The organism is Vibrio sp. 10N.286.51.C3 (genome assembly GCF_003050065.1).
Classification (GTDB): Bacteria; Pseudomonadota; Gammaproteobacteria; order Enterobacterales; family Vibrionaceae; genus Vibrio; species Vibrio crassostreae.
The window spans coordinates 1-56841 of sequence record NZ_PIGC01000012.1; the positions used below are offsets into that span (position 1 = coordinate 1).

Genomic DNA, 56841 nt, shown 5'->3' on the forward strand with positions numbered 1-56841 from the left:
GATTCGTTACAGAAAAACCAAAATTTGCCGCTGTCGCTAAAGTTAACCCTAGATAGTAAATTGCAGTGTTAGATTAGAGAACAGCGTATAAGAACCGTACAAGCTGCACTAAATTTATTCTTTGGAGAGTGATAATTAATCATTTGAATTAAAAGATAAAATTTATTGTTGACGAATTTTTTCCATCCGTTAAAGTACACCTCGTTCTCACGGCTTAGGTCGCTGAGAGATGGTGTTTTACTTTTCAGTAATCAGCATCGCAAGATTGCGTTGCCCTGGTGGTGGAATTGGTAGACACAAGGGATTTAAAATCCCTCGGCGTTCGCGCTGTGCCGGTTCAAGTCCGGCCCGGGGCACCATCTATCTTGCTTCTACTTTTTGAGTAGAGTGATGAACAAAGAGTTGTTCTCTTAAATCACTATTAAAGGCGCCTTGGCAGAGTGGCTATGCAGCGGATTGCAAATCCGTGGACCTCGGTTCGACTCCGGGAGGCGCCTCCATTCTTTCTCTTAGTTTGATAAGTTAAGAGATATTAAGAATGAAATGCGATACTAGCTCAGTTGGTAGAGCGCAACCTTGCCAAGGTTGAGGTCATCGGTTCGAACCCGATGTATCGCTCCAAATTTTGTAATGTTGATGTATTTTGACATTAAGATGGTGTTTTACTTTTCAGTAATCGGCATCGCAATAAAGAATTGCGTGCCCTGGTGGTGGAATTGGTAGACACAAGGGATTTAAAATCCCTCGACGTTCGCGTTGTGCCGGTTCAAGTCCGGCCCGGGGCACCATCTATTTGATTGTTACCTTTTACTAGGTGACAATCAAAAGAGTTGTTCTCTTAAAACACTACTGAAGGCGCCTTGGCAGAGTGGCTATGCAGCGGATTGCAAATCCGTGGACCTCGGTTCGACTCCGGGAGGCGCCTCCACTATTAAAAGTTGAAGGGCCAGCAGAAATGCTGGCCTTTTTGCTATCTGAAATTCTAAACCCTCATGCTATGTTCAAACTTCCACGTATGTTATCTAGTCAATAACACCTCTAGGAACAAGCTCTTATCTGATCACTTTCTTTGCCTGTCTGTTCCTTGTGTAAACCGGTCATTTGCTAAACAATCAACAGCATCTGTTAACCAATTTTGGTGGTTTTTGAGTGAAATTAGTGGGGAATGGAAAAGGCGATTGTCTTTTGCGTCATTGAGTTCTTCATATTTAGACATAGTTGCTCATGATCCTGTAACGCTTTCATTAGTTATTACACTTATTATGACTACAAATGAAAATGATTGTTATTTACTTACGTTGCTGCTAACCTATTGTGAAACTTTACAACATCTTATCTAATGCACAAAAGTGTATATAAAACCCCGCTAAACCTTATTAAAGCTACGGTTATTCGTTTGCTTCGTATGATAAATCAGCAGATCTACCTCTTTTGTTCTACCCCTTTTGGGTAGTTCGTTTTCGTAATTGATTTACATCATATTTTCATTTTCTTTCATAATTCATTATTCGCTCAGTTAAGAAATATATAACCTTCAGGAATTCTTATGAGCAAGATGAAGCTAGTCGTAATCGGTAACGGGATGGTCGGCCATCGCTATATCGAAGATTTAGTCGAGAAGACAGATGTTGCAAACATGGACATCACGGTGTTCTGTGAAGAACCACGTGTAGCCTATGACCGTGTACACCTTTCTTCTTATTTTTCACACCACACTGCAGACGAACTTTCTTTAGTTAAAGAAGGTTTCTACGAGAAACACGGCATCAATATGCTGATCGGTGAACGTGCGATAAACGTTAACCGTGAAAAGAAAACAGTTTACTCAAGCACTGGTCGAGAAATTCAATACGACAAACTTGTTCTTGCTACCGGTTCTTTCCCATTCGTACCGCCAATCAAAGGCAACGAAGGTAAAGACTGTTTCGTTTATCGCACTATCGAAGATCTGAAAGCTATCGAAGCAACCGCTAAGAACTCTAAGTCTGGTGTTGTTGTGGGTGGCGGTCTACTTGGTCTTGAAGCTGCAGGTGCACTTAAAGCACTTGGCGTAACCACACACGTTGTTGAGTTTGCTCCTAAGCTAATGGCCGAGCAGCTTGACCAAGCGGGTGGTAACCAACTTCGTCAAAAAATCGAACGTATGGGCGTTAACGTACATACAAGCAAGAACACGCTTGAGATTGCTCCTGAAGGCACTGAAGCTCGTAACGTAATGCGTTTTGCAGACGGTACAGAGCTAGAAACTGATTTCATCGTATTCTCTGCTGGTATTCGCCCACAAGACAAACTTGCTCGTCAAATGGGTTTAGGTATTGCACCTCGTGGCGGTATCGAGATTAACGATCACTGTCAAACGACAGACAAAGATATCTACGCTATCGGTGAGTGTGCGTCTTGGAACCAAACGTTCTACGGCCTTGTTGCTCCTGGTTATAAGATGGCGACGGTAGCGGTTGATCACGTTGTTGGTAACGAAAGCACATTTGAAGGTGCGGACATGTCTGCGAAGCTTAAGCTTCTCGGCGTGAAAGTAGGTTCTATCGGTGATGCAAACGGCCGTACTCCTGGTTGTAAGAGCTACGTTTACCAAAACGAAGAGTCAGAAGTTTACAAACGCCTAATCGTATCTGAAGACAACAAGAAGCTTCTTGGTGCGGTAATGGTTGGTGATACGTCTGACTACGGCGATCTTCTTCAGCTAATGCTGAATGAAATCGACCTACCAGAGCACCCAGATGCATTGATTCTTCCTGCTCATGCTGGTGCTGAAAAGCCAACACTTGGCGCGGACTCTCTTCCTGAATCTGCAGTTATCTGTTCTTGTTTCGATGTAACTAAAGGCAAGATTGCACAAGCTGTTGCTGAAGGTCACCACACCATTGGTGATATCAAAGCAGTAACAGGCGCAGGTACGGGCTGTGGTGGTTGTATTCCACTTGTGGCTTCAGTACTGAACGCTGAACTTGCTAAAGCTGGTGTAGAAGTGAAGAACGACGTATGTGAGCACTTTGCTTACTCTCGCCAAGAGCTTTTCCACTTGATTCGTATCGAAGAGATCAAAACATTCGACGAACTACTAGAGAAATACGGTAAAGGCTACGGCTGTGAAGTATGTAAGCCTCTAGCGGGTTCTATCCTTGCTTCTTGCTGGGGTGAACACATCCTTAAGCCTGAGCTAGTGAAACTGCACGATACCAACGATAACTTCCTAGGTAACATGCAAAAAGACGGTACTTACTCTGTAATCCCTCGTATGGCGGGTGGTGAAGTAACACCTCAAGCACTAAGTGTTCTTGCTGATGTTGCGGCTGAATACAACCTGTACACCAAGATCACGGGTGCACAACGTATCGGTCTATTCGGTGCTCAAAAAGATGACTTACCAGCAATCTGGAAGAAGTTAATCGCAGCAGGCTACGAAACTGGTCAAGCTTACGCAAAAGCGCTTCGTATGGCGAAGACATGTGTTGGTTCTACTTGGTGTCGTTACGGCGTTCAAGATTCAGTTGGCCTAGGCGTGATGATCGAGAACCGTTACAAAGGCATCCGTACTCCTCATAAGATGAAGTTTGGTGTGTCTGGTTGTACTCGTGAGTGTGCTGAAGCTCAAGGTAAAGACTTAGGTATTATCGCAACTGACGCGGGTTGGAACATGTACGTGTGTGGTAACGGTGGTATGAAACCTCGTCACGCAGACCTACTTGCAAGCGACTTAGACCAAGAAACTCTAATCAAGTACATCGACCGTTTCATGATGTTCTACATCCGCACGGCTGCTCCACTGCAACGTACTTCTGTATGGATGGACAACCTAGAAGGTGGTGTTGATTACCTACGTGAAGTGATTGTAGACAACAAGCTTGGCATCAATGACCAACTTGAAACTGACATTGCTGGCCTAGTGGATAACTTTGCTTGTGAGTGGACAGACACAATCAACGACGAAGCTCAACTTAAGCGCTTTGCACACTTCATCAATGCTGATGACCGTGATGAAAACGTTGTGTTTGTTGATGATGGCCGTGAACAACACCGTCCAGCGACATTCACTGAGAAACACCCTGAAGCGAAGGGCGATATCCTTCACGTTGAACTGGTTTAATTGGGAGACGACATCATGGCATTTACCAAAGTTTGTAAGATCGAAGACATTATCCCAGGTACAGGTGTTTGTGCATTGGTTGGTGGTGAGCAAATAGCTGTCTTCCGCCCAACTAAGGCTGAAGAAGTATTCGCGATTAGCAACACAGACCCATACTTCCAATCTAACGTGTTATCACGTGGTCTGATTGTTGAGCACAAAGAAGAGCTTTGGGTGGCAAGCCCACTTAAAAAGCAACGCTTTAACCTAGCAACAGGTGTGTGCATGGAAGACGAGAACTTCAACGTGAAAGCGTACAAAGCTCGTGTTACCAAGGGTGCTGTAGAAATCTCTGCTTAATCTTTGGATGAGTAAGATTTGATAGTTCAAGGGTTCTAGTTCTCGATATTGCCTTAACTCGGTAACTAGAGCCTTTTCCTATCCAATTTTAACTTTTAATTTTACTTTTTAAGGACAACATTATGTCTCCTGATTACAAACCAGCTGAATTCGTTCAAACGATGATCGATGTGGGTGAAGCGAAAACTAAAACAAGTACTCGCGATCTTCTGATTCGAAGCACTATGGCTGGTATCATCCTTTCTCTAGCGGTTGTTGTAGCAATTACAGCAATGGTACAAACAGGCATTGGTCTTGTTGGCGCACTAGTGTTCCCAGTTGGCTTCGTGATTCTAAGTGTTATGGGTTATGACCTAGTAACTGGCGTTTTCGGCCTTGCGCCTTTGGCTAAATTCGACAACCGTCCAGGCATCACTTGGGGCCGTATCCTACGTTGTTGGGGTATTGTTGGTCTTGGTAACCTTATCGGTTCTTTGATTGTTGCTTTCCTAGTGGCTGTTTCTTTAACAGGTAACTTCTCTCTAGAGCCAAACGCTGTTGCTCAAAAGTTCATTGCTGTTTCTACAGGTCGTAGCTTAGGCTTTGAAAACATGGGCATGGACGGATGGATCACGTGTTTCGTACGCGGTATCTTCTGTAACCTAATGGTATGTCTAGGTGTGATTGGTAACATGACTGCTCGTACAGTGTCTGGCCGTGTAGCAATGATGTGGTTCCCAATCTTCATCTTCTTCGCACTAGTGTTCGAGCACACAGTAGTAAACATGTTCCTATTCCCACTAGGTATGATTCTTGGCGCTGATTTCGGTATCGCGACATGGTTGAACTTCAACCTTATCCCAACAATCCTAGGTAACATCGTTGGTGGTCTACTAATGACGTGTGTTCCTCTATACCTAACTCATGCTAAAACAGCACCTTCTCTAGGCGCTAAGTAATTAGATAGCTCTAGGTTAATGAGCAACTAATAATGTGTGTTAAGCCCCAAGCTGTTGATTTGGGGCTTTTTTGATCTTAACACTCTCTACTTTTGATAACGGTGCACCTAAGGCGAGCAATGTGTGCTTGATGATGGTGCAAATGTCAGGGTTTTCCAACGTAATAGATTGTTTTGTTATATAAACTTCTATCTTGATTAGAATTAATCGTGAAGTTTTATGGCAACAACTGATAGTCTAAGAAGTAGGGATATTGGTGATTCATACAACGATGAATCGTCATACAGAATTAAGCTTGAAATATAACAAGCTAACTTTCGGAGCAAAGCATGTCAGAAGTATCGCCATCGAATGTTAAAACAGGAAACACAGGATTTGTTTCATTAGTAGGTGCCGGTCCGGGCGACCCAGACTTACTTACGTTAAAAGCGGCACGAGTGATTCAACAAGCAGACGTTTTGGTTTATGACCGCTTGGTATCAAAGGATATCTTGGCGATGGCTAACCCAAAAGCGGAAATGCTGTATGTGGGTAAAAAGCTCGATCATCACTGCGTACCTCAAGATCAGATCAACCAACTATTGGTCACTAAAGCACAAGAGAATAAGCATGTAGTACGCCTTAAAGGTGGAGACTCATTTATCTTTGGTCGTGGCGGGGAAGAGTGTGAAACACTGGCTGAAAATGACGTTAGATTTGAAGTGATTCCGGGCATCACAGCTGCTGCAGGCGCAACGGCTTATGCGGGTATTCCGTTGACGCACCGTGACCATGCGCAAAGCGTTCAGTTTATTACCGGTCACCTTAAGAAAGACGGCGAAGATATTGACTGGCAATCTCTTGCTCAGCACAACCATACAATTGTGTTTTACATGGGGTTAAAAGAGAGCCCAAACATTCAGAAAAACTTACTGGACAACGGTATGCGAGCTGATATGCCTGTAGCGATCATTGAAAACGGTACTCGCCAAGAGCAAAAGGTTTACCGCGGTGGGCTGAGTGATTTGGCAAGCCTTGCTGCTACAGCAAAGAGCCCTGCACTTATTGTCGTTGGCAGTGTAGCTCAGCTACATGAAAAGCTAGATTGGTTTAACAAGCAAGCTTAATTATTTGGCCTTCTAGTTGTCTTTTTAAACAATTGCTGAACTCATCAAGTATCAAATACTGCAGCGGCTGCTTTGTCGCTGCATTTCTTGTTGGCGCATTGGCATTTCATCGATGATATTGGTGATTTTCTGCCAGTCTGTCTTACCGCTCCACCTGTGTTTCTCTTTTCCGTCTTTACCTATCAAAATAGCAGTATGTGAACCTTTTGGTATTCCATAGCTATCGGTTACGGCTTCTAGGTTAAATTCTTCTTCAAGCCAAGTAGGGACTGTGTAGCCGCTCTCCGCAATGACAATGATAACTACGTCTCTTTCATCCAATTGACAGTTGTTGATCAACACTTCATTGAGAAATTCTTTGACGACGGAATCTTCCTTTGGTGCAAAGTAGATCACGCTACGGTGCGGTAACGGTTTTGAATGTGAATAGGCGGGGTAGGCAAGTACCGAGTGAATGGTTGAGCTCATGACCAATACTGTGCTGATAGTCAGTAGTTTAATCAAGCTAAACCAGACGCGAAAACTTGCCGAATAATTCATTGATTTCGCTGCTTTGGCTGTGTCGATGCTTACGCACGATTTGTGTATTTGTCGGTGTAGCATGGCCAACCTCCCTTGAAAACTCAAAGTCTGAGAATGATTTGAAAGTTACGTAGGGAAGAAAGTTAAGTTCAGAACCATTCGATAAACGTACAACACAAATCAACCTGCATTAAGCATAGTTAGGATTACGCTAAACATACGGAGATTTACGTTAACGGAAGGAAACAAGTTCATTTTTATTGAGTAAAGCGACTCGCATTTTATAAGTGAATAGAATAGGGTATACGGAAAATCTAAAGGTATGAATTTATGGAAAACATAGCAATTTTGGTCGACGTTCAGAACGTTTACTACACGACGCGCGACAAATACCGTTCTAACTTCGACTATAACCAGTTTTGGTATGTTGCCACGGAAGGGCGTAACGTTGTTGCAGCTAATGCTTACGCAATCTCAAGCCAAGACCCTAAGCAGCGCCAATTTCATCACATCCTGCGTGGTGTTGGCTTTAATGTGAAGCTGAAACCGTTTATTCAGCGTCGAGATGGTAGTGCAAAAGGTGACTGGGATGTAGGTATAGCACTAGACGCGATAGAGCTTGCTGAGACAGTCGATACGATTGTTTTAGTCTCTGGCGATGGCGATTTCGAAATCCTTGTAGAGCGAATCAAAGAGCGTTTTGGCAAACCTGTTGAAGTGTATGGTGTACCGGGGTTAACCGCTCAAAATCTTATCGATTCTGCGTCAAAATTTGTACCGATCGAAAAAGATTTTCTTCTATAGAGGAAATCAGGCACTTTATAATTGAAATCAATAATAACGATAATTAGAATGCAAACAGTTCTTATTTATCGGTGTGTGTAATGTCTCGCGTTTTAGTTGTTGATGATGATATTCAGTTGTGTGAGTTGCTGGGTGAAGTGTTAGAAAATGAGGGGTATCACGTTGATACCGTTCATTGCGGTGAGTCCGCGCTTGAGTTTATTCAATCGAACCCTGTCGATTTAGTTTTACTCGATGTAATGCTTCCAAACCTAAGTGGTATTCAAGTGGCAAGGCGTATTTGTCAGCGTTTTGCTACTCCCATTCTTATGCTAACCGCGCTTAACGACGATGCCTCAATGCTCGATGGTTATCAAGCTGGAGCCGATCAGTACATCGCTAAACCTTTCAATGTTCCTGAACTCTTAACCCGAATTAAGGTGATCTTGCGCCGAGTGGGTTTTGAGCGTCAGAGACAATCTTTAGCTTCCTCTAATCACGGTTTGTGCGAACAACTCTCTCGTTTGCCATTAACCGGTACTGAAAAAGACTTGCTTGATTATCTTGTTAAAAATGACGGTATCGTGGTTTCCAAGTCTGACCTTCAAGTTCATGTACTTAAGAAAGAGCTGTGTCCTTTCGATCGTAATTTAGATATGCATATCAGTAATATACGTCGAAAATTGGTGCAGGCGGGCCTGTCGAAACAGCACATTAAAACCGTTCGTGGTAAAGGCTACAGTTACCTAGAGTCGGTCGGCGCATGAGTGCCCATCTAATACGTTGCCCGGATTTCATCGCTAAGCGAAAAGATGGATTAACCTTTCAATTGTTTAGTTACCTGACAGTGATTCTAGTGAGCATTTTGATCCTGCAAGGTGTCGCTGAAAGAGCGTTGATGAAGGCTCTGCTAAAGGTCCCTGAGTCCGTTAAAGCAGAAATGTTGGATCTTGCTCATCAAGCGAATGTTTTGATCGAAGAAGGGGACATGGACGAGCTAGCTGACTGGGGTAATGCTCAACGTTATTATTTGTTCGTTATTGACGAGAATAACCGCCCAATTACACATCGACACATGCATCCGCACTTCGAATTTAAATTGAAGTTTCTGCGTACCTTAGACCATCAACTGAGTGACCGTGTGAGCAAGCCAATTTTTGGCTTGCCACTGGATAATGGCAGTACGCTTGTTATTCAACTTCCTCACCAGTTTCACCCCGCAAAATCCTTTGCTCCATACTCCTATATGCTTAAAGCTTTGATTGCCTTGGTTGTATTGTCTCTGTTCTCGATTATCATGGCGAAAAGCCTGCAGCAACCGTTGGATAGATTGAGAGAAGCGAGTCGCAGACTTGCTCAAGGCGATTTCACTGTCAGTGTGGTATCGGAGTTAAATTCCACCACGCGAGAATTCAACGAGCTTGCACACGATTTTGATCATATGACCTTTGAGATTAAATCTCTAGCTGAAAAACAACGTCGTTTGATTCGTGATGTGTCACACGAGTTAAGAACGCCATTAGCAAGGCAAAACCTCGCACTACACCTGCTACGAAGCAAGGTTGATGATAAAAGCATTGGTTTGCTAGAACGAATGGAAAGCGAAACAGAAGAGATGAACAAGCTGGTGGGTGAGATACTTGAATTTAGCCGCTTAGAAACCTCTCGCTATGACTCTAAATTAAGCTTAATGCACCTAGAGCACTATTGCTCGATGTTGATCGCGCAGATGCAAAACGATTTAAAGCCGAATCAAACTTTGATTGGTGACTTAGAGACACCGACATCAATGGTGAGTGTTGATGAGAGACTACTTCTTCGAGTGATCGGTAACTTGGTCGGCAATGCAATTAAATACGCGGGTGAGAACGCTCATGTTATCGTGACGACATACGAACAGGTCATAGATAAACGTTACAGTGTCATATCTGTAGAAGATGATGGTGAGGGTATTGCTGATAACAAGATTGCGGGTATATTCGACCCGTTTACACGAATTGAATCAGCGCGCGATAAACAGTCTGGTGGCTACGGGTTAGGTCTTGCGATTGTTAAAGAAGCGATGGGTGTGATGAATGGGCACGTTACTGCTGAGAATAGAGACGGTGGGGGGCTTAGAGTGAACCTTATGTTCCCAATCGGTGATTAGCTTTCTCTATTGAGAAGAAGGCTAAATAGATAATTGTCCCAACTCAATTGTACAGACTTAAGCGATACCCAATAAAAAAGCGCCACTGCATCTGCAGTGGCGCTTTTCTTTATGTGCTTTGAATGAGCTAGGCGTAGCCATTAATTACGCCTGAGCTTGAAGACAAGAGCATCAGATAAGCGAGACTATGCCTGTTGGCGAGCTAGCTTAACTTCTTCTTCTTTCTCACCTGCTGCTGGGTCGTTGAAGCGAGACTCGTCTAGAGCGCCTTCAGACTTAGCAACGATGATAGATACGGCACTATCACCTGTGATGTTTACAGCGGTACGAATCATATCAAGAAGGCGGTCAACACCCATGATTAGAGCGATACCTTCAAGCGGTAGACCAACTTGGTTCAATACCATCGCTAGCATAACAAGACCAACACCAGGAACACCTGCAGTACCAACAGACGCCAGTGTCGCCGTTAGGATAACCATTAGGTAATCACCCATAGATAGGTCGATGTTGTACGCTTGCGCGATAAACGCAGTCGCAACACCTTGCATGATTGCAGTGCCGTCCATGTTCACAGTTGCACCTAGTGGAACTGTGAAAGAAGCGACTTTGTTGTCTACGCCCATGCGGTTCTTAGCTGTTTCCATTGTTACTGGAATTGTTGCGTTTGAAGATGCTGTTGAGAATGCAAACATGATTGCATCTTCCATCTTACGTAGGAACGTAATCGGGCTAAGGCCAGTGAATCCTTTAAGCATTGCGCTGTAAGTCACCAGACCGTGCAACAGCAGGGTACCCGCAAGTACTAAGAAGTATTCTGCTAGGTTCCAAATCGCGCCCAAGCCAAGGCCAGAGAACAGTTTCGCCATCAAGAAGAACACGCCGTAAGGAGCAAGGTTCATTAGTAGCGCAACTAGCTTCATGATCACTTCGTTTAAATCAGAGAAAACGGCAGCGATACGTTCACCTGGTTTTCCTGCTGCACTGATTGCGATACCAAACAACACTGCAAATACGATAACTTGTAACGTTTTGCCCTCAGCCATCGCCTGAATAGGGTTGGTTGGGAACATGTCGATGATTACTTGGCCTAAAGAAGGAGCATCCGCTGATTTGAAAGAGCTCGCAGCAGTAAGATCCGCACCAGCTCCAGGTTGGAACAGGTTACCGATAGTAAGTGCTAGAGTGATAGCAACGGCTGTAGTACCGATATAAAGTGCAAGCGTTTTGCCCCCCATACGGCCAAGAGTTGATAAGTCTTTAAGAGAACTTGTACCGCATACTAGTGAAACGAAGACTAGTGGCACAACAAGCATTTTTAAACTGGCGACAAAGATTTGTCCGCCTACTTCAAAGAGTCCGTTAACGATGTAGTTGTTAACAAATCCGCTGTCTGCAAAAAGGGATTGAATGGCAAATCCCGTTAATATACCTACGACCATACCGAGGATTACTCGACCAGTCAGAGACATAGGTTTCTTGGTATTCATTTAGAACACTCCTTATTATTTATAACTTTGATACCTTTTCAAAGTGAGCAGGAGATTAGCAGTCGGTTGTTCAAATCGAAAAACAAAAAATGAGTTTGGAATTATAGATGTGATCAGAATCACTGATAATTGTGTAAATTAAACAAAATTCAACAATATAATTCACTATAATTTTACATTTATCGAGGGTTTTATACATAAACTTGTCGTTTCAAAGGTAGTAAATAAGAAGAGATGATTTTCTTATTGATCGTCACACCTCAAATTGACCTGGCCAATAACGCAGTTTCAAAAAAACTGGATGGCGACAACCACTTTTAAGCGTAAATGTTCTCTAAATATCTGTATTGAAATGGGTTTGTTTAACTTTATAAAAACGCCTTTCCGCCACGCCTTTACAAAACTTTACGAATGCAAAGAATGCAAAGAATGTAAATTTAATGCAAATGGTAATAATTATCACTTATATTCTCTCCCGAAATGATTCAGTGGTACCGGAAACGGTTCAGCGAGCACATCGAATGACTAACAAAGTGCTCGTCTAAAAGAATAAAAGCGGAGTAAAGGACATGTTTTCAAAGAGCCCATTGGCTTTAGTGATCGGCGCAGTATTAGCTTCACCAGCAGTATTGGCAGAAACAGTAAAAACAGACGAGCATATGGTTGTTGAAGGTCGCGACTACGGTTACAAAGCCGACACGAACACAACAGCGATGCGTATGGAGGCAACTCAATTAGAGACTCCGGGACAAGTTTCAGTAATCGATGAGCAAATCATCGATGAACAGCGTGCTAGCACGTTAGGTGAAGTTCTTAAGAACGACGCATCTGTTGGTGCGGGTTCTAAATCAACTAACCGTGAGCGTTTCACGCTTCGTGGTTTTAATTTGGAGAGTAGCTCTGGTTACCTGCGTGATGGCGTTCAACACTGGTCTCATTACCGCCAACCGGTAGAGCTTCTGGAGCGAGTTGAAGTATTGAAAGGCCCAGCTGGTCTACTTTACGGTAAGTCTGCTCCTGGCGGTCTTGTGAACATGGTTTCTAAGAAGCCAACATATGAAACTCAAGTTAACGTAAGCCAAGATATCGGTTCTGATAGCTACACGCGTACTACCGCTGATGTTAGCGGTTCATTAAATGATGACCAAACTTTACGTGCTCGTTTGATTGTTTCACAAGAAAACCAAGACTCTTACCGCACACGTTTTGATGGCACAGATGTAGAGACTGACCGTTTTGTTGGTGGTCTATTTGTTGATTACGATATCAACGAAGACATCATGTTGTCTGTTCATTACGACCGCACTATTGAAGAGGGCGATTTAGACAACGGTTCTAAAATCGATACTTCTACTGGTAAAGTTATCGACCCTAACACGGTTAATGACCAACGCTTTGCTCAAACGGACAACGACGTTGCAAACTACGGTGCATCTGTAACCGCTAACTTGAACGACGCTTGGTCTGTGAAGACAGGCATCAGCCGTCAGTTCTATGAACGTCAACGTACAGAATCAAACAACACGGTATATAGCGATAAGAGCGGCGGTTACGGCTACAAGGTATCAGACCGTCACGATGAATGGACGTTTGATACGGCTTATGTAGATTTTACTGGTGATTTCGATGCACTAGGTGTAAACCACCGCCTACTTGTTGGTGTGAATGGTCTTCATTACGATTACGAGCGTTTATACGATTCTGGCTACACATGTGTTAACGCAACAGAAGCAGAAGCAGCTGCTGCATGTGGTAACGGTTTTGATATGCCTTCTAACGTTAACTACAAGAACGACAATGAAGTGTCTCACTCTGAAAGCCAACACTACGGTCTTTATGTTCAAGACTTAGTAACGCTGACTGAACAGTGGCAAGTACTTGGTGGCGTGCGTTTCGCTTACGACAAAACGACGAGCAGCTCTAATCAAGAAGAGAGCTACAACAACATTCTTCCTAAGCTTGGTGTGATTTATTCACCAGCGTCTAATGGTTCTATTTACGCGGTTTACTCTGAAAGTTTCGAACCTGTTGGCGAAATCACAGATAAAGATGACGTGAACTTTGGTCAGTCTCAAGACGCTAAGAAGGGCACACTTTACGAGCTAGGTTCTAAATGGGAACTGTTTGATGAGCGTCTGTTTGTATCAGGAGCATTGTTCCAGATCACTCAATCGAACATGCAAGTGACTGAAGACCTAGATCCAGCAAGCAATAACGGCAAAGAGACACGCACAAGCCAAGTTGGTGAGCAAGTTCATACTGGTGTAGAACTGTCGGCTACCGGCTACATGACTGAAGCATTCTCTTTGAGTGCATCAACTATGTTCTTGGATGCTGAATACCAAAATGACCCTGCACTTGAAGGCAAAACTCCAGCTGACGTTCCTGAGTTTACGGCTAGCATTTGGTCTACTTATGCATTCAACAACGGTACTGATGTAAACCTGGGTATTTATCATGTAGGTGAGCGTTACACAGAAAGCGCTAACACATTCAAAAAAGATGCTTACACTCGTGTAGACATGGGTGTGTCACATACAATGAAGTATGATGAAAACCTAGATTTCGTTGCACGCTTCAACGTAGAAAACTTGTTTGATACTGACTACCTTGAAGGCGGCAGCACGAGCAACGTTGTTGTCGGCGAAGGCCGTAACTACATGGCGACTTTACAGGTAAAATACTAATTTGTTAGTAGGGTACTATTAATAGCTTAAATATTAAGGGGAAGGTTTCGACTTTCCCCTTTCGTGATTCCGCTATTTAATAAAAATATCCCTAGTAATGCGAGTGACTTTTAATGATAATGAGACTGCTTATCAATAAAATTCATTTGACCTTCTTCTTATAGTAAATGACTACAATTATGAATCTTTTAAAAACTAGCCTAGCGCTTGCCATCAGTTTGGTTGCAACGTCTTCGATGGCAAACAGCTTGGATCAAGCTCAATCAATTCAAAACAAGACCAATAACGCGTCGGCTTCGAGCCAAAAGATTATTGATAAAAGCTCACAAGCGACTTTAATGCTGCAAGCTGAGATTGAGCGTCTGCAAGAAGAAGTTAAAAACCTAGAAATCTATCACGATCACCTTGCTGCATTGGTTGAAAGCCAGAATCGAGAAGCTCAGAGCCTTGAAGGGCAGATCGACGAAATCAAATACACACGTCAAGGTGTTGTGCCTCTGATGTATCAGATGATTGATGGTCTTCAACAGTTAGTTGATAACGATGTGCCAATCAAGAAAGAACAGCGTTTAGAAAGAGTTGAAAAGCTGCAAGCAATGATGACTCGTGCTGACGTGAGTGATGCAGAAAAGTATCGTCGTATCCTAGAAGCTTACCAAATCGAGATGGACTACGGAATCAAGCTAGGTGCTTATCAAGGTCGAGTAGCATTGAACAGCGACAGAACGATTGAGGCTGATGTATTGCATTTAGGTCGTATCTCATTAGTTGCTCGTAATCTAAACGGCAGCCAATACTGGTCTTGGAATCAAATACAAAACCAATGGCAAGAGCTAGATTCTTCGATGAAATCTGAGTTAGATAAAGCTTACGACATTGCTAGCCAACAAGCTGCACCAAGCCTAATTACTTTACCTGTTTCTCTAACTGTTGCGGAGGTTAAGTAATGAACTTAAAGGCATTAGCAGTATTGCTTTGCATCACGTCTATTTCCTTTTCTGCTTTCTCTGCTTCTGATTCAACGGCTCAGTTGGTTAACAAAGCGAAGTCAGAAAATCGTACTCAAGCTTCTCACAATGTGGTTCGTGAAGCCGATTTTAAAAAGACTGAACAAGAGCTGAAAGCGATTAAAGCACAGCTTGAAGCGAAACGTACCTCGATTCAAGGCGCGACAGATGTTCTGACTCAAACATTCAGTGATAACGAAAACAAGCTTGCTCGCTTAGAAGAGAAGCTGCGTTTAGAAACCGGTAGCTTAGGCGAGTTGTTCGGTGTCGTTCGTCAAAACGCAAAAGAACTAGGCGCAGAGCTTAGCTCAACAGTAAACAGCGTTGATCGCGCTGAGCACACAGCGACCGTTGACCAAATTATCGATGCTAAATCCCTGCCATCAATGCCACAACTTTCTGGTTTGTGGATGAGCATGGTTGAGCAGATTCAAGCGAGCTCTGAGCTTAGCAAGTCTCAAATTGCATTCATTAATGGTGAAGGTAATACACAAACTGTTGATGCGTATCGTTTAGGTTCGATTGGTCTTGTGACGGATCAAGGTTATGTTAGCTGGAACACTCAGCGTGAAGATGCGATTGCGTATCTGAAACAGCCATCGAATGGTCCAACATTGGCATCGCTTTCTACATTAGCAAATGGCGACGTGTCTAACGTGGTTGTCGATCCTTCTCGTGGGTTCATGCTAGAGCAACTAGCGCTAACGCCAAGCTTAACTGATCGCCTTGAAGCGGGTGGTGTTGTTGGTAAAGTGATTCTTGGCTTACTTGCAATCGGCCTAATCATCGCATTGGTTCGTGGTGTTTCATTAGCTATCGCTCGTCAGAAAATTCGCGCACAACTTAAGAACCCTGAACAAGCAGGTGATAACCCACTAGGCCGTGTTCTTGCAGTGTACAACAAAGAACAAAACCAAACGGTTGAAGCGTTAGAGCTGCGACTTTTAGAAGCGGTAGTGGATGAGCAGACTCACCTAGAGAAAGGCCTATCTATGCTTAAGCTATTGGCGGCACTTGCTCCAATGTTAGGTCTTCTAGGTACTGTAACCGGCATGATCGAAACATTCCAAGTGATCACACAGTTTGGTAATGGCGACCCTAAAGTAATGGCGGGCGGTATTTCGATGGCGCTTGTAACGACGGTACTTGGTCTTGTTGCAGCAATGCCTCTTCTACTGGCACACAACATTCTTAGCACTCAGGCTGAAAACATTCGCAATATTCTTGAGAAACAAGGTATTGGTCTTGTAGCCGAGCAGGCAGAAAAAACGGTTGAGTCAAAAGCTGTCGTTTCACCAGTTGGGACTGCTGCGTAATGGATATTTTGTCGGGTTCTCTATTACCAGCGAGTTGGTTAACGAGTGACTGGCTGCTGTCTTTATCAAGCTTTATGGAGCAGGGCGGTTTCGTTCTGTGGTGGCTAGCGGCTGTCGTCCTAGTGTATTGGGTGCTTGTGGTAGAACGTGTGCTTTATCTTGCGTTCTACTTTCCAAAGCAGCGCCAAGCTTGGATTACTAAGTGGCATGAAAGAGAAGATCACTCTTCTTGGCATGCCAAAGCCATTCGCGAAGGTTGGTTAGGGCAAGCGAGTATCTTACTTTACCAAAACTTGAACTTTATTAAGCTGTTAGTCGCTATTTGTCCGATGTTGGGTTTGTTAGGTACCGTCACCGGTATGATCTCTGTTTTTGATGTGATGGCGACTCAAGGAAGCAGTGACCCTAAATTGATGGCTTCAGGTATCTCGTTGGCAACACTGCCAACCATGGCGGGTATGGTTGCTGCATTAGCGGGCATGTTTGTTCATGCTCGTTTAGCGAAAGTGTGTAACCGCTTAGAATTGAAATTAGAAAAATCTTTAAGGAGTCAACGATGAGACTCGGTCGACGTCATTCAAAAAACGAAGAGGCTCAAATAGACCTTACTTCGATGCTTGATATTGTATTTATCATGCTTATTTTCTTTATTGTGACCAGTTCATTTGTTCGTGAATCAGGGGTTGAAGTCAATCGCCCACAAGCTTCTAACGTAGTAAGCCAAAAGGATGCGGGCATCTTTGTTGCGATTACTTCTGCTAACGACATCTTTATCGACAAACGTGTCGTAGATGTTGAACGTGTCCAAGCAACGTTAGAACACTTGTTGCTAGAACAACCTGATGCTTCTTTGGTTATTCAAGCGGATGAACACGCTTACAACGGTACGGTTGTTAAAGTGATGGACGCGGCTAAAGGTGCGGGTGTTAAAAACATTGCGCTTGCTGCTGAAAAGCGATGATCTTGGAGGATCTTCATAAATGATTCGCCTATTTCTTGCTTTACCGCTGGCGGGTGCATTGGGCCTGGCTCTATTTTCTTTCATGGCTTGGATGGTCGATAATGGCCATCAACGTTCACCAGATGATAGCGAGACGTTGAGTTTCAACATGGTGATGGTTGAACAAGAACAAGAAGTTCAAAGAAGACAACGTGCCGTCCCTGAGAAACCAGAAATGCCAGAGCCACCACCAGAAGCGCAAACGTCTCAGTCACAAGCTGAAGTCACGCCTCTGAATTCGATGTCTTCACTGCCTTCATTGGATTTGAATACATCGGTTGATGGCTTAGCGATTAACGCACCGACATTTTCTGATTTTGGGTCAAACCAACAGGCAATGCCTCTGTATCGAGTAGAACCTCGTTATCCGCCGAAAGCGCTGAAGCGCGGCGCTGAAGGCCATGTCATTATGTCTTTTACCATCGACGAAACGGGACGCCCAATGGACATTCAAGTCACTGACGCAAACCCACGTCGTATGTTTGAACGTGAAGCGATGAGAGCACTTAAAAAATGGAAATATCAACCAAAAGTTGTCGATGGAAAAGCGATAGCTCAGGTTGGTCAAACCGTGAAACTAGAGTTTAAGTTGGCAAAATGATGAAACAGATATGGATATTAGTGGGCTTGTTGTTAATGCCCCTTACAACACAGGCGCAAGAGCTGACCCAATATACTGCTATTCGTGTTCAAAAGGCGCATAAGCTTGCTCAAGATGAACAGGTTAAACAGGCGATTGACGTACTTGCAGGATTGGAGCTTTCGAAAGGCTACGACAAAGCGTACGTAGCTCGCATGCTTGGTGTGTTTTACTGGCAAGATGGTAAAACCGACACGGCAATTAAGCAGCTTACTTATGCGGTCGACAGTAATTTACTGGTGGATGAACAGGCTTGGGTAACGAAACGCATGCTTGCTGATCTATTACTAAACGATCAGCAGTTTAAAAAAGCGCTTCCGCACTATTACGAGTTAGTAAAAACTGCGCCAGAAAAGGAAAAGAAAGACACACTTTGGATGCGAATTGCACAAGCTGAATATCAAATTGAAAACTGGTCAAAAGTACTGGTGGCTATTGGTAATCGCGACAAGTTCAATTCAAAACAAGAGCTATCACCTTTATCGCTAAAATTGGGTGCTCAGCTACAGTTAAAGCAGTGGAAACAGTCTATTCCGACACTGGAAAGCCTCATTGAACTTCAACCAGAGAAAGATAACTGGTGGCGTCAACTTGTTGGTATTCAGCTAAGATTAGAACGTAATCGTGATGCATTGAACACGCTAGCGTTGGCTGATCTACAAGGTGTTGAGTTGAAAAACTCAGACCGTAGATTACTGGCTCAGCTTTATGCTAAACGAGGCATTCCAGAGAGAGCAGCACAAGAGATCGCTAAGTTAGATGATGCGAACAACGATGTTCAACTTCTGGCTGAACAAGCAACCTACTGGCAGCTAGCGAAAGAATGGGACAATGCGATTGAAGTGTGGACGTTAGCGTCTAAAAAAGACACTCAGTATCATTGGAATGTGGCTCAGCTATTGGTTCAGCAAGGTTACTACGACCGAGCTCTGGTTGTTTTAGATAAAGTGAAAGACAAGAACAAGCAAGCCGATGTCGCTTTAGCGAAAGTACGTTCATGGTACAAGCTAAAGAATCTTGATAATGCTCTCGCTCAAGCGAAACGTGCGAACAACATTGAACCTTCTTCTGAAGCAAAAGGTTGGATTAAATATCTGACTCAGTTAAGAACAGTGAGTGATAACGGCAATGTCTAATTGCTGTTAACACAACAGAAGACAAGAGAAAGTAACAAATAGAAAAGGGTGTCATTTGATGGTTCAAGTGACACCCTTTTTGATTTTTCAGTTAGAGCTTACCTAGTTTTACAGTTTGGTTTGACTAAGGATCGCACATTGTCCCACTAGGCGTTGCACTTTGAATCACACCGCTAGTGTCGACAACCCAATTAATGGTGCAGTCACGATAAGGGTTTTTAAAGGCATGCACTGTATAACCATTGTCTAACGGCTTCTTGGTTTCAATCCAAGCATAGTTTCGAGATGCCCAAAAACTGATAGGGCGTGACCGTTCGGTGAGATAACGTTCTTGTACATCGGTTATGTCTGAACCGATGTATTGTTGAATATGTTCTTCCGTGCTGGCTATTTGGCTGGTACACGCCGTTACTAGCGCAGCAAAAGCCAAAACAATAATACGCATTTCAAATCCTTTTAAGCTTAATTAGCTATCATCAAACCAGTGATCAAATAGTCCCAACTTTCTATCCTTAAAGCCACAACTGTTATCTTAAACCAACCTCAATCAAGCATGTTGAGATTGAGGTTTTTTAGCTTTGATCCTGTTATGGACAACCTCTAACAGAACGAATCAAATCCCTTAAGTACACGTTAGCAAGAATATGTATATAGTTCGATTATTTCCCATGTAATGTTATGTAAATTTCCTTACGCCACTCGGCAAACGTAAACAATGTAAATTGAATGCCAATACGAATGATTATCAACTAAATTGTCGCCATAAAATTTATAGGTATTGGTTTGTATGTCGTTAAAAAGTAGGGCGGTTCAATCATGGGCTCGTCGACTTCATGTTTATATTTCAATGGCACTTCTGTTCGTTGTTCTTTTCTTCTCAGTGACAGGTATCACCTTGAACAGACCTGAGTTATTTGAATCAAGCCAACCCAATATTCAACGCTCTACTTTAGAGCTTCCTACGAGTTTGTTCACGATCCAAGACGGGCGATTAAAAGCCGACGAGACAGCCTTTGAAACGTTTCTGTTTGAAGAAGCCAATCTGTCTGGTGTTCCTTCAGGTTTGGACATCTACGCAGAGATTGAAGGCGGTGAGTTGCTCATCGGTGAAGTGTCTATGGACTTCAAAGGACCAGGCTACAACGCTTCCGTGTTTGTTGACGTTACGTCTGAATTTGTAGAAGTCGAAACCACGAATTACGGCGTTATCGCATTGTTGAACGATCTACATAAAGGTCGTAACAGCGGTGAAGTATGGAAATGGTTTATCGATATCACTGCGCTACTGATGATCTTCTTTGTGCTGACTGGCGTGTGCTTACTGTTACCTAAGAAAAAGACGCTTAATACTTCCATCAAATGGACGGTGTTTGGGTCTGCAATCTCACTTGTTATCTATTTTGTCGCCGTGCCTTAACGCTTGATTCGATTGATGAATCGGATTGAAAAACGAACTTAAGGTTAAACGGATTTAAAAGGTTGTTAAACATGAAAAAAATGAACAGGAGCAAGGCGCTTCTTGCTTTATCTCTTTTGCCAAGCCTAGGTATGGCACAAGTGATCCCTGATACGGCAAAACTTGATGTCAGCTTTGAGCTTCCAAAAATCGATACCTCTATGTATGCGCGTCCTTATGTGGCGGTATGGGTAGAGAACAGCGAACGAAAGTCCGTGAAAACCATCGAGCTTTGGGTCGGTAAAGACGAATGGCTTAAGGATCTGCGTAGCTGGTGGAGAAAGGTTGGCCGTTACGATCGTGAACTGGTTGATGCTGTAACGTCTGCAACCCGTCCTGCTGGTCAGTACCGTTTCGTTTGGGATGGCAAGAGCGACAGCGGTGAAACGTTAGAACAAGGCGAGTACACGGTTCATATTGAAGTGGTTCGTGAACACGGTGGCCGTAACTACCTTCGCCAAAAAGTATCACTCACAGATTCAAACGCGTCTTACGAATTAAAAGCAACGCAAGAGACGGGTGTAATCGCCCTGAACTACATCGCTAAATAGTAAGTGCGAACAGCAACTAGTAAGTACGAACTAAAACCAAGCTGAACAGAATAGACAGTGGTCATCGTAGGCTCAGATAGAGCGACACGGCTAACAATTATAAATAATGGAATTGAACATGATGAAACAGACAAAAATCAAAGCACTTGCTCTAGCGGGTGTGATGGTATTCGGCCTAGCAGCAACGACAACGGCACAAGCTCACCCACGTTGGATTTTGCCATCTCACTTCACGGTATCTAAAGAAGGTGGTGATTGGCTAACGTTCGACGTTACTGCGTCTCACGGTACGTTTGTTTTTGATAAGCCTGCTGGCAGCGAAAATGCGCATGTCATCATGCCTGATGGTCGCAGCGAGCGTCCTAACTTTGTGATTCGTGGCAAGCGTCGTTCAATCTTTGATTTCTATTTTGAAGAAGAAGGTACACACAAAGTGGCGATCAACAACCAGCCGTCTTACTACACGCAATACAAAGCGGGTCGCCGTGACACGGTGAAGTGGATTAAAGCAAACAAAGCTGAGCGTGACTCTGTTCTTCCTGAAAAATCACGTGACGTGGTAACACAAATCAGTTTCACTCGCGCAGAAAGCTACATCACGGTAGGTAAGCCAACGGATTCAGTGTTCAAAATTGAAGGCAAGCTTCTTGAAATGAAGCCAGTGACTCACCCTTCAGACATCGTTGAAGGCGAACCTGTAACATTCCAGTTCTTCTACAACGGTGAAATCCAGAAAGACGTGAAAGCGGAGATTACTCGTGAAGGTACGCTTTACCGCAACCACCAAGAGCAGATTGATGTGGTGAGTGATGAGAACGGTGAAATCACGTTCACTCCAGACGTCGCGGGTCGTTACGTAATGAAAGCGAACTACAAAGGTGAGTTGATTGACAACCCACTGGCAGACAAAGCAAGTGCGAACGTTCACCTAACGTTCGAAGCTCTGCTTCAATAATCTGTGATGTCGGGGCTCGATCCCTGATTAAGCAACCAAAAAACTTAAGGGCTCATTTGAGCCCTTTATCGCTCAGTTTACTACTGAGAATTTGCACTGTGGCTAGGGTACGAACCATGACAATAAAAACAAAACTTAACGCATTAATGACTCCTTGCTTGGCTCTGGGACTTGGTTTCGCTGCATTACCTGCACAAGCACACTTTCCATTGATGAGCTGCTGGTTTGAAGGCAAAACTGTGGCTTGCGAAGCGGGCTATTCAGACGGCAGTAAAGCTATTGATTACGCGGTTGAGATGTACGACTACGAAGACAACTTGATTGCAAAAGAGATGACGGATAAACGCTCTATCGTTGAGTTTCCAAACCCTGAGACTGAGTTTTACCTTGTGTTTGATTCAGGCCACGAGTTTCCTGTTGAAGTGGACGTTGTTGAGATCAGCGAGAAATGATGATTCAAGGTGTACGTGCTGACACGGGCGGCAGAGAAGGCAAATGGGTAGGGCTGATCATTGTGTTCATCCTGAGCTTTTCCACGGTTGCTATCCCATTTCATCAAGCAGAATCGCATATCAAAGCGGTACTTGATCATCAAATCTTAGTGACCGATGTCGAGCAAGAAAACTTGGCGATGTTATCAGAGCTGCGTTTAGCGCATGAAGAGATTCGTGACCTGCGTATGGACTCAGACGGTGAATGGCCAAGTGTTACGTCACTTAAAGATGAATGGGTCGCGCCATTTGTTGAAGACCAGAGTTGGAAGCGCAAAGGTTCTCATACTTGGTTATTGGACGAGCGTGGTTATTACTTTTCTACGCCAAGTGAATATGCTGCACAAAGTGATCATGGCTTCGCTGACTCCTTTATTTTGAACGCCAACAGTGTCTCTCCTGAAATCTGGATTTTCTTTGGTGGTGTAGCTATACAGCCAACTACTTTTGACCAACACACGCTTGAGTCTACGGGTTGGAAAATGGTCGTGAACGAATCAGAAATTGAACAGCATCATGAAAGCGATGCTCACTAATAATAAGAGAATTACTATGCGAATTATGACTCTATTGATGTCGTTATTGGCGGTGTTAATGACACCCAATGCATTGGCAAAAGAATACAAGGTCGACAGCGATAAGCTGACGATTGGCATAACCCTTCAGCCTTACTACAGCTATGTAAAAGCCGTGGTGGGTGACAAAGTGAACATCCTTCCTTTGGTTGATGCCGGCTTTAATCCGCATAATTACTTGCCACAACCGAACGACTTGAAACGTTTGAGCCAGATGGACGCTATCGTGGTAAACGGTATTGGCCATGATGACTTCGCACTAAAAGTAATCTCAGCCGCGCAACGTGATGACTTGCTGGTGATCGAAGCGAACAAAGAAGTGCCTTTACTTCCAGCATTAGGCCAATCTGTGGGTCAAGGCGCGGTGAATCCGCATACGTTTGTTGGACTTTCGACAACAATTCAAAAGGTTTACACCATTGCGAGTGAGGTATCTAAGCTCGACCCTGACAACGCGGCTTTTTATCGTAAGAATGCACGTAAATACGCAAAGCAATTTCGCTTTATGAAGCGCGATGCGATGTTGTCATTAGGTGAGTTAGATACATCAGGCATGAAGGTTGCGACTACGCACAACGCTTATGGCTACATCCTTCAAGAGTTTGGTGTTGATGTCGCTGCGGTAATCGAGCCAGCACACGGTGTTGAGCCAAGTGCTAGCCAACTTCAAGAGACGATCGAGAAGATCCGCGCATCGGGTATTGATGTTCTGTTCTACGAGTTAAACATGCCAAACCGTTTTGTTGACACGATTGAAGCGGAAACTGGCGTTCAGCTTTATCGTTTCTCTCACATGACCCACGGCGAATATGAAGACGACAAAGTCGAAGTTGAGATGAAGAAGAACCTAGAAACGTTAATCGAAGCCATGAAATTTGCGGCGGCGAACCAAGCTAAAAGCGGGAACGCATAATGTTAGGTCCATCAATCTCAATTAATAAACTCGGTCTGCAATACGATAACAACGTAATTCTTGATGATATCTCGCTCGAGCTTAAAGCGGGTGAGTGTCATGTGATCATGGGGCCAAACGGCGGTGGTAAAACTTCATTACTCCGCTCTGTGCTTGGTCTTACGCCTTTCTCTGGTCAAATCAATATCCACTGGCCAGATAAGCCGAGTATTGGTTACGTTCCGCAAAAAGCGACTTTTGAGTCGAGTTTACCTTTGACGGTCATGGACTTCGTACTGCTTAATCAAACGCGAATCCCGTTGTTTTGGCGTCGAAAATCTAAGCAATTGGATCTTGCACTCGCACAATTAGATCGCGTTGGTATGGCGACACGTAGCGACCGCCGTATGGGACAGTTGTCGGGTGGTGAGCAGCAACGCGTGCTGTTTGCTCAAGCGTTATTGGATAACCCGAGCTTACTGGTATTAGACGAACCAACGACGGGCATGGACGAGCAGGGCGTTCGTTATCTTGAATCGCTGATTCGTGAGTGTGTTAATGAAGGTCGTACGATTCTTGCGGTACACCACGATGTCACCGCAGTTCGTCGACTCGAAGCGAAGGTACATGTTGTGAATCGATTCTTGGTTGATAGTGGCCCACACGAAGAAGTCTTACACCCAAGTAAAATCGAGAGCCTATTCCAGCACTACAGCAGTGGCTCTGCCATGACTAAATCTCAGGAGGTTGCGTAATGGATTGGTTACGACAACTTGCCATTAGTGGTGTTGAAGCGGGTTGGTTATCAGACAGCTTCATGTATGCCTTCATGGTAAACGCTTTGGTTGCAGCGTTACTACTTGGTCCTCTATTAGGTGGCCTTGGTACTTTGGTGATTGCCAAGCGTCTGGCTTTCTTCTCTGAAGCGGTGGGTCACGCGGCGTTAACCGGCATCGCTATCGGTGTTCTGATTGGTGAGCCACCAGAAAACCCAATTATTGGTCTGTTTAGTTTCTGTATGATCTTTGCTTTGCTTCTTCATTTTGTAAGAAACAGAACCAACGTGCCATACGACACCTTAGTTGGTGTGTTTCTAGCGCTAGCATTGGCAGTAGGTGCGGCATTGCTGATGTACGTGGCACGTAAGATCAATATCCACATGCTTGAGAACGTGTTGTTTGGATCGATTCTGACGGTAACAGACCAAGACTTAGCAATTCTCGCAGGCAGCTGCGCGCTCATCATTTTGCTCTTGATACCGACGTTCAACCGTATTCTCCTTACTTGTATCAGCCCTGATATTGCCAAGGTTCGTGGTTATAACACCAGCTTCTACGACTACCTGTTTGTCATGATGATCACCTTAGTGACGATTGCAGCGGTGAAAATAGTGGGTGCGGTTTTAGTGGGTGCGTTGTTGCTGATTCCAGGTGCGACCGCTCGATTGCTGACTAAACGCATGGGGAGCTTTGTACTGCTTTCAGCATTACTCGCAACCACCGCGTGTTTGGTCGGAACAGTATTACCGATGGAACTTAAACTGCCAGTGCCATCTGGTGCTTCAATCATCATCGTTTCTGCAACATTTTTCCTAGCGGCAACGCTATACCGAATTGTAAGAAAGGCATAATCATGACTTCTTTAATGAATCGTATTTCAAGTTCACTAAAAGCAACGGCTCAAGTGAGTGCAGTCAGCAGCCTATTGTTGGCTGGCTCAATGGTGTCTATCAGCGCTAATGCAAAGGATATCCTCACCAGTACGCCTGTGACTTACGCGTTAGCGACAGAGCTAACCAAAGGCACCGACATTACGACCGAATACCTACCACCAAAACGCTACGGCATTGATCGTCTGCCGAACTGGTTTGGTACCAAGGGTGCGAGTAAAGTGCTTCAATCTGGCGAAAAGGCGACCGTTGCGGTAACACTGTCATCCATCTGGCAAGCGGATCCTACCTTTGTATACGCAAGACAAGGCAATATCCGTTTGGTTGAGGTGGATGCGGCTCAAGCGATCACACCGCGTGCACAAGGTGTTGCAGCGCTTACATTGTCGAATGGTGATGTGTCTAAATACGCGTGGTTAAATCCGACCAACTTAACGCGTATGGCTGCAATTGTGGCTGACGACTTTAAGTTGTTGTGGCCTGCGCAAGCTGAAACGATTGATAGCAACTTACAGCGTGTGATGTTGGATGTTCGTGAACTGATCAACACGCAGCAATCGGTATTACTAGATAATGACGTAGATTCAGTATTGCTGCTTTCAGAAAGCTTGGAAGATTTTGTCTCTGGCAGCCAACTGTTTGTTGAAGAGCGTATGTTCAAAGCTGAACTGGAATGGACAGACGAAGACAAAGCCAAGCTTAAAGAGATGTTTTCGGAAGACGATGCTCTATGGTTAGTCACAGCGAAAAAGCCAACTAACTTGATTAAATCATTGGTACCGAATGAGCGTATCTTAGTGGTGGATTCTGTTGATCGTTGGGGTAGAGCAGGAATCAACAAAAAATCACCGTTTACCCGTTGGGAAGTACAGCCTTTCAAAGGCTAATCAGCGCGATTAAAATGGTAGGATCAAAAAAGCAGCCCAAATAAAGGCTGCTTTTTTGTTCTTATCCATTGACTCAGTACGGAGATTTGGACAAGAGGACTGCGAGTTTTAACTTACTCTGCAGCTTTTGTCTCTTCAGCTTCGACAGTCGCTTCTACTGAACCTTCAGCGTGCTCTTGAGCCGCTTTAGCTTGTTCTTCAGCTTCCATTTTTGCGCGGTCAGCTTTAGAAATGTAGCGAGGCTTGTTGCTACTATGCAGTTTAGAATTCGCCTGTTTCTGCTTCTTTTTTAGAATTTGATTGATTTTTTTCTTACGGTTCATTGCTGCATAGCCTTGTATTTAGTTTAGGCGGTGGAGGATAATCATTTTAGCTCTAGAACTCAATATTTACATGGTATTCAGCAAGGAAAATATCACTATGCAGGCCGTCGAGACCGAACGTTTACGATTAAGAATGATCACGCCTCAAGATGCGGCGTTTATTCAGCGATTATACAGCTCAGAAGATTTCCTGCGTTACATTGGTGATAAGGAAATCAGCGACACTGACAAGGCTGTCGAATACATCGAAAACAACATTCTTAAGATGCACGAAGAGAAGGGAGTCTGTTTGTTGATGGTTGAAATCAAGGATTGTTCAACACCAATTGGTATCTGCGGACTAATAAAAAGAGACACCTTAGAGTCGCATGATATTGGCTACGGGTTTGTTCCTGAGTTTTATGGTCAAGGCTTTGCCCAAGAAGCAGCGGAGGCGATAATTGAACAAGCTAAGCAGAACGCTGATATCGATCATTTAGTTGCCATCACAACCTCTGATAACATTCGAAGTATCGCACTACTGACTAAATTAGGCTTTGTGTTTGAGCGAGTTGAAGATGTGATAAGCGAAAGTGTTAATCTCAACCTGTACGGTTTCTCATTAGGTAATTAAAACATGTTCCAACATAACAATATTCTACAAGGCGAGCTCGCAACGGAGTACAAAACCGTTATTGCGATGGTGCACATCTATTGCAAAGATCACCACGGTGAAGTTCGTCAGAATAATGCGTTATGTGAGGAGTGTGAGCAACTGCTGCGTTATGCCGAAACACGACTGGATAGATGTCCTTATGGCGAAGCAAAACCGACCTGTAATAAGTGTCCGATTCATTGCTATAAACCTGATCCGAAAGAGCAAATGCGTTTAGTGATGCGCTATGCCGGGCCAAGAATGCTACTTAAGCATCCTATTTTAGCGATTCGACATCTGATTCATGAGAAGCGGAAAGTGCCTGAAAAGCCGCTGCCGAACGTATCTAATCGTCATATCCGAATGAACAAGAAGTAAGTGGCGCTTGAAAGTAATTTCTAAAGAAACGAAAAAGGTCTGATTTCTCAGACCTTTTTTGATGTAGATACGATTTATCTAAGCTTGAATATAGCCAGGTAACTGTAACTTACGCCGCTTGTGGTTCTTCATAAGTAACCGTTAGGTTGTTGATCCAGCGTCGGCTCAAGTAACGGTGTGAACAGATAGCCAGTTTCACTACTTCTTCTACTAACATCAGACCATAGATGTATTTGAAGTCCCATCCAGCGATAAATGCGCAGTAAACACACACTGGAATACCCACCATCCACATCGCGATGAAATCCATACGTAGGCAGAACGCGTTATCGCCACCAGCGCGAATAATACCGTTGATGATCACCATGTTGAGCATACGAATCACCACAGCAAAACACATAATGGTCATTGCAGGTGAAGCGAGTGGGTAGAGTGCATCTGTAGAAAGGTTCAGCCATGTTAGAACATGCTCTTTGCCCATAAACAGTAGCAATCCTACAACCGCGCCAAATCCAACGACGGCTTTAATGAAGGTCAACCCCATACTCATTGCGTCATCAAACTCATCACGGCCTAATGAATGACCAAGCAGTACTGAACACGCTACCGAAATACCAAAGAAAATCGAGTAACACAGTGATTCAAACGGCGCGAGCATAGAGAACACAGCAAGTTCAGTTGTGCCCATGTGACCGAAGATCATTTGGTATGCCATAGTACCCATTGCCCATAACACGGCATTCATCGTTAGTGGCAAAGCAATACGACGGTAAGACAACCATAATGACGGACGATGTGGTGAGCTAGGCGTGGTTAACAACCAGTGGTTACGCATGCGCATGTAGCCATACATCAAGCCAACTTGAATTGCGCGAGCGAGTGTCGTCGCCAGTGCTGCACCTGCAACACCCATCGCTGGAATACCGAAGGCACCTTTGATGAGCACGAAGTTAAGTGCGATGTTGAGGGCAATTGTCACCGCACCAAGCAATAATGGAGTTACGGTGTCACCTGATGAGCGCATGCTTGCTTCTACTACGACAACAATGTGAGTCAGAAGTAGAACAGGGAATCCATACCAAAGGTAAGTCGCGCCAAGCTTAATCACGGTTTGATCGCTGGTTTGCAACATCATTAAAAACTGAGAACCAAGAGTGATGATTGCAGTCACAGGCAATAGAACTTTTAGGCCAAACACCATCGCGATAGATGATACCGTTCGTGCGCTTTTTCGGTCATTCTTTCCCCAATATTGAGCGACTAATGTACCGTTTGCTGAAGCCAACCCTGCCATAATCATAATAGCAACGAAGTGCCATTTTGATGCAATTCCCACAGCCGCAGCTGCTTCCATACCATAGTCACTGACCATTAATACGTCAGCAAGGGCAAGAATAGCGACAAGCGCACTTTGTAAAGCAACAGGTAAACCAAGTTTAACGATACGAGGTAATATGCTCTCTGGCTTGTTATTCATAGATGAGTTAGGGTTGATGTTAGTTGTCATAAGCTCTCCGATTTATGGCAGAACTATAGTGATTTGAGCGAAGTAACAACATGTTTAAAAAACAACAAAACCTGTGCGAATCTGTCATTGATTCAATGAGACCAAAATCAACTTGGCACGATGATGTTTTTCTCGCTGAACAGTGCAAAGAACGTTTTTTGACCGTTGAAGATATTCCAGAGATGAAAAGCTTTGGTGTCTACATGGGAGGTATGGCGAAGCTATATGATGGTTATTGGGTTGAGCGAGAATCCGTTAATGTTCATACGTTGATTTTCACTATGGAAGGTGGCGGTATTCTAACAACCGCAACATCGGTACAAGAGATTACACCTTATACGCTGGTGGTTCTTCCTGCTGAAACCCCATTTCGTTTTGAACTTGATCCTCAATATAATTATTGGAAAATGGCGTGGATGCTGACGCCCGATACGCAGCAATGGCAGCACATAGCAAGTTTAGGTCAGGGGATTGTGCCGTTCGGAGAGTGTGAGCAGATCTGGTCATTAATGAACTTGGTTTACTTTGAGATAGGCGGTCGAGCCAGTTACCGTAAGTTACTCTTGAGTGAAATTATCCGAACATTGACGGGATTTGAGCCTAAGTCGACCAGTACTACTGCACGTGTTCAAGCACTCTATAATGAGATTGAAAGCAGTCTGCACCAACCATGGACCGTCGCTGGCATGGCACAAAGGGTGTTTATCAGCGAAGAGCAACTTAATCGAGTCACCAAGACGCTATTCGACCTATCACCACGCAGCAAATTGATTCAGTTGAGAATGGATAAAGCCACCAGTTTGTTGAAGCAGCAAGATTGGTCGGTGTCGATGATAGCCAATCGTCTAGGCTATAAAGACCCATATAACTTCTCACATCGTTTCAAAAAGCATTTCGGTCTGTCACCTAGTCAATATCGAAAGAGTCATCGACTGCCCGGTTAGCCATGCTTATTTCCTCGATCAATTACGCAAGATCAAACTTTGCAGTAATATTACTGTATTGAGCTATCTATCAATTTAGTATTTTTGCCCTATTCGGTACTATCAGAAACATCTAAAAGCACGACTGCATATGCAGGGTGAGGTATAAATGCAACAAGATATCGGCGAGGTGGATGATTTTGTTCTTCCATCAAAGCTCATTTTAAATAGTAAAGAGTTTCAATCAGGCACAAAAATTGTTCGAAAACAGGGCTGTGGTTCAATAATAGGAACGCTTTCTGAGCCTCATCGTAAAGTGCTTTTCTATCTTTACCTGAACAGAGGTCAAGTAGTTAGCAAGCAAATATTGAAGCGTGTAGGTTGGGCCGGTAAAGCGGTGACATGTGCGTCTGTATTGGTGGCTATTTACGAGATCAGAAGAGTTCTCGACTGTCGTTGTATTCAAACAATTTCCAACGAAGGGTATGTCATGGAGTAATAAATAATCTCCTATTGATATCCTATTAATATTTTAATAATAAAAATTTAATCTCTTTACCGTACGAATTCCATTGATTATCGTCAAATCTAAAACGTCCACATATAAGCGACGTTATATAAATACGAACAAATCTGACATTGTCGCTGGCTATATAGTAAGGGAATTATCTAAAAATGGACTCTTATCCTGGAATAGAAACGAACCACTCTGAAAACAACGTAATACTTGAATTAAACGGTAAAATTGTTGAACTCAACACCAAACTTATTCGCAATGTAGAGAATGGCTACGTACTGGCTACCATGCCTTTGGCATACCGAAAGATCATTTTATTTATGAATCGACATCGAGGTGAATTGTTCAGTGTTGGTCAATTAAAGAAGATTGGCTGGGAAAGTGAGAAAGTCACCAATTCTTCTGTGATCGTCGCCATATCGGAAATTCGATCTTTGTTTGGTGATGGGCTGATCATGACGATAACGGGTGAAGGTTACGTGTTCCAACCTTAAACACTGTTCGCTGGTTTTATATTTCTCCGCATTATTACAGTTAAAGAAAAGGGCGCTTCATTTAGACGATTAGTCATCACGAAGAGCCCCACTATTCTCTATCTAATGAACTTGCTATATCACTCGCCAGCAATCTGTAGAGGAGAACGCTTTAGACTTGCGATTAACATGTAAATCGTTGTCGCTAGCAGAGACGCAAACAGGTAAGTAAATAGTCCTGCTTGAGAGTCCATAAAGCTATCTGCAACTAATGGCCCTGCGACTGAACCGATGCTGTAACACAACAGCATAACCTGAGTCACTGACACCAGATAGCTTGGGTCTAAGTTACGACAACCTAAGTTAATCGCAATTGGGTAAAGTGCGAATGTTGCCATGCCCAGTACGAATAGGCTCATGCCTAGTACGTAGAAATCATGGTTTATCGTTAGTACACCAATGCTTGCAACCCCTAGTAAGCTGAACAGAGCCATTAATAACACTTGTCCTATGTGGTGAGATAACCATGTCACCATCGGCTGAACAGCCATACCACCCATAATTACTAACGCCATCAAACCACCAATATCTTGGTGTGCGATGTTGCGCTGAGCCAGCTCTACAGGCATCAAGCCATAAATAGAACCAAGTGTTAGCCCCGATACAATACAACCAATTAGTGCGCTGTGGCTCAGTTTGCTGATTTGCTTCAGTGATAAAGACTTAGCATCGTGAATTTGTGGTGCTGTCGCTTGTCCGTACATCAACACAATGATTGCACCAAACAACAAGGTGAACATTGCAATGAAAGGCACGCCGCCTGTAATACCAAGGTATCCAATGCCAAGTTGACCAACGGCAGATCCGCCGTATAGCGAACACATGTAAACCCCTAAACGTTTCGCACGCTGAGATTCATCACCGCTCATTAGCCAAGATTCAACAATTACGAAGATGCCCGCTACCGCAACACCAGCAACAAAACGAGCCAATAGCCATACCGCTTGATGTGGGATCAATGGCAATACAAGGATCGTTGCAATGAATACGCTCAGTGCCACCACGAATGCGTCTTTATGACCAATACGAGCGATGGCGCGTTCAATCAATAACGTACCCGCTAGAAGACCTGCATAAAAGGCACTCGCCAACCAACTCGATAGATTACTGTCTAAGCCATACTCAGACAGCATTAATGGTAATGAACTCATTAAGTAGCCTGAAGCTATCGCGTAAAAAGACAATGCAATAACAGGAACAGTTATGCGAGTTGTTGGTTGGATGTTGTCCAATGCAGCAGCCTCTAAATAGTGAAAGAAACGATGAATTTTCCGCGACTATGGGGGAGAAACTGGATTGGGTAAAACGAATAAAAATGGTCGTGAAGATAAAAGAAATTTATCGTGTTTGTTAGCTAAAATACCGTTGTGATATTTCATGTTTTCGCGATATTTTCTGCGGTTAAATAGCCGATAAAGCGTTGTTCAAACGACTATTTAATTTGAAAGACGGAGAGAGGTTCGTTGTATTCATCAGATTTTAATTTAGGGCGTTTAATCGTGTTAGACCACTTCTTGTCGGTATTGTCTGGGCGAGCTTCCACTCCACTTACGAAAGGCATGTCGAAAGTTAGCGCTGTCTGAAAACCCAACGCGCTCAGATATCTCTTCAATGCTCATTTGAGTTGAAGAAAGGTAGTGTCGAGAAAGGTGAAAACGAACGTGGTCCAGTATCTTCTGGTAGCTGGTATCGGCAGCTTTAAGGTGCCGGCGTAGCGTTCGAGAAGACATCCCCAATTCTGATGAAATAGATTCTATCGAAGGGTAACATCCAGGTCTCTCTAGTAGCATTTGAGAGACTTTTTCTTTTAGGCTGGTGGACGCACTGACTTTTGCCAACATGTCGTCACACGATTTCAGACACATCTGCAGCGTGATGGTATTGGCGGTAGGAAGAGGCGAGTACAAACTTGTTGCATCAAACTGCCATTCAAGGCGATCACTATTGAATTCAACAGGGCAACGGAAAATTTCTGTGTAGAGGTCGCCGTATTCTGGCTTCGGGTAAGGGAAGCGGATCACTTGGGATGGGAATGGTTGTTGTAGTAATTCTTCACACAGGCTTTGAATTGCGGTGAACCAATATTCGCAACAAAATGGCAGCAGCGAGTCCAAGTCGATCAGCTGCTCGGCTCTAAAGTATCCAACGTTATCTTTTACTGACATCGTTTTTCTAAGTACTGGACCGGCAAGTTGCAGATATTTAAATCCGATCAACAAAGCATCTAATAGCGTCTCGCTACTGAACACCGCATAGCCCAATACACCAAAGTCGCTAAATCGTGCTTGTTGGCCGACTCTTAACCCTAAACCACCTTCATCTGTGTTCGCTAACGCATTACTGAACACAGCAAGCTTTTGCGCCAAAGTGATGTGTGTATCAGGTGTGTTGAGTTGGAGAGCATTGATGTTACTGCCTTCGAGTAACTCTTCGATACTTAGATCAGGCGATAGGTAACGATGCAGCAACTGAAGATCCAGAATGCCGAATGCTTGCATATCGGGTTCGTAAACTGCGGTGTATTCCATAAGCTGCCTCTTGTTGAATATCGATATCTTAACCGAACTTTTAACATTTACGCCTGTTGCTTGTTCTCACTTTCCTAAGCTTGTTCAAACTTTTGCTTTATGTGTGCAAGGTTTTTCAAGGTCTGATTGAGCTATGTCCGAATATCACCGGTTTTTGTCTTTTTGAAACCTGTTCGAAATGTTATCGAAATGTTGTAATTTGATGGGTTGCACATTGGAGCGCCTCAAACATTTTGCTCAATAAATACTATTTTGCTCAATAAGTATTCTTACCTACATGACACGCCAATGTGCAGGCTCTGATAGCAACAAAGACAACACTTATTACAACGATTAAAACGTCTAAGGCGAAGGTGACCGCTAGGTCTAGCCAAATAAGGAGATCATGGATGCACAATCTTGCTGTTAACTTGGAACGTAGCGCTTCGCTGTTTCCAACTAAAGCCGCTCTGCGTATGGGCACGGATGAAATTAGCTTCGCTCAGTTGGAACAACTTGCTGGGAAGGTAGCCGCCAATCTAGAACGACTTGGGTTAAAAAAGGGCGATAAGGTCGCGCTGTCGTGTCCCAATGTGACTTATTTTCCCATTGCTTATTACGGTATTCTAAAAGCAGGCTGTGTCGTTGTGCCTTTAAACGTGTTGTTTAAGGGCAGAGAGATCGCTTATCACCTCAATGATTCTGATGCGAAAGCTTACCTTTGTTTTGATGGCAGTGAAGAGTTACCTATTGGACGCTATGGATTACAAGGTTTTGTCCAGGTCGATAACTGCGAACATTTCGTGTCTATGCCAATACCAAACGGCGCAACATCCATGCTTTCAGAAAACCATGAGCAGTATGAATCAATAGCTGATTGGTTAGCACAACCTTTGACTCCCTTTGAATCTGTGGCTTGTCATGGCGATGATACTGCTGTGATCCTTTATACCTCTGGTACGACTGGGCAGCCAAAAGGGGCTGAGCTTTCCCACACCAACATGCAAACCAATGCGATGTCTTCGCAGTATCTTATGAGATTGGAATATAGCGATACCACAATGGCCACACTTCCTCTATTCCACAGTTTTGGCCAAACCGTGATGATGAACGCGAGCGTGTTAACGGGCTCTACCATGGTGCTGATTCCGCGCTTTGAGCCGTCCTTGGTGATCGAGCAGATCATTAACCATAAAGTCAGTGTGTTTGCGGGCGTTCCTACTATGTATATTGCGCTTCTAAAAGCTGGAGAAGAGTCTTTAGAGCGCTCAGAGCAAGTCAAACACAGTTTGAGGTTAGGCGTATCTGGCGGAGCTTCTATGCCGCTTGAGGTTATACGACAGTTTGAATCTCGTTTCGAATTACCAGTCTTAGAAGGGTATGGGCTGTCTGAAACTGCGCCGGTTGCGACCTTTAATCACATTGATGGCGATAGACTTTCGGGCAGTGTGGGTCAGCCTTTATGTGGTCACCTTATTAAGATTGCAGACATCCAAGGCAACTCTGTCGCTATGGGTGATTTGGGAGAAGTCTGCATTAAAAGCCCAAGTGTCATGAAAGGTTATTATCAACGACCTGAAGCAACGGCAGAAGCGATCAGAGACGGTTGGTTTTTAACGGGTGACATCGGACGCGTCGATGAGCACGGTAACTTGTTTATTGTTGATCGTGTTAAAGACATGATCATTCGTGGTGGTTACAACGTTTATCCACGAGAAATTGAAGAAGTATTGATGTGTCACCCTGATGTGGAGATGGTGGCGGTGGTGGGCGAGCACCATGATCAGTTGGGTGAAGAGATTCACGCCCATGTTGTACTTCACAAGCATACCCAGTGTGATAGCAAAGCCTTGATGGCTTGGTGTCGTGAGCAACTCGCGGACTACAAATATCCTCGTAAGGTGTTTATTCGTAGCGCCTTACCCATGACTGCTACCGGAAAAGTCTTAAAACGAGAGCTACACCCTTTAGAAGTTGCGGAGGCAATCAATGGATAACTATGACTTTATCATCGTAGGTGGCGGTTCGGCTGGTTGTGTGATGGCTTCTCGATTGTCGGAAGACCCTAATGTGACGGTTTGCTTGTTAGAAGCTGGCGGTAAAGATACGAGCCCATTTATTCATACGCCGGTTGGCGTTGTGGCTATGATGCCGACCAAGCTCAATAACTGGGCTTTCAAGACAGTCGAACAGCCGGGTTTAAATGGTAGGAAGGGCTATCAACCGAGGGGCAAGACTCTCGGTGGTTCCAGCTCTATCAATGCCATGATGTACGCCCGTGGACATCGTTATGACTATGACACATGGGAGAGCTTAGGCAATGCTGGCTGGAACTATGATTCGTGTCTGCCTTACTTTAAGAAAGCAGAAAACAACGAAGTTCACCAAGATGAGTATCACGGCCAAGGTGGTCCTCTTAATGTGGCAAATCTTAGGTCGCCAAGCCCGATGTTGGAGCGGTATTTAACTGCGTGTGAGTCGATAGGTGTGCCACGCAATGAAGATATAAATGGGGCTGCTCAGTTTGGTGCAATGCCGACTCAGGTCACTCAGCTGAATGGCGAACGGTGCAGTGCTGCAAAGGCTTACCTAACTCCAAACCTGTCACGATCGAATCTTACCGTCGTGACCAAAGCAACCACACATAAGGTTTTGTTTGAAGGTAAGAAAGCGGTAGGTGTTGAATACGGCTCCAATGGCAAACGTTATCAGATCCGATGCAACAAGGAAGTCATTTTGTCTGCAGGTGCTTTTGGCTCTCCCCAATTGCTATTACTGTCTGGTGTCGGTTGTAAAGCTGAACTAGAGACGCATGGTATCGAACAAGTTCATGAATTACCCGGTGTGGGCAAGAGCCTGCAAGATCATATCGACTTGGTTCACTCCTATAAGTGCAGCGAAAAGCGCGAAACGTTCGGTATTTCATTGCAAATGGCATCTGAAATGACCAAAGCACTGCCCTTATGGCACAAAGAACGCCGTGGTAAGATGAGCAGTAACTTTGCAGAGGGAATCGGCTTTCTTTGTTCCGATGATCATATCGCTGTGCCGGATTTAGAGTTTGTATTTGTCGTTGCAGTAGTCGATGATCATGCGAGGAAAATTCATACCAGTCATGGCTTTACCTCTCATGTCACATTGTTGCGTCCCAAAAGTAATGGCACTGTAACGCTCAATAGTAATGATCCCTATGATCCACCTAGGATCGACCCTGCGTTTTTCAGCCATCCTGAAGACATGGAGATCATGATTAAAGGGTGGAAAAAGCAGTATCAAATGCTAGAAAGCGAAGCGTTCGATGATATTCGTGGCAATGCTTTTTATCCTGTTGATGTCAATGATGACAAGGCTATAGAGCAAGACATCCGTAACCGAGCTGATACCCAATATCACCCTGTTGGAACCTGTAAAATGGGGCCTAATAGTGATTCATTAGCCGTGGTAGATAAAGATCTCAAAGTTTATGGATTGGATAACTTGAGAGTCATTGATGCTTCGGTAATGCCGACACTGATTGGGGCAAACACTAATGCGCCAACCATTATGATTGCTGAAAAAGTCGCTGATCAGATTAAAAGCCAATACAACTTAGATAAGAAAGACAGTGTAAATAAGCAGGTCGCGAATGAGAGCGCAGAACACGAAATGACTGGTTAGCCGGAAAGGTTAGAGAAAACAAGCAGGTTTACAATAGGTTAGGGAGCCTTATTTATTAAGATTCCTTAACCTATTTTGTTTGTTGATCACTGAAAGAATCGAAACAAACTTACTTCGTTAGAGCTTGATTAAGCCATTGATCAAATTGGCCTTTTGGTAACGCACCGTTGATCGTGTCGACACGTTTACCGTCTTTAAAGACCATCACCGTCGGAATACTTCTGATTTGATACATTGCAGCAAGCTGTTGCTGAGCTTCAGTATCAATCTTAACGAATCGAACATCTCCAGAGCGTTCTTTTGCAACGTCGCTGAACACAGGCGCGAAGCCCACACATGGGTTACACCATGTCGCCCAGAAGTCGACAACTACAGGCTGTGAACTGTTCAAGATAGATTGGAAATTAAGTGACGTTCCCTCGATAGGAGCGCCATCGAGCAGTGCTGTTTTGCATTTACCACAAGTTGGGCTTTCTGAAATTCTTTCTGAAGGAACTCGGTTTAAGCCATTACAAGAAGGGCAGCGTGTGTTGAATGTAGACATAACTTTCTCTTTTTATTGTAACTCCGTGGCTAACGTGATTTACGAATCACGCACGGAGCGCTTATACTGTTTAAAACTAGAATACGATACTTAAATAAAAACAAACAATAAACAGGTAAATGATGACAAAATTTTACGCCGAAATTACTGGCTGGGGAAAGTGTCTGCCACCAGCCGTGCTGTCCAATGATGATTTAAGCACTTTCATTGATACGTCTGACGAGTGGATTCGTACTCGAACTGGTATCGAAAACCGTCGTATCAGTCATGTAAATACCTCTGAGCTAGCGACTGTTGCTGCTCAACACGCAATGGCGTGCGCTGGCCTTACTGCCGAAGATATCGATCTCGTGATCATCGCAACGTGCAGCCCTGATTCTCTTATTCCAAATACTGCGTCTAAGGTTCAACAGAACCTAGGTATCAAGAGCGCAGCGGCTTTTGACCTTAACGCAGCATGTACAGGCTTCATTTACGGTGTTGAAACCGCAACTCGATTGATTCAAGCGGGCAACTACCGCAATGCAATCGTTGTGGGCGCAGAACGTCTTTCATTCTTCATCGACTGGACCAAGCGTGACACAGCGGTGCTGTTCGGTGATGGCGCTGGTGCTGTAGTTCTATCTCGCACTGAAGAGCAAGTTGGCTTACAAGAAGCGCAAATCGGTTGTGACGCGGAAGGCCGCGATATTCTAGCGGTGCCAAAGTTCGGTACTTCTATGGATCGCTTCGCTGCTGACAACGGTTATTGGGACTTTGATTTCGTAGGTAAAGAGATCTTCAAACGTGCGGTTAAAGGCATGGGTGCAGCAGCACACACAGTATTGAGCCGTACTGGCATCTCAACAGACAACATTGACGTTGTGATTCCACATCAAGCAAATATCCGAATCATTCAAACTCTGTGCGATATGGCGGGCATTGAACGTGAGAAAGCGTTCGTGAACATTCAAAATTACGGCAACACGTCGGCTGCGACTGTGCCAATTGCATTGTGTGAATCGTTAGAGCAAGGCTTTGTTAAACCGAACTCAAACATCCTTGTAGCGGCATTCGGTGCGGGTTTAACTTGGGGTGCTGGTCATATTAAATGGGGTAGCCGTGTTGAACCACTAGGTCAATCGGATGCTAAGCTTCCAGAAGCGGATAAGTCGGCTTTAGAGCTTTTGGAAAGAGCCATTTTACACTGTAAAACGCGTCCTAATTCTGAGAACGAGTAGCAACATGGCGCAAGTTCGTTTTATGGCAAAAGCCGACCTTGATGGTGCGGCTTTAGTTCACCAAGCTACTTTTGTTCGACAGCAAAACTCAAAAGATTGGTTACAATGTAACTTAAGCGCTTCACCACGCTTTCTTAACTTCGTTGCAGAGAGCGAAGGTGAGATTGTTGGCTACATAATTTGGGTGCAAAAGAGTGGGTTTAGACCTGAAGCTGTTTTAGAACTAGAGCAACTTGCCGTGTTACCAAGTGCGCAGGGGAAAGGATTGGGAAAAAAACTGATTCTGGACTCCTTGCCGCAAGTGAAGCAGAAGCTAGCAGAGCAAGGCTCGACGCTAAAACATGTATTAGTGACCACCAGAGCTGACAACTTTGCACAAAAGCTTTATCAATTGACGTTAGGTGCAGAGGTCGAAACCACGATTTCAAACCTGTACTCTGCTGATGAAGTGCTTATGATAGCTCGCAATGTAGGTGAGCGAATCTGATCGCTGAGTTCTTAGAACCAATTATAATCAGCGGTATAAATTGATTTACGTTTAATTAGGGACTTCTACAGTCCCTTTTGTTATTTCTTAGGAAGTGTTTTGAAGAAAGTTTTAGCAATTGGCTACGTTTGGCCAGAACCGAATTCATCGGCGGCTGGCAGCCACATGATGTCTCTTTTGCGTCTATTTAAGAGACAAGGTTGGTCTGTTGAATTCTCAACGCCAGCTCAAGAAACCGAGCACATGATCGACCTCTCAGAAGAGGGCATCACAAGCCAATCTATTCAGCTAAATTGCGATAGCTTTGACCAGTACATCGAAGAGCTGCAACCTGATGTTGTAATGTTTGACCGCTTTATGATGGAAGAGCAATTCGGCTGGCGCGTTGAGAAGGTATGTCCGAATGCCTTTAAGCTACTGGATACTGAAGATTTACAATTCCTACGCAATGCTCGACATGAAGCAGTTAAGAAAGAGACAGAGTTAACGAAAGAATACCTGTACAGTGATTTGGCGAAACGTGAAATTGCCGCGATTCTGCGCTGTGATCTTTCGTTGATCATCTCAAGCTACGAGATGGAACTGCTCCAATCTGAGTTCAATATCGATCCAAAGCTGTTACATCATCTGCCGTTTATGGTTGATCTTAATACGTTACCTGAAAGCACAAAAAGTTTTGAAGAACGTAAGCATTTCATGACGATAGGTAACTTTAGACATGCGCCTAACTGGGATGCGGTGCTTCAGTTACAGAAGATTTGGCCGAAGATTCGTAAGCAGTTGCCTGACACTGAGCTTCATATTTACGGTTCATACCCGCCGCCAAAGGCAACCGCTTTGCATAACCCTAAAACCGGTTTCCACATCAAAGGTTGGGCTAAAGATGCTCAAGAAGTGATGGAACAGGCACGTGTTTGTGTTGCGCCATTACGTTTTGGTGCGGGCATTAAAGGTAAGTTGCTTGATGCGATGAAGCTGCAAACTCCAAATGTGACGAGTGAGATCGGCAGTGAAGGCATGCTACCACAAGGCAAACTGCAATGGCCGGGTGCGGTGGCAGATGATATCGACGAGTTTGTTGAACAAGCTGTCGCTCTCTATAAAGATGAAGATAAGTGGCTTCAAGCTCAAAGCCAGTGTCATTCAATTCTTGAAGCGTACTATGAACAGAATCAACTGGGCGACAAATTGATCGAGCGATTAATTGCGCTAGATTCTGAGCTTGATTCGCATCGACTGGATAATTTCTTCGGTTCAATGCTAAAGCACCACAGCATGGCAAGCACTAAGTACATGTCGCAGTGGATTGCGGAGAAGAATAAGATTAAATAACGGTTCTTTACCACAGACAGAAGAAATCTTAAGCCCTTAGGTTAACACCTAGGGGCTTTTTTCATGGGGGAAGCTTTTTGATTACTGATTTACAAACCGAAACATACTGGCATTACATTAGCATTGACTAATTTATATTTATTAGTAAGCTCTAATTTAAATGGTGGTGAGTTAGATTCGAGTTTGTGGATAGGAGAGGCCAGTGGTTAGTTTTATTCCTTGGGATGCTTTTTTCGGTGGCATGTTGTTAGGTGTGTCGGCCATTGTTTTAATGTTGGGCATTGGTCGAGTTGCAGGTATTAGTGGCATTGTCAGCCGTTTATTACCAGTTCGCACCAGCAACAAAGAAAGCAAAGACACGGATACAGAAAAAACTGAAAAGCATTGGCGTATCGCGTTTGTTGTTGGAATGGTAGTTAGTGGTTGGTTGTTAATTCCTACCGGTTACCAACTCCCTCAATTGGAAGAGATGAACCTTTTGGTAGTCGTTATTGCTGGTCTGTTAGTCGGTTTTGGCACTAAAACGGCAAACGGCTGTACTAGTGGGCATGGCATTGTCGGCATGGCGCGTTTGTCTAAACGCTCCATTATCGCAACGTGTGTATTCATGGGTGTGGCAATAGCAACCGTGCTTATCAAGAACCTGATAGGGTTGGGGGCATAATGAAAAATTCTTCATTTAGTATCGTTGTTGGTTTACTTGCTGGAATCTTGTTTGGCTCGGGTATGATCATCTCAGGTATGGTTGATCCAAAGAAAGTACTTGGCTTCTTAGATGTGACTGGCAATTGGGATATCAGCTTGGCATTTGTGATGGGCGGTGCGCTACTGGTGTTCGCTCCGTTTTATCACTTAGTCATTAAAAAGCGCGCTAAAGCGATCAATGGTGAGCCGTTAGATAGCCGTAACAATCCGCTAATCGACAGAAAACTGATTCTAGGTTCAACAGCGTTTGGATTAGGTTGGGGGCTTGCAGGCTTTTGTCCAGGACCTGCTGTTACGAGTCTTAGTGGCGGTAACCCAACCGTGTGGGTGTTTATGATAAGCATGCTGGCGGGGATGTGGTTGGCAGGTCGAACGAATAAAACCTGTTAGGGTAAACCTATCGTGTATCTAATTGGCTTGATATAAGCATTAAAGAGGCCGACTCGCTTTAGCTCTATAGCCAGTCAGCCTCTTTTTACATCTCTATCTATTATTTGATAGTCGTTGAAACTGGGCAGTGGTCGCTGAGTTTGTAGTCCAGTACGTCTTGCGTTTCAAATACCTTCTGTTTCGCAGGTGACGCATCTAAGGACTTGCTCACCACAATATGGTCTATTACAGAACGGAACTGGTGCGTGCGGTGGTTATTACGATTTGAGCGAACCTTACAATCTGCACGGGTCTTCCTTGTCGCCAAACGAGCATCCGTCTTTTCAGTTAAATCCTTCCACATCCAATCTCTTGAGTAGGATAGGTTATGGTTGAAGTCGCCTAAGATCGCATAGTCTTCACCGTTACGTTCTCTTTGCTGTATCCACTTATTCAGTTGTTGAGCTTGGTCTTTGAGCCTTGAACAGTCACGGTTCGACTTGTAAGCGCCGCTGCATCCGGCCTTTAAGTGCACTGACAACATGTGAATTGGATTTGAATCCGTTTCCACAACCATATAACTGGCAAATCTGAGCTTGCTGTTAGCACTCGTTTCCAGAGGAAAGTCAGCGTAGTCGGTGAGTGTGATTCCTTTACGAACCGCGAAGCCCGTATATTGGTTCACTTCTTTGAATTGTCGGTTACTGTTTTCTGGTAATGCTCGGTCAGACATCAATATCTTGTATTGATCGCCAGCCACGCGCTGAATGGCATTTAAGTCGTCGACTTCCTGAAAGGCGACCACATCCGCATCTAAAGACTGAAAGTATTCTTCAAGTTTGTTGAAATCAGCTTGATCACGTTGGGCGGAAAACTTATTCACAGCCTCGTTGGTTGATAACCATTCGATATTCCAACTGGATATGGTCAAAGGTTCAGCAAATGCGTGGCTACTGAGTACGCAACCTAACATTATCCAGTTTCGAAGTCGTTTCATGCCAAATATCCCTAATTTTGTCTGCCAATATTGATGAGCCGTTATCCTACAACACTTACCAAAAATTCAACTCTTTTTAGCAGTTTTTTTATTGTTACATTGTTTCTTTTCGACTTGAGAACTAGCGTAATAATATTGAATTGATCTTAGTCAGCGTGAGAGTTTTATTGATCCAAATCAATACTCAAAGTTGGTGGTTCTCGTTAAATACGCCACAATATCTAGTGTTAGTTAAACGATAAATCGCTCTATATAGTGTGTTTGTGGATAAGTCTGTGAATACCTCAAGAGTAAGGAGAAGTGGTGAAATCAATCGTAATCAAGCGTGATGGCTCAAGAGCTCCATTCAGTAGAGATCGCATCCAAGCTGCAGTGGAAGCAGCATCAGACAAAGCCGATAAGGAAATTGCTATTTATGCACTGAATGTGGCATTAGCAGTTGAGTTGAAGCTCGAAGACTACGATGAAGTTCATATCTCTGAAATTCAAACCATGGTCGAGAACGAGCTAATGCAGGGACCATACAAGTCTCTGGCTCGTGCTTACATTGAATATCGTCATGACCGCGACATCGCACGTGAAAAGCAAAGTGCTTTAACTCGTGAGATCGAAGGTTTGATCGAAGAAAGCAATGTTGATCTGATCAATGAGAATGCCAACAAAGACGGCAAAGTTATCCCAACTCAGCGTGACTTGCTGGCGGGTATCGTGGCTAAACACTATGCGAAAACTCACATTTTGCCACGTGACATCGTACAAGCTCACGAGTGTGGTGACATTCACTACCACGATCTAGACTACGCACCGTTCTTCCCAATGTTTAACTGTATGCTTATCGATCTGAAAGGCATGTTAACGCATGGCTTCAAGATGGGTAACGCGGAAATCGACACTCCGAAGTCGATCTCTACGGCGACTGCGGTTACAGCGCAAATCATCGCGCAAGTGGCGAGCCATATTTATGGCGGTACTACGATTAACCGTATCGATGAGGTTTTAGAGCCTTACGTGATGGCGAGTTACGAGAAGCATTTATCGTTAGCGAAAGAGTGGGACATTCATAGCCCAGAAGCTTTTGCTATCTCTCGTACAGAGAAAGAGTGTTACGACGCGTTTCAGTCATTGGAATACGAAGTAAACACGCTGCACACTGCTAACGGTCAAACACCATTTGTGACGTTTGGTTTTGGTTTAGGCGAAAGCTGGGGTTCAAAACTTATCCAGCAATCTATCTTGAAAAACCGCATTGCAGGTTTGGGTAAGAACCGTAAAACAGCGGTATTCCCTAAACTGGTGTTTGCAATCAAAGATGGTTTGAACCACCAGAAGCAAGATCCGAACTACGACATCAAGCAATTAGCGCTAGAGTGTGCGTCTAAGCGTATGTACCCGGACATTCTAAACTACGACAAAGTAGTAGAAGTGACAGGGTCATTCAAAACACCGATGGGTTGCCGTAGCTTCTTGAATACTTACGAAGAAAACGGTGAGCTGATTCATGAAGGCCGTAACAACCTAGGTGTTGTGAGCTTGAACTTGCCACGTATCGCGATTAACGCAAAGCAAGATATGGCTAAGTTCTACGAACTGCTTGATGAAAAACTCAAGCTTGCTCGTCGTGCATTAGAAACTCGTATTTCTCGCCTAGAAAACGTGAAAGCACGTGTTGCTCCAATCCTATACATGGAAGGTGCGTGTGGTGTTCGCTTGAAAGCAGACGACTCTATTGCTGATATCTTCAAGAACGGCCGTGCATCTGTTTCTCTTGGTTACATTGGTATCCACGAAGCAATGACAGCGCTTTACGGCACTGACGTTCACTTGTACGACGATGGCGAAATGCGTGCTAAAGCGCTTGAGCTGGTGGAATACATGAAGCGTGAAGTGGAATCTTGGACAAAAGAGACAGGTTACGCATTCAGCCTATATGGCACACCAAGTGAAAACCTATGTAGCCGTTTCTGCAGCATCGATACCAAAGAGTTTGGTGTGATCGATGGTGTAACAGACCGCGGTTACTACACTAACAGCTTCCACTTAGATGTGCAGAAGAAAGTGAACCCATACGACAAGATCGATTTCGAGATGCCTTACCCTGAAATCTCTAGCGGTGGTTTCATTTGTTACGGTGAATTCCCTAACATGCAGAAGAACATCGAAGCGCTAGAAAACGTATGGGACTACAGCTACACACGCGTACCTTACTACGGCACCAACACGCCTATTGATGAGTGCTACGAGTGTGGTTACAACGGTGAGTTTGACTGTACAAGTAAGGGCTTTACGTGTCCTAAGTGTGGCAACCATGATTCTACGAAAGTATCGGTAACACGCCGTGTTTGCGGTTACCTTGGTAGCCCAGATGCACGACCATTTAACTTCGGTAAGCAAGAAGAAGTTAAACGTCGCGTGAAGCATCTTTAGTAACCGCTAAGATCATTATCTAGCTTACTTAGAAGAGCTAGGTTTCAAGGAATAAGATTGGTATCGGTGTTGTGTCGATACCAATTCTTTCGTTTCAGCTGTGACAGCACTTCGCTTCAAACTATTAAGCAATAACGAGTTTCAATACTGCCTTATGAATTATCACCAATATCACCCAATCGACGTTGTAAATGGCCCAGGAACACGCTGCACTTTGTTTGTGTCGGGTTGTGTACACCAGTGTCGCGGGTGTTATAACCAATCGACGCAAAGGTTGGACTCTGGGCATTTGTTCACTCAAGAACTTCAAGACCACATTATTGCTGATCTCAATGATCCGCGAATCAAGCGTCGTGGTTTGTCGCTTTCTGGTGGTGATCCTCTGCATCCTGCAAACGTGTCTGAAGTGCTTAAGCTTGTTCGGCGTGTAAAAGCAGAATGTGAAGGTAAAGATATTTGGATGTGGACGGGTTACGAACTCGACGAACTCGATGAAAAGCAGAAGCAAGTATTGGAGTACGTTGATACCTTGATTGATGGTCGTTTTGAACAAGACAAAGCGGATCCGATGTTGGATTGGCGTGGCAGTTCAAACCAAATTATCCATCGATTTACTGATATATAACTGCTGTCGTGACTTTGCACACTCGTAAACGAAAAAGGGCGTCATGGTTAGCGCAATGCAACCAATCGGCCCTTGGGTGTGAGTTCTTTTCGTTTATTCGCTCAAACTACCATTCAAGCTGCGACGTGATCCCGCTCTTCTATTAGGTTGTTGATCCATTTCTTAGAGTGAATTCGCTGGCTAGTTAAAGCGATCTTCGCTAGTTCCTCCAGTAACACAATCATCAGCACCCATTCTAAAGACCAGCCCAGTACTAAAGCGGTGAAATAGGCGAGGGGAATACCAATGGCCCACTGGCCAAATATGTCGATGAAGATGCTGTAGTTGATGTCTCCGCCGCTTTTTAACACGCCACCTATGCCAACCATGTTGAACACTCTCAATATCATCCCTGCGGCCATCACCAAAGCGACGTTGACCGCTGTATCTTTGAGTTCCAGATGCGTTAAATCGATTAATTGAACAATGGCTGGCTTGGCGATAAAGCACAGCACTGCCAATAGTGTCGCAAGTGCACAACTGACAAGTACATAGCCCCAAGCGGTATTTTCAACACGTTGATAATTCTTCGCACCAATCTCATTGCCTAGAATGATCGAAGCGGCAACAGCAAAGCCCAAGAAGGCAGAAATTAAGATGCTTTCCACTGGTGATAACAGTGAGATGATCGCAAGTTCACCAACGCCAATCTGACCTACAATGACGTTGTAAATCAGTATCCCACCAGCCCATGCCGTATCATGAACTAACATAGGAATGGCAATCTTGAAGTACTTCTTCCTGTGCTTGGGTAAGATTGCATCACGCCAACTCTCTATTGTAGGGAATAGATGCGCGTAATGTTTCCTCGCCATAATAAGCAACGCAATGGTCTGAAATAATCGAGAGACTGTGGTGCCTATCGCTGCGCCAACCACGCCGAGTTCTGGAAAACGAAATAGTCCGAAGATCAGCAGGGCATTGAGAATCGCATTAACGATGATTGCCCAAATACTTATCTTGGTGGGCAATTTGGCTTCACCGACAGATCGCAGCGCGCTTTCTAGCGGCACAACGATTGCCGTACCAATAAGGCTGGCTCCTGTTATCCAAAGGTAATCCGTTGCCAAGCGGACGTAATCAGGGTCTGAGGCCACCACAGACACGACTGATTCAGGAACCAGTGTATAAATCAAAACAAAAGGGATGATAGCAAAGATAGACAACGCCCAAGATTGCGACAAGACACGTCGAATGCCATTGAAATCACCCGCTCCAAAATATTGCGAAGCTAGCACGCTGACTGCACCGCTAATTCCGGAAACCATGATTAAGTTAAAGAAGAAGATACGGTTGCCAACGCCAACTGCTGCGGTTGCCGCATCACCAAGCTGATTGACCATGAAAATATCGACCACGCCGAGCAATGAGAACAACATAGTTTGCAGTGAGACAGGTAAACCGATGTGTAACAGCTTGTGCCAAAATTCTTTGTCTAAATGACGATATGTCGAGAGCATCGCATTTCCCCTCTAGTGAATATGCGAGAAGTTTATCGGTATTTGTTTTAACTGTATTGTTCAGGTTCATCACAAACCTTTGCCAAACTATCCACTTTGGTAGTTCGGCAACATGAACGAGCTAGCAATGGTATGAGCGAGAAACAAGAACGGTACGAGATCTCTGAAAAGACCCATCAAGAGTTTGTCGATCAAAGCCATGTATTGGCATTCGAAGAACTGGGTATTGTTCAATGTGGGACAGCATCGTGTCGTGATTTCTTTTCTGTTTATCGAAAGAACCAACAAAAACACATGTTGTTGTATACCGTAAGAGGCAAAGGGTGGCTCGAAAGCGAAGGGTGTCGATACATTCTAGAGCCGGGGTCGTGTATTACTGTGCCTGCAGGCGTTGAGAACGGCTTTGGGATTGAAGAAGAGACATGGCAGATAGCTTGGATCTTTCTATCGCCTGATAAGCACTGGGAAAATGTCGTCAATGATGAGGTGAGTTATATGCTCTCTCCGGCAGCAGAAGTTGTCTCGTCTTGCATTCATACCTTGTTAAGAAGCATCGCGTTGCCCATTGATCTCGGTGGAGCGATTGCCATTCACAGCGTAGCCCAAATAGAATTCATGATTAATGCGCCAGTCCCGCAGCAGCAATCTAGAAATTTGATTCGATTAAGAAGAGTGTTCGATAACGTACAAAAGCAGCTGCATAAAGAGTGGAATGTACATGAGCTGGCAAACCTATTCCCGTGTTCAGAGCCGCATTTCCATCGCTTGTGCCAGCGCTATTACTCACACAGCCCAATGACTCATATCATGCGCATGAGAATGGAATACGCAGCACGTTTGTTGAAATCGAGTGATTGGTCGATTCAACACATTGGCGAGATCGTGGGTTACCCGAATGCGGCTAACTTTAGTACTCGATTTAAGGCGTGGTCGGGAATGACACCAAGGCAATTCAAACAAAGTGCTTAATAGGGCACATGGGAACATAAGACACATAGAAATAAAGCGCTTTAAATTGTTAAATAGGTCATTAGGTGTATGAAATTTGCACTATTTATCCGTTTGAAATGACCAATCTCTGATTACTTATGGTAACTAAGCGCTTCTATTAAAAAATGTTTCTGATTTGTCTACGATAATGTTAACGTGAAACTCATTACTTGAATTTCAAAGGGTTGTGACTTTCATGTTTTCACATCTACCAAAACCAACTTTAGATCCAATTCTATCTCTTTCTGTTGCTTACCGCGGCGATACTCGTACTGATAAAGTCGACTTAGGCATTGGCGTTTACAAAAACGACCAAGGCGAAACACCGATCATGAAAGCCGTTTCTATGGCTCAAGATATCGTTGTTGATACGCAGAAAACCAAAGCTTACGTTGGCCTAGCAGGCTGTGAAGAGTTTAACCAGAGCATGGTTGATCTGCTGCTTAAAGGGACTTCTGCAATGGATCGCGTTGCTGCGATTCAAACACCTGGTGCAAGTGGTGCACTTCGCATGTTGGGTGACTTAATGAAAGTTTCTCAACCAGACACCACAGTTTGGATTTCAAACCCAAGCTACGTTAACCACAAACCGGTGATGGAAGCGGCAGGCTTAAAAGTTCGATACTACAATTACTTCAGTCCTGAAACGAAGCAAGTTGATACTGCAAGAATGTTGGATGACCTTTCGAAAGCGGGTCCATCAGACGTGGTACTACTGCACGGTTGCTGCCATAACCCAACGGGTGCAGATATCGACTTTGAAGCGTGGCAGGAAATCACCAAATTATCTCAGAAGAATGGTTTCTTACCGTTCGTTGATATTGCCTACCAAGGTTTTGGTGATGGCCTAGAAGAAGATGCTAAAGGTCTTCAACACATGGCTAACAACATCGAAGAGATGTTGATTACGACATCTTGCTCGAAGAACTTCGGTTTATACCGTGAAAGAACGGGTGCCGCTATCGTGATTGGCAAGAACAGCGAACACGTTGGTAATGCTAAAGGTAAGCTTCTTACGCTTGCTCGTTCAACTTATACAATGCCGCCAGATCATGGTGCCGCTTTGGTTAAAACAATTCTTCAGAATCAAGAGCTAACATCGATTTGGAAGCAAGAATTGAGTGAAATGCAGCAACGTTTGTTAAATCTGCGCCAAAGTTTATGTGATGAATTGCGAAATACTTATAACACGTCACAATTTGATTTCATTGAAAGCCATAAAGGCATGTTTAGTGTACTAGGCTTTAAAGAAACTCAAATGAATCAATTACGTGAAGAGTATGGAGTCTATGGTGTTGGTGATGGACGCATCAATATTGCAGGCCTTTCCGAATCTCATATTCCTTATGTAGCTAAAGCGATAGCCAACGTTTCAAATATAGAAGGTGACTGAATGTATAACTGGAAAGCGATTGTAGTTTTAATGCTAAGTGGTGGCCTGTTTGCTTGTTCGACGACGACTCAAGCTCCTGTCGAGCCAGAGCAAAAGCCTCAAGTAGAACAACCTGTTGTGGATGACTCTTCAAAGACTGACGCAACTGAAGGCGAGAAAGTAACGGAACCTACAGAGAAGCCTGAAGAAGTAAAACCAACTGAACCAGAAGTGAAACCAAAGCCTGAAGAAAAGCCAGCTCCAAAGCCGACTAAAACAAGCGATGGCAAACTGATTCTTGGTGAAGAAGAGTGGGTGTTTGTACCAGGTTTGAAAGAAGCGTTTAAAGCACGTGTCGATACAGGCGCAACAACCTCTTCAATCAGTGCGGTTGATATTGTTGATTTTGAACGTGACGGAAAAGACTGGGTTAAGTTCAAAATCGAACATGACGGCATCACTACGGAAGAGATCAGCTTACCGGTAGAGCGTTGGGTTAAGATCAAGCAGTCGAGCGCGGAAGGCACACAACGACGTGCTGTGGTTGTCGCTTCAATTCAAATCGGTGACCTGAAAGACAAAACTGAGTTTACTCTAGCGGACCGAACGCATCTTTCATTCCCACTTCTGTTGGGTAGAAGCTTCTTTAGAGATGTTGCGGTAGTAGATGTAAGCCAAAAATACGTTCAAAAGAAAATAACTAAATAACAGTTCTGCTAGTCATCAAAGCTTTTCGTTTGGAAGAGCTATAGTTTCAAAAGTGACGAGCTTAAAAGACTTTTAGTGTTGATAAATGAAATCCCTGCCGGTTCTGCTGGTGGGGATTTTTCTATTTACACCCCAATAACGTATGAAAAGCATCTAAATGGTCTATGTTTACTATTCGTTTACTGTTTAACCTCGACAACGTGATCGAGATCTCTATATAATCCGCGCTTCGATTTTTGTTTAATCCATACTTTCGTACTTCTTATTTAGGTTCTTGAAATAGCCTAATAATTATCTGTCAGTACACGCTTAGGAATTAGTTCTTTGATATCTACCGCGAACATCACAATGCAATTTGGCGCAGAGCCGCTGTTTGAAAACATCTCTGCTAAATTTGGTAACGGCAACCGTTATGGTTTGATCGGCGCCAATGGTTGCGGCAAATCAACGTTCATGAAAATCCTAAGTGGCGCATTAACGCCAAGTTCGGGCAACGTTTCTATCACTCCAGGAGAAAAACTGGGTGTGCTTAGCCAAGATCAGTTCGCTTTCGAACAATACAGCGTTATTGACGTTGTAATTATGGGCGACAGAAAACTGTGGGAAGTAAAACAAGAACGCGACCGCATTTACTCTTTGCCAGAAATGAGCGAAGACGATGGTATGAAAGTTGCAGAACTTGAAAGCGAATTCGCGGAAATGGATGGCTACACAGCAGAAAGCCGTGCTGGCGATATCCTAATCCAAGCCGGTATCGAAGAAGAGTTCCATTTCGGTCTGATGCAGCAAGTTGCTCCAGGTTGGAAACTGCGTGTGCTATTGGCACAAGCTCTGTTTGCAAACCCAGATATCTTGCTACTTGATGAACCAACCAACAACTTGGACATTCATACGATCAACTGGCTTGCTGAAGAGCTAAACCAGCGTAAATGTACAATGATCATCATTTCGCACGATAGACACTTCCTGAACTCTGTATGTACGCACATGGCTGATATCGACTACGGTGAGCTACGTGTTTACCCTGGTAACTACGAGTACTTCCTAGAAGCATCTGGCTTGATTCGTGAGCAGCTATTAGCAAGCAACGCTAAGAAAGCGGCTGAAATCAGCGAGCTTCAAGACTTCGTAAACCGTTTTGGTGCAAACGCATCTAAAGCAAAACAAGCAAGTTCACGAGCTAAGAAAATGGACAAAATCACACTGGATGAAGTGAAATCATCGAGCCGTATGAGCCCGTCGATTGATTTTGGCGAAGGTAAGAAACTGCACCGTCAAGCGCTTGAACTTCAAGACCTTGGTCACGGCTTCTATGGCGAAACATTGTTTGCTGGTGGTAACTTGCTACTTGAAGCGGGTACTCGTCTTGCGGTTATCGGTGAAAACGGTGTGGGTAAAACCACGCTGCTACGTTGCCTAGTTCAAGAGCTAGAGCAAAACGAAGGCATCGTTAAATGGTCTGAAAACGCATCGGTAGGCTACTGCCCACAAGACAGCACTAAGGATTTTGATAACGACCTGAGCATCTTCGATTGGATCTCACAATGGCGTACAGCGAAGCACGATGACCTTATGGTCCGTGGCATTCTAGGTCGTCTATTGTTTACTGCTGATGATGCGAACAAGAAAGCGCGTAACTGTTCTGGTGGTGAAAAGAACCGTCTATTATTCGGCAAGCTAATGATGCAAGACATCAACGTGCTGGTAATGGACGAACCAACCAACCACATGGACATGGAAGCAATCCAAGCCCTGAACGATGCACTTAAGGTTTACACTGGCACACTTATCTTCGTAAGCCATGACCGCGAGTTCGTTTCTTCACTAGCAACACACATCATCGATGTGAAAGACCAACAGTTAGTGAGCTTCCAAGGTACTTACGAAGAATACCTAGATCACCAGAAAAAGATGCTGATGGTTAATTTATAAAGCAAGTCGCTGGCTTAGGGCGTGAACAACTAAAAGCCAGCGAAACTAATAAAAAAAGCGCCGAACATTAATGTGTTCGGCGCTTTTCTATTTAATTCATATCGCTATTTATTACTCAGTAACCAAACCTAGATTAGAAACCGAATCGAGCCGACATTAAGATTTGGTGGCCGTATGTGCCGTTATTTCGCATATCAAGACCAACAGACAGTTGATCAGTAGAATGGAAACGAGCACCGATACCAACAATAGAACGAGTGTCATCGTTGTCGATCAGTTGACCAAGGCGCGCGTTAACTTCAACGTTTGCCATTAACCAAGCTCTCAAGCCAAGGTTGATTTCTGTTTTGATGTGGTTGTCGTCATTACGTTCGATGTTGTGCAGTAACATTTGACCAGTAACGTCAGCAAATTGACTGATTGGGCCGTTGAATCCCATACCTACCGCTGCATCCCAATCACTTTCAAATTCTGAATCGATACGAGCAACAAAGTGAGAGTTCTGAGTGAACATTGTTGTTACTTCACCGCCGAAAGTACTTGGGCTAGTACCCATGCGCAGCTCGAATGTGTTGTAGTTAAAGTTGTTTGCAGACGCAGAGAATGAACACAGTGCAGCGAGTCCTAAGAGGACAGTCTTATTCGTGCAACCTAGCATGGTGACTCCATATAAATTGTATTTTCGGCAGTATAATACAAAAAAGCCTGCAATATGCAGGCCAATTGTTTGAAGTCAGTATGTTTTATAATTATCGCTTATAGAACTTGGATATGATCTACTTCGATTTCCGGAGTTTTACCACCTTCGTATTCACCAAAGATACGAACTTTTGTATCAGCGGTTAGCGGTTGTGCTAGGCGGATGTCATCATCCAGTTCGATTTGAATTTCACTCTGGCCGTCAGAGAATACAAACGTGTCATTCTTTAGTTGACGAACAATCTTGCCATCCAAAATTGCTTCTTGCTCTGCGAACATGCTTGTATCGGCAAGCAGTGTCGCAACAGAAACGGTTTCAATTGGTCCAGTGTAAGCAATAGCGCTTTCGTGCTTGTTATTGTTGCTGTGGTCACTAGCCATTGCGAAAGTTGGGGCAAGGATAATAGTAGATGCGATAGCTAATACAGTTTTTTTCATGGTGAATTCCTTAATGTTGTTTTTAGTAGAAACGTTTTCTCAATTTGAAACGTTTCTTTTCGTTAGTACGTTTTTTGTTGAAGCGCCTGTTATCGTTCACAAGCTTCGTTTCGATGTAGCTATTAAACAACACTGGGGTTGAATCCAGAGTGAGTAACACATTCATTTTCCATTCATTTTATTGAGCATCTGCTTAGCAATGACGTTAAGATGGAGGTAGAGAAATATTGCCTTTAGCTACAAATTGAGAAATTAAGGATTTAAGTACAAATGCGAGCACCATTAAGCGCCCTTATGGTTCAAGGAACCACGTCAGATGCCGGAAAAAGTGTATTGGTGGCAGGTTTATGCCGTGTCTTGGCAAGGAAAGGAATCAAAGTGGCACCATTCAAGCCACAGAATATGGCGTTAAACAGTGCTGTGACAAAAGATGGTGGTGAAATTGGTCGCGCTCAAGCGGTTCAAGCGCAAGCTTGTAATATTGAGTCAACCGTTCACATGAATCCTGTACTACTAAAACCTAATTCAGATACCGGCGCACAAGTGATTCTGCAAGGCCGAGCGCTGAGCAACATGGAAGCGACGGGTTATCATGATTACAAGAAAGTTGCGATGGATACGGTTATCGATTCGTTTGACCGACTTTCTGAAGAATACGAAAGTGTAATGATTGAAGGTGCGGGTAGCCCAGCTGAAATCAATCTCCGTGAAAATGATATCGCTAACATGGGATTTGCTGAAAAAGCGGATATCCCAGTGATCATTGTGGCTGATATTGACCGTGGTGGCGTTTTTGCGCATCTCTACGGCACATTGGCTCTGCTATCTGAAACTGAACAAGCTCGCGTAAAAGGTTTTGTGATAAACCGCTTTAGAGGCGATATCGCACTTCTTCAATCTGGCCTAGATTGGCTAGAGGAAAAAACTGGTAAACCAGTGATTGGTGTCTTGCCGTATCTTCATGGTTTTAACTTAGAAGCGGAAGATGCGATTACCTCTGCTCAAGAGTCTGACGGAGAAGCTAAGCTTAAGGTCGTGGTTCCGGTGTTAACCAGAATCAGCAATCACACGGACTTTGATGCGCTAAGACTGAATCCTTCAATTGATTTACGTTATGTCGGTAAAGGCGAACGTGTAAACAATGCAGATTTGATTATATTGCCGGGTACAAAATCTGTAAGAGCAGATTTGGATTACCTAAAACAACAAGGCTGGGATAAAGATATTCAACGTCACTTGCGTTTAGGTGGCAAAGTGATGGGGATCTGCGGCGGCTATCAAATGTTAGGTAACATCATCCACGATCCTGATGGCGTTGAAGGTACGCCCGGCAGCAGTGAAGGGTTAGGGTATTTGGATACTGAAACGACTCTTACACAGCAGAAAACTTTAACAAACGTACGCGGCACCATGACGCTTGATGGTAAAACAGCACCAGTAAAAGGTTACGAAATTCACGTAGGTAGGACTGATGTCAATGAAACGGCTTTACCTGTTCAGTTAGAATCAGGCAACCTTGATGGCGCTGTAAATCAAGACAACTCGATTTTTGGTACTTATGTGCATGGCGTATTCGATAACAGTGATGCGTTGTCGCTTATTTGCGAATGGGCAGGAGCCAACGATGTAACAGCGATTGACCATGAACAGCTTAAAGAGCTGGGTATTAATCGAATCGCGGATGCCATTGAAGAGTACTTAGATCTTGACCTGCTTTGGCCAGAACTGAAACGAACATAGATAAGTGATAACAATGAAAAAGCGAGTCATCCTTTTAGCCATGGCCTTAACTTCGGCACTGACTTCCACTCATCTTTTGGCTGCTGAAAAGCTACGAGTTTATGCTGCATCATCAATGACCAATGCGGTTAACCTGTTGGTTGAAGAGTTTGAGAAAGATCATTCTGTCGATGTGATTCCTGTGTATGCGAGTACGTCATCTTTGGTACGACAAATCGAAAGAGGAGCACCAGCAGACATTTTTATCTCGGCAAATGAAAAATGGATGACGCATTTAGTCGATCGTAAATTGGTTTCTAGTGACAATGTCACAAATTTATGTGAAAACGAGCTAGTGTTGATTTCCCCTAAAGATACATCGGTAACATTAGACCTATCAAAAGGTAATCAATGGGCTAAACTACTTACTAATGAGAGGCTTGCAGTGGGCAACACCATGTCGGTTCCTGCTGGTATCTATGCGAAAGAAGCGTTAGAAACGTTAGGTGTATGGGACGATGTGAAGACTCGATTGGCACCAAGTAACAATGTTCGTATGGCTTTAGCCTTAGTCGAGCGCAGTGAAGCTAAGCTTGGCATTGTCTACAAGACGGACGCATTGCTTTCCAAAGAAGTAAACCTAGTGTCGATGTTCCCATCAGATCTGCACACACCAATACGTTACCCTGTAGCGAAATTGAACGATAAAGTCGTTGCAGAAGAGTTCTATACTTTCCTAAAGAGCGAAAAAGCGAAAGACATCTTGAACAGTTTTGGATTTGAAGTGCGTTAAATGAGTTACTTATCGGAATACGAATACCAAGCCTTAATGCTGAGCTTGAAAGTCGCTGGGTTTGCCATCTTATGGCTTATTCCTATCGGCATTGGTTTGGCGTGGCTACTTGCTAAGAAACAATTTGTAGGCAAAAGCATTGTAGAGAGCATTGTCCATTTACCTTTGGTACTTCCACCTGTGGTCATCGGATATTTACTGTTAGTGATGATGGGTAGGCAAGGCATCATAGGCTCGTGGCTTAATGACGTGTTTGGTATTGTATTTAGCTTTAGTTGGAAGGGTGCAGCACTTGCTTGCGTGGTTGTGGCGCTG

Annotated in this window: 56 protein-coding genes and 5 tRNA genes (1 of these 61 only partly in view); 49 read left to right on the forward strand and 12 right to left on the reverse strand. The window is 44.0% G+C overall.

From position 1 onward, the window contains the following. Positions 1–272 precede the first annotated feature (272 nt). From CWO27_RS14170 to cobA, 9 genes are all read left to right on the forward strand, one after another. A tRNA-Leu gene (locus CWO27_RS14170) sits at positions 273–359 on the forward strand. 67 nt (positions 360–426) lie between these two features. After that, positions 427–500 (forward strand) — tRNA-Cys (locus tag CWO27_RS14175). A gap of 45 nt (positions 501–545) precedes the next feature. Further along, positions 546–621, forward strand: a tRNA-Gly gene (locus CWO27_RS14180). A gap of 80 nt (positions 622–701) precedes the next feature. Beyond that, positions 702–788, forward strand: a tRNA-Leu gene (locus tag CWO27_RS14185). Positions 789–854: 66 nt separating this feature from the next. Continuing rightward, positions 855–928: transfer RNA gene (locus CWO27_RS14190), tRNA-Cys, on the forward strand. Between the two features lie 618 nt (positions 929–1546). Continuing rightward, on the forward strand, positions 1547–4105 hold the full coding sequence (gene nirB / locus CWO27_RS14195; RefSeq protein ID WP_102433456.1) for a nitrite reductase large subunit NirB: 2559 nt from the start codon (positions 1547–1549) through the stop codon (positions 4103–4105). A gap of 15 nt (positions 4106–4120) precedes the next feature. After that, a complete protein-coding gene (nirD, locus tag CWO27_RS14200) occupies positions 4121–4444 on the forward strand; it encodes a nitrite reductase small subunit NirD (RefSeq protein WP_107899105.1) in 324 nt (107 codons plus the stop codon). Between the two features lie 122 nt (positions 4445–4566). Beyond that, positions 4567–5382 (forward strand): formate/nitrite transporter family protein, encoded by an 816-nt coding sequence (locus tag CWO27_RS14205; RefSeq protein ID WP_017062558.1) that lies wholly within the window; start codon positions 4567–4569, stop codon positions 5380–5382. Positions 5383–5711: 329 nt separating this feature from the next. Beyond that, positions 5712–6488: a uroporphyrinogen-III C-methyltransferase gene (cobA, locus tag CWO27_RS14210; RefSeq protein ID WP_107899106.1), complete on the forward strand. Its 777-nt coding sequence runs from the start codon at positions 5712–5714 to the stop codon at positions 6486–6488. A 51-nt stretch (positions 6489–6539) separates the two neighbouring features. On the opposite strand, the gene CWO27_RS14215 is transcribed toward cobA, so the two are convergent. Next, complete coding sequence (locus tag CWO27_RS14215; RefSeq protein ID WP_102480543.1) at positions 6540–7091, reverse strand: DUF4174 domain-containing protein; 552 nt, start codon at positions 7089–7091, stop codon at positions 6540–6542. 249 nt (positions 7092–7340) lie between these two features. Here CWO27_RS14215 and CWO27_RS14220 point away from each other — a divergent pair, with 249 nt between their 5' ends. The 3 genes from CWO27_RS14220 to CWO27_RS14230 all read left to right on the forward strand — a co-directional run bounded on the left by CWO27_RS14220 (position 7341) and on the right by CWO27_RS14230 (position 9942). Continuing rightward, positions 7341–7814, forward strand: a complete 474-nt coding sequence (locus tag CWO27_RS14220) for a LabA-like NYN domain-containing protein (protein ID WP_004731130.1) — start codon at positions 7341–7343, stop codon at positions 7812–7814. Positions 7815–7894: 80 nt separating this feature from the next. Further along, positions 7895–8560, forward strand: coding sequence for a response regulator transcription factor (locus CWO27_RS14225; RefSeq protein WP_048660110.1), 666 nt, complete (start codon positions 7895–7897; stop codon positions 8558–8560). After that, positions 8557–9942 (forward strand): sensor histidine kinase, encoded by a 1386-nt coding sequence (locus CWO27_RS14230; RefSeq protein WP_107899107.1) that lies wholly within the window; start codon positions 8557–8559, stop codon positions 9940–9942. Before CWO27_RS14225 ends, CWO27_RS14230 begins: the two co-directional genes overlap by 4 nt. Before the next feature lie 185 nt (positions 9943–10127). Here CWO27_RS14230 and CWO27_RS14235 read toward each other — a convergent pair whose 3' ends face one another. Beyond that, entirely contained in the window at positions 10128–11432 is a 1305-nt protein-coding gene (locus CWO27_RS14235; protein ID WP_048660112.1) for a dicarboxylate/amino acid:cation symporter, read from the reverse strand. Positions 11433–12001: 569 nt separating this feature from the next. On the opposite strand from CWO27_RS14235, the gene CWO27_RS14240 reads away from it, so the two are divergent. From CWO27_RS14240 to CWO27_RS14270, 7 genes are all read left to right on the forward strand, one after another. Next, positions 12002–14119, forward strand: coding sequence for a TonB-dependent siderophore receptor (locus tag CWO27_RS14240; RefSeq protein WP_107899108.1), 2118 nt, complete (start codon positions 12002–12004; stop codon positions 14117–14119). A gap of 179 nt (positions 14120–14298) precedes the next feature. After that, positions 14299–15066, forward strand: coding sequence for a DUF3450 domain-containing protein (locus CWO27_RS14245; protein WP_102433463.1), 768 nt, complete (start codon positions 14299–14301; stop codon positions 15064–15066). Continuing rightward, the gene (locus tag CWO27_RS14250) at positions 15066–16442 is read left to right on the forward strand and encodes a MotA/TolQ/ExbB proton channel family protein (protein ID WP_107899109.1); all 1377 of its coding nucleotides are present in this window, start codon (positions 15066–15068) and stop codon (positions 16440–16442) included. Before CWO27_RS14245 ends, CWO27_RS14250 begins: the two co-directional genes overlap by 1 nt. Next, positions 16442–17002, forward strand: a complete 561-nt coding sequence (locus tag CWO27_RS14255; RefSeq protein ID WP_102433465.1) for a MotA/TolQ/ExbB proton channel family protein — start codon at positions 16442–16444, stop codon at positions 17000–17002. The genes CWO27_RS14250 and CWO27_RS14255 overlap by 1 nt, the downstream gene beginning before the upstream one ends. Continuing rightward, complete coding sequence (locus CWO27_RS14260; protein ID WP_004731145.1) at positions 16999–17403, forward strand: ExbD/TolR family protein; 405 nt, start codon at positions 16999–17001, stop codon at positions 17401–17403. The genes CWO27_RS14255 and CWO27_RS14260 overlap by 4 nt, the downstream gene beginning before the upstream one ends. A gap of 19 nt (positions 17404–17422) precedes the next feature. After that, entirely contained in the window at positions 17423–18043 is a 621-nt protein-coding gene (locus CWO27_RS14265) for an energy transducer TonB (protein ID WP_102479489.1), read from the forward strand. Beyond that, the gene (locus CWO27_RS14270; RefSeq protein WP_048662832.1) at positions 18040–19218 is read left to right on the forward strand and encodes a tetratricopeptide repeat protein; all 1179 of its coding nucleotides are present in this window, start codon (positions 18040–18042) and stop codon (positions 19216–19218) included. The genes CWO27_RS14265 and CWO27_RS14270 overlap by 4 nt, the downstream gene beginning before the upstream one ends. A gap of 124 nt (positions 19219–19342) precedes the next feature. Here CWO27_RS14270 and CWO27_RS14275 read toward each other — a convergent pair whose 3' ends face one another. After that, positions 19343–19663, reverse strand: coding sequence for a hypothetical protein (locus CWO27_RS14275; protein WP_057622183.1), 321 nt, complete (start codon positions 19661–19663; stop codon positions 19343–19345). Between the two features lie 342 nt (positions 19664–20005). On the opposite strand from CWO27_RS14275, the gene CWO27_RS14280 reads away from it, so the two are divergent. The 9 genes from CWO27_RS14280 (at position 20006) to CWO27_RS14320 (ending at position 26694) form a co-directional block, all read left to right on the forward strand. Then, on the forward strand, positions 20006–20635 hold the full coding sequence (locus CWO27_RS14280; protein ID WP_057622184.1) for a PepSY-associated TM helix domain-containing protein: 630 nt from the start codon (positions 20006–20008) through the stop codon (positions 20633–20635). 71 nt (positions 20636–20706) lie between these two features. Beyond that, positions 20707–21225, forward strand: a complete 519-nt coding sequence (locus CWO27_RS14285; protein ID WP_102433467.1) for a DUF2271 domain-containing protein — start codon at positions 20707–20709, stop codon at positions 21223–21225. Positions 21226–21343: 118 nt separating this feature from the next. After that, positions 21344–22180 carry a DUF4198 domain-containing protein gene (locus CWO27_RS14290; RefSeq protein ID WP_102433468.1) on the forward strand — a complete coding sequence of 279 codons (837 nt, stop codon included), beginning with the start codon at positions 21344–21346 and terminating at the stop codon, positions 22178–22180. A gap of 116 nt (positions 22181–22296) precedes the next feature. Continuing rightward, complete coding sequence (locus CWO27_RS14295) at positions 22297–22632, forward strand: hypothetical protein (RefSeq protein WP_102433469.1); 336 nt, start codon at positions 22297–22299, stop codon at positions 22630–22632. Continuing rightward, positions 22629–23207: a DUF6162 family protein gene (locus tag CWO27_RS14300; RefSeq protein ID WP_107899110.1), complete on the forward strand. Its 579-nt coding sequence runs from the start codon at positions 22629–22631 to the stop codon at positions 23205–23207. The genes CWO27_RS14295 and CWO27_RS14300 overlap by 4 nt, the downstream gene beginning before the upstream one ends. Positions 23208–23223: 16 nt before the next feature. Next, entirely contained in the window at positions 23224–24159 is a 936-nt protein-coding gene (locus CWO27_RS14305; RefSeq protein ID WP_102433471.1) for a metal ABC transporter solute-binding protein, Zn/Mn family, read from the forward strand. Beyond that, on the forward strand, positions 24159–24893 hold the full coding sequence (locus CWO27_RS14310) for a metal ABC transporter ATP-binding protein (RefSeq protein WP_107899111.1): 735 nt from the start codon (positions 24159–24161) through the stop codon (positions 24891–24893). Before CWO27_RS14305 ends, CWO27_RS14310 begins: the two co-directional genes overlap by 1 nt. Next, on the forward strand, positions 24893–25768 hold the full coding sequence (locus tag CWO27_RS14315; protein ID WP_107899112.1) for a metal ABC transporter permease: 876 nt from the start codon (positions 24893–24895) through the stop codon (positions 25766–25768). The genes CWO27_RS14310 and CWO27_RS14315 overlap by 1 nt, the downstream gene beginning before the upstream one ends. Positions 25769–25770: 2 nt before the next feature. Beyond that, positions 25771–26694, forward strand: coding sequence for an ABC transporter substrate-binding protein (locus CWO27_RS14320; protein ID WP_102433474.1), 924 nt, complete (start codon positions 25771–25773; stop codon positions 26692–26694). 113 nt (positions 26695–26807) lie between these two features. Here the strand turns inward: CWO27_RS14320 and CWO27_RS14325 are convergent, their stop codons facing one another. Further along, a complete protein-coding gene (locus CWO27_RS14325) occupies positions 26808–27017 on the reverse strand; it encodes a DUF2986 domain-containing protein (protein WP_048662822.1) in 210 nt (69 codons plus the stop codon). A 97-nt stretch (positions 27018–27114) separates the two neighbouring features. Between CWO27_RS14325 and CWO27_RS14330 the strand changes: the two genes are divergently transcribed. Together CWO27_RS14330 and CWO27_RS14335 are read left to right on the forward strand one after the other, a co-directional pair. Continuing rightward, the gene (locus CWO27_RS14330) at positions 27115–27630 is read left to right on the forward strand and encodes a GNAT family N-acetyltransferase (protein ID WP_048660129.1); all 516 of its coding nucleotides are present in this window, start codon (positions 27115–27117) and stop codon (positions 27628–27630) included. 3 nt (positions 27631–27633) lie between these two features. Continuing rightward, positions 27634–28029, forward strand: a complete 396-nt coding sequence (locus tag CWO27_RS14335; protein ID WP_017060975.1) for a nitrous oxide-stimulated promoter family protein — start codon at positions 27634–27636, stop codon at positions 28027–28029. A gap of 109 nt (positions 28030–28138) precedes the next feature. Here the strand turns inward: CWO27_RS14335 and CWO27_RS14340 are convergent, their stop codons facing one another. Beyond that, positions 28139–29536 (reverse strand): MATE family efflux transporter, encoded by a 1398-nt coding sequence (locus CWO27_RS14340; protein WP_107899113.1) that lies wholly within the window; start codon positions 29534–29536, stop codon positions 28139–28141. A 50-nt stretch (positions 29537–29586) separates the two neighbouring features. On the opposite strand from CWO27_RS14340, the gene CWO27_RS14345 reads away from it, so the two are divergent. The 3 genes from CWO27_RS14345 to CWO27_RS14355 all read left to right on the forward strand — a co-directional run bounded on the left by CWO27_RS14345 (position 29587) and on the right by CWO27_RS14355 (position 31470). Further along, entirely contained in the window at positions 29587–30480 is an 894-nt protein-coding gene (locus tag CWO27_RS14345; RefSeq protein WP_048660132.1) for a helix-turn-helix domain-containing protein, read from the forward strand. Positions 30481–30628: 148 nt separating this feature from the next. Next, positions 30629–30958 (forward strand): winged helix-turn-helix domain-containing protein, encoded by a 330-nt coding sequence (locus tag CWO27_RS14350; RefSeq protein WP_102433477.1) that lies wholly within the window; start codon positions 30629–30631, stop codon positions 30956–30958. 176 nt (positions 30959–31134) lie between these two features. After that, on the forward strand, positions 31135–31470 hold the full coding sequence (locus CWO27_RS14355; protein ID WP_065677073.1) for a winged helix-turn-helix domain-containing protein: 336 nt from the start codon (positions 31135–31137) through the stop codon (positions 31468–31470). Positions 31471–31589: 119 nt separating this feature from the next. On the opposite strand, the gene CWO27_RS14360 is transcribed toward CWO27_RS14355, so the two are convergent. Together CWO27_RS14360 and CWO27_RS14365 are read right to left on the reverse strand one after the other, a co-directional pair. Beyond that, complete coding sequence (locus tag CWO27_RS14360) at positions 31590–32741, reverse strand: MFS transporter (protein WP_055318845.1); 1152 nt, start codon at positions 32739–32741, stop codon at positions 31590–31592. A 270-nt stretch (positions 32742–33011) separates the two neighbouring features. Next, the gene (locus tag CWO27_RS14365) at positions 33012–34037 is read right to left on the reverse strand and encodes an AraC family transcriptional regulator (RefSeq protein ID WP_107899114.1); all 1026 of its coding nucleotides are present in this window, start codon (positions 34035–34037) and stop codon (positions 33012–33014) included. Positions 34038–34426: 389 nt separating this feature from the next. Between CWO27_RS14365 and CWO27_RS14370 the strand changes: the two genes are divergently transcribed. Next, positions 34427–36013 (forward strand): long-chain-fatty-acid--CoA ligase, encoded by a 1587-nt coding sequence (locus CWO27_RS14370; protein WP_107899115.1) that lies wholly within the window; start codon positions 34427–34429, stop codon positions 36011–36013. After that, positions 36006–37673, forward strand: a complete 1668-nt coding sequence (locus CWO27_RS14375) for a GMC family oxidoreductase (RefSeq protein WP_107899116.1) — start codon at positions 36006–36008, stop codon at positions 37671–37673. Before CWO27_RS14370 ends, CWO27_RS14375 begins: the two co-directional genes overlap by 8 nt. 109 nt (positions 37674–37782) lie before the next feature. Here the strand turns inward: CWO27_RS14375 and trxC are convergent, their stop codons facing one another. Next, a complete protein-coding gene (trxC, locus tag CWO27_RS14380) occupies positions 37783–38217 on the reverse strand; it encodes a thioredoxin TrxC (RefSeq protein ID WP_048660138.1) in 435 nt (144 codons plus the stop codon). Positions 38218–38339: 122 nt separating this feature from the next. Between trxC and CWO27_RS14385 the strand changes: the two genes are divergently transcribed. From CWO27_RS14385 to CWO27_RS14405, 5 genes are all read left to right on the forward strand, one after another. Continuing rightward, entirely contained in the window at positions 38340–39437 is a 1098-nt protein-coding gene (locus CWO27_RS14385; protein ID WP_017097618.1) for a ketoacyl-ACP synthase III, read from the forward strand. 22 nt (positions 39438–39459) lie between these two features. Then, positions 39460–39924 carry a GNAT family N-acetyltransferase gene (locus CWO27_RS14390; protein ID WP_048660416.1) on the forward strand — a complete coding sequence of 155 codons (465 nt, stop codon included), beginning with the start codon at positions 39460–39462 and terminating at the stop codon, positions 39922–39924. 99 nt (positions 39925–40023) lie between these two features. Then, positions 40024–41256: a glycosyltransferase gene (locus tag CWO27_RS14395; RefSeq protein ID WP_107899117.1), complete on the forward strand. Its 1233-nt coding sequence runs from the start codon at positions 40024–40026 to the stop codon at positions 41254–41256. A gap of 202 nt (positions 41257–41458) precedes the next feature. Beyond that, positions 41459–41920, forward strand: a complete 462-nt coding sequence (locus CWO27_RS14400) for a YeeE/YedE family protein (protein ID WP_107899118.1) — start codon at positions 41459–41461, stop codon at positions 41918–41920. Further along, a complete protein-coding gene (locus CWO27_RS14405; RefSeq protein WP_065677065.1) occupies positions 41920–42351 on the forward strand; it encodes a YeeE/YedE family protein in 432 nt (143 codons plus the stop codon). The genes CWO27_RS14400 and CWO27_RS14405 overlap by 1 nt, the downstream gene beginning before the upstream one ends. A 100-nt stretch (positions 42352–42451) precedes the next feature. On the opposite strand, the gene CWO27_RS14410 is transcribed toward CWO27_RS14405, so the two are convergent. Further along, positions 42452–43327 (reverse strand): endonuclease/exonuclease/phosphatase family protein, encoded by an 876-nt coding sequence (locus CWO27_RS14410; protein WP_107899119.1) that lies wholly within the window; start codon positions 43325–43327, stop codon positions 42452–42454. Positions 43328–43630: 303 nt separating this feature from the next. On the opposite strand from CWO27_RS14410, the gene nrdD reads away from it, so the two are divergent. Together nrdD and nrdG are read left to right on the forward strand one after the other, a co-directional pair. Beyond that, complete coding sequence (gene nrdD / locus CWO27_RS14415) at positions 43631–45751, forward strand: anaerobic ribonucleoside-triphosphate reductase (protein WP_017109601.1); 2121 nt, start codon at positions 43631–43633, stop codon at positions 45749–45751. Positions 45752–45905: 154 nt separating this feature from the next. Then, positions 45906–46376 carry an anaerobic ribonucleoside-triphosphate reductase-activating protein gene (nrdG, locus tag CWO27_RS14420; RefSeq protein WP_107899120.1) on the forward strand — a complete coding sequence of 157 codons (471 nt, stop codon included), beginning with the start codon at positions 45906–45908 and terminating at the stop codon, positions 46374–46376. Positions 46377–46489: 113 nt separating this feature from the next. On the opposite strand, the gene CWO27_RS14425 is transcribed toward nrdG, so the two are convergent. Then, positions 46490–47875, reverse strand: coding sequence for an MATE family efflux transporter (locus CWO27_RS14425; protein ID WP_107899121.1), 1386 nt, complete (start codon positions 47873–47875; stop codon positions 46490–46492). Positions 47876–48007: 132 nt separating this feature from the next. Here CWO27_RS14425 and CWO27_RS14430 point away from each other — a divergent pair, with 132 nt between their 5' ends. The 4 genes from CWO27_RS14430 to CWO27_RS14445 all read left to right on the forward strand — a co-directional run bounded on the left by CWO27_RS14430 (position 48008) and on the right by CWO27_RS14445 (position 52877). After that, positions 48008–48844 carry an AraC family transcriptional regulator gene (locus CWO27_RS14430; RefSeq protein ID WP_107899122.1) on the forward strand — a complete coding sequence of 279 codons (837 nt, stop codon included), beginning with the start codon at positions 48008–48010 and terminating at the stop codon, positions 48842–48844. 217 nt (positions 48845–49061) lie between these two features. Then, positions 49062–50258: an amino acid aminotransferase gene (locus CWO27_RS14435; RefSeq protein ID WP_107899123.1), complete on the forward strand. Its 1197-nt coding sequence runs from the start codon at positions 49062–49064 to the stop codon at positions 50256–50258. After that, the gene (locus tag CWO27_RS14440) at positions 50259–50945 is read left to right on the forward strand and encodes a putative ATP-dependent zinc protease (protein ID WP_057622204.1); all 687 of its coding nucleotides are present in this window, start codon (positions 50259–50261) and stop codon (positions 50943–50945) included. Positions 50946–51269: 324 nt separating this feature from the next. Beyond that, the gene (locus CWO27_RS14445; protein ID WP_107899124.1) at positions 51270–52877 is read left to right on the forward strand and encodes an ABC-F family ATPase; all 1608 of its coding nucleotides are present in this window, start codon (positions 51270–51272) and stop codon (positions 52875–52877) included. A gap of 133 nt (positions 52878–53010) precedes the next feature. Here CWO27_RS14445 and CWO27_RS14450 read toward each other — a convergent pair whose 3' ends face one another. Further along, positions 53011–53535 (reverse strand): hypothetical protein, encoded by a 525-nt coding sequence (locus CWO27_RS14450; RefSeq protein WP_048608275.1) that lies wholly within the window; start codon positions 53533–53535, stop codon positions 53011–53013. A 98-nt stretch (positions 53536–53633) separates the two neighbouring features. Next, positions 53634–54014, reverse strand: a complete 381-nt coding sequence (locus CWO27_RS14455; RefSeq protein ID WP_107899125.1) for a YgiW/YdeI family stress tolerance OB fold protein — start codon at positions 54012–54014, stop codon at positions 53634–53636. 270 nt (positions 54015–54284) lie between these two features. Here CWO27_RS14455 and CWO27_RS14460 point away from each other — a divergent pair, with 270 nt between their 5' ends. The 3 genes in view from CWO27_RS14460 to modB are tightly spaced (at most 13 nt apart) and all read left to right on the forward strand, a layout consistent with a single transcriptional unit that may run on beyond the window. Continuing rightward, positions 54285–55754, forward strand: coding sequence for a cobyric acid synthase (locus CWO27_RS14460; RefSeq protein WP_107899126.1), 1470 nt, complete (start codon positions 54285–54287; stop codon positions 55752–55754). Positions 55755–55767: 13 nt separating this feature from the next. Next, positions 55768–56526: a molybdate ABC transporter substrate-binding protein gene (gene modA, locus CWO27_RS14465; RefSeq protein ID WP_107899127.1), complete on the forward strand. Its 759-nt coding sequence runs from the start codon at positions 55768–55770 to the stop codon at positions 56524–56526. Continuing rightward, positions 56527–56841, forward strand: partial view of a molybdate ABC transporter permease subunit gene (gene modB / locus CWO27_RS14470; protein WP_107899128.1) — the beginning only. Its footprint extends 384 nt past the window's final position; the window shows 315 of its 699 coding nt (coding positions 1–315); the start codon lies at positions 56527–56529; its stop codon lies beyond the right edge, outside the window.

What these genes read in the sequence shown, in the direction of transcription:
- CWO27_RS14260 (WP_004731145.1), top strand. Translation starts at nt 16,999, where the DNA reads ATGAGACTCGGTCGACGTCATTCAAAAAACGAAGAGGCTCAAATAGAC.
- CWO27_RS14240 (WP_107899108.1), top strand. Translation starts at nt 12,002, where the DNA reads ATGTTTTCAAAGAGCCCATTGGCTTTAGTGATCGGCGCAGTATTAGCT.
- CWO27_RS14390 (WP_048660416.1), top strand. Translation starts at nt 39,460, where the DNA reads ATGGCAAAAGCCGACCTTGATGGTGCGGCTTTAGTTCACCAAGCTACT.
- CWO27_RS14375 (WP_107899116.1), top strand. Translation starts at nt 36,006, where the DNA reads ATGGATAACTATGACTTTATCATCGTAGGTGGCGGTTCGGCTGGTTGT.
- CWO27_RS14305 (WP_102433471.1), top strand. Translation starts at nt 23,224, where the DNA reads ATGCGAATTATGACTCTATTGATGTCGTTATTGGCGGTGTTAATGACA.
- CWO27_RS14235 (WP_048660112.1), bottom strand. Translation starts at nt 11,432, where the DNA reads ATGAATACCAAGAAACCTATGTCTCTGACTGGTCGAGTAATCCTCGGT.
- nirB (WP_102433456.1), top strand. Translation starts at nt 1,547, where the DNA reads ATGAGCAAGATGAAGCTAGTCGTAATCGGTAACGGGATGGTCGGCCAT.
- CWO27_RS14435 (WP_107899123.1), top strand. Translation starts at nt 49,062, where the DNA reads ATGTTTTCACATCTACCAAAACCAACTTTAGATCCAATTCTATCTCTT.
- CWO27_RS14225 (WP_048660110.1), top strand. Translation starts at nt 7,895, where the DNA reads ATGTCTCGCGTTTTAGTTGTTGATGATGATATTCAGTTGTGTGAGTTG.
- CWO27_RS14425 (WP_107899121.1), bottom strand. Translation starts at nt 47,875, where the DNA reads ATGCTCTCGACATATCGTCATTTAGACAAAGAATTTTGGCACAAGCTG.
- CWO27_RS14460 (WP_107899126.1), top strand. Translation starts at nt 54,285, where the DNA reads ATGCGAGCACCATTAAGCGCCCTTATGGTTCAAGGAACCACGTCAGAT.
- CWO27_RS14335 (WP_017060975.1), top strand. Translation starts at nt 27,634, where the DNA reads ATGTTCCAACATAACAATATTCTACAAGGCGAGCTCGCAACGGAGTAC.
- CWO27_RS14440 (WP_057622204.1), top strand. Translation starts at nt 50,259, where the DNA reads ATGTATAACTGGAAAGCGATTGTAGTTTTAATGCTAAGTGGTGGCCTG.
- CWO27_RS14230 (WP_107899107.1), top strand. Translation starts at nt 8,557, where the DNA reads ATGAGTGCCCATCTAATACGTTGCCCGGATTTCATCGCTAAGCGAAAA.
- CWO27_RS14350 (WP_102433477.1), top strand. Translation starts at nt 30,629, where the DNA reads ATGCAACAAGATATCGGCGAGGTGGATGATTTTGTTCTTCCATCAAAG.
- CWO27_RS14370 (WP_107899115.1), top strand. Translation starts at nt 34,427, where the DNA reads ATGCACAATCTTGCTGTTAACTTGGAACGTAGCGCTTCGCTGTTTCCA.
- nirD (WP_107899105.1), top strand. Translation starts at nt 4,121, where the DNA reads ATGGCATTTACCAAAGTTTGTAAGATCGAAGACATTATCCCAGGTACA.
- CWO27_RS14320 (WP_102433474.1), top strand. Translation starts at nt 25,771, where the DNA reads ATGACTTCTTTAATGAATCGTATTTCAAGTTCACTAAAAGCAACGGCT.
- CWO27_RS14325 (WP_048662822.1), bottom strand. Translation starts at nt 27,017, where the DNA reads ATGAACCGTAAGAAAAAAATCAATCAAATTCTAAAAAAGAAGCAGAAA.
- CWO27_RS14290 (WP_102433468.1), top strand. Translation starts at nt 21,344, where the DNA reads ATGATGAAACAGACAAAAATCAAAGCACTTGCTCTAGCGGGTGTGATG.
- CWO27_RS14300 (WP_107899110.1), top strand. Translation starts at nt 22,629, where the DNA reads ATGATGATTCAAGGTGTACGTGCTGACACGGGCGGCAGAGAAGGCAAA.
- CWO27_RS14315 (WP_107899112.1), top strand. Translation starts at nt 24,893, where the DNA reads ATGGATTGGTTACGACAACTTGCCATTAGTGGTGTTGAAGCGGGTTGG.
- CWO27_RS14365 (WP_107899114.1), bottom strand. Translation starts at nt 34,037, where the DNA reads ATGGAATACACCGCAGTTTACGAACCCGATATGCAAGCATTCGGCATT.
- cobA (WP_107899106.1), top strand. Translation starts at nt 5,712, where the DNA reads ATGTCAGAAGTATCGCCATCGAATGTTAAAACAGGAAACACAGGATTT.
- CWO27_RS14450 (WP_048608275.1), bottom strand. Translation starts at nt 53,535, where the DNA reads ATGCTAGGTTGCACGAATAAGACTGTCCTCTTAGGACTCGCTGCACTG.
- CWO27_RS14255 (WP_102433465.1), top strand. Translation starts at nt 16,442, where the DNA reads ATGGATATTTTGTCGGGTTCTCTATTACCAGCGAGTTGGTTAACGAGT.
- CWO27_RS14430 (WP_107899122.1), top strand. Translation starts at nt 48,008, where the DNA reads ATGAGCGAGAAACAAGAACGGTACGAGATCTCTGAAAAGACCCATCAA.
- nrdG (WP_107899120.1), top strand. Translation starts at nt 45,906, where the DNA reads ATGAATTATCACCAATATCACCCAATCGACGTTGTAAATGGCCCAGGA.
- CWO27_RS14285 (WP_102433467.1), top strand. Translation starts at nt 20,707, where the DNA reads ATGAAAAAAATGAACAGGAGCAAGGCGCTTCTTGCTTTATCTCTTTTG.
- CWO27_RS14250 (WP_107899109.1), top strand. Translation starts at nt 15,066, where the DNA reads ATGAACTTAAAGGCATTAGCAGTATTGCTTTGCATCACGTCTATTTCC.
- trxC (WP_048660138.1), bottom strand. Translation starts at nt 38,217, where the DNA reads ATGTCTACATTCAACACACGCTGCCCTTCTTGTAATGGCTTAAACCGA.
- CWO27_RS14275 (WP_057622183.1), bottom strand. Translation starts at nt 19,663, where the DNA reads ATGCGTATTATTGTTTTGGCTTTTGCTGCGCTAGTAACGGCGTGTACC.
- CWO27_RS14265 (WP_102479489.1), top strand. Translation starts at nt 17,423, where the DNA reads ATGATTCGCCTATTTCTTGCTTTACCGCTGGCGGGTGCATTGGGCCTG.
- CWO27_RS14345 (WP_048660132.1), top strand. Translation starts at nt 29,587, where the DNA reads ATGTTTAAAAAACAACAAAACCTGTGCGAATCTGTCATTGATTCAATG.
- CWO27_RS14280 (WP_057622184.1), top strand. Translation starts at nt 20,006, where the DNA reads ATGTCGTTAAAAAGTAGGGCGGTTCAATCATGGGCTCGTCGACTTCAT.
- CWO27_RS14405 (WP_065677065.1), top strand. Translation starts at nt 41,920, where the DNA reads ATGAAAAATTCTTCATTTAGTATCGTTGTTGGTTTACTTGCTGGAATC.
- CWO27_RS14410 (WP_107899119.1), bottom strand. Translation starts at nt 43,327, where the DNA reads ATGAAACGACTTCGAAACTGGATAATGTTAGGTTGCGTACTCAGTAGC.
- CWO27_RS14215 (WP_102480543.1), bottom strand. Translation starts at nt 7,091, where the DNA reads ATGCTACACCGACAAATACACAAATCGTGCGTAAGCATCGACACAGCC.
- CWO27_RS14295 (WP_102433469.1), top strand. Translation starts at nt 22,297, where the DNA reads ATGACAATAAAAACAAAACTTAACGCATTAATGACTCCTTGCTTGGCT.
- CWO27_RS14455 (WP_107899125.1), bottom strand. Translation starts at nt 54,014, where the DNA reads ATGAAAAAAACTGTATTAGCTATCGCATCTACTATTATCCTTGCCCCA.
- CWO27_RS14330 (WP_048660129.1), top strand. Translation starts at nt 27,115, where the DNA reads ATGCAGGCCGTCGAGACCGAACGTTTACGATTAAGAATGATCACGCCT.
- modA (WP_107899127.1), top strand. Translation starts at nt 55,768, where the DNA reads ATGAAAAAGCGAGTCATCCTTTTAGCCATGGCCTTAACTTCGGCACTG.
- CWO27_RS14355 (WP_065677073.1), top strand. Translation starts at nt 31,135, where the DNA reads ATGGACTCTTATCCTGGAATAGAAACGAACCACTCTGAAAACAACGTA.
- CWO27_RS14220 (WP_004731130.1), top strand. Translation starts at nt 7,341, where the DNA reads ATGGAAAACATAGCAATTTTGGTCGACGTTCAGAACGTTTACTACACG.
- CWO27_RS14205 (WP_017062558.1), top strand. Translation starts at nt 4,567, where the DNA reads ATGTCTCCTGATTACAAACCAGCTGAATTCGTTCAAACGATGATCGAT.
- CWO27_RS14385 (WP_017097618.1), top strand. Translation starts at nt 38,340, where the DNA reads ATGACAAAATTTTACGCCGAAATTACTGGCTGGGGAAAGTGTCTGCCA.
- CWO27_RS14310 (WP_107899111.1), top strand. Translation starts at nt 24,159, where the DNA reads ATGTTAGGTCCATCAATCTCAATTAATAAACTCGGTCTGCAATACGAT.
- CWO27_RS14245 (WP_102433463.1), top strand. Translation starts at nt 14,299, where the DNA reads ATGAATCTTTTAAAAACTAGCCTAGCGCTTGCCATCAGTTTGGTTGCA.
- CWO27_RS14270 (WP_048662832.1), top strand. Translation starts at nt 18,040, where the DNA reads ATGATGAAACAGATATGGATATTAGTGGGCTTGTTGTTAATGCCCCTT.
- CWO27_RS14340 (WP_107899113.1), bottom strand. Translation starts at nt 29,536, where the DNA reads ATGACAACTAACATCAACCCTAACTCATCTATGAATAACAAGCCAGAG.